Here is a 57671-nt window from a genome sequence, read left to right on the forward strand (position 1 = left end):
CTGCAGGCGGGGCGGATTAATTGTCAAGGTGGGTCAATGGCCGCGTAACGCCCCAAGCCTATTGCCCTGGGCAACGCCTACGCTACACTGGTTTACCGATAGCCTGGCACGGTGTCTTGGCCAACAGACCGACTCAATGGAGATTCTGGAATGATGCAAGCTTCCTATACCATCCTGTCCGCTCAAGAAACTGCTCGCGCTTTGCCCTATCCAGAGCTGGTCGCCCAGCTTGGCATCGCCGTAGCCCAATCTGCCGCCGGCACTATCGTCGCCCCCGCCCGCCAGGTGCTTGACTATCCTCAAACCGGGCGAATGCTGTCCATGCCCGCGGTTTCGCACGATATAGGCGTGCACAAACTGGCCAATGTCATGCCGGACAATCCGCAGCAGGGCCGGGGCACCATCCAGGGTCTGGTCACTGTGTACGATGCCCACAATGGTCTGCCCCTCTTGATTCTGGATGCGCCCACCCTGTCCGAGCGTCGCACCGCCGCTGTGTCCATGCTGGGCATCCAGGCGCTCTGGCCCCAAGGGCCCGAACACATCACCCTGCTGGGTTACGGCCAACAGGCACGGGCTCATTGCGAGGCCATCATGACGCTTTACCCCAAAGCCGAGGTCACCCTGACAGGCCGCAGTCTGGAGCGTGCCCGCGCCGTCACCGCCTCTTTGCAGACCCGTTTCGGAGCAAGGGTCCAGGCAGCGGCAAGCGTGCCGGAAAAGACCGATGTGCTGATCAGTCTGACCTCCAGCCTGACACCGGTCTATCACGAACCAGCCCGACTTGAGCGCCTGTTGATCGGCGTAGGGGCCTTTACACCTGAAATGGCCGAGTTCGAAGCCCACACCGTCCTGGCCAGCCGCCTGTATGTAGACGATCTGACAGGCGCCCGAAAAGAAGCGGGAGACCTGCTTCAGGCTGACGTAAATTGGGATCAGGTTCAGGGCATACACCAGGTTTTGCGCAGCCCGGCGCCCAAAGACAAACCCGTGTTCTTCAAATCCGTCGGCTCCGCTGCCTGGGATTTGGCGGCCGCTCGTTGTGCCTTGCATCAGCGCCAGCAGATCTGAAACCCCAGGCCTCAATACTTAAGGGGCAAATCAACGGACCGGGCACACTAAATCGCGTCCAGAGTGTTACTCTGGCGCGTACAATCCCTTACAGTCACTTACCGATCTCTTTTTGCCGCTCTGCCATGACCTCTTCGCTCCCCCCTCTTGAAGACGATCCATTTCAAATCCAATCGAAGTTTGAAATCCTGCGTGTTTTACGGGCTATTGAAAAAGGCGGCCTGCTGTTGCACATGGAAGCCAACCACGGCAATGACCGGATTGTGACCACCATTTTGGATATCGATCTGGACAATAATGTGGTGGTAATCGACACCGCTAACAAAGAAGAAAAAACCCGAAATCTTCTGCAGTCCGAACACACCAGCTTTGAGACCTCTGTCGACAAGATCAAAGTAACCTTCCAGGGGCCCAAGCCCGAAGTGGTGACCTATGAAGGACAACCGGCCTTGGCCATCCCGATCCCCGAATCCATTCGCCGTTTGCAGCGACGCGAATTTTTCCGCGTGAGCGTACCGGTCAGCGAACCGGCCATGGTGATCCTGCGTCTGAATAACGAGGCAAAGAGTTTCATGCTGCACGATATCAGCGGCGGGGGCTTGTCGTTGGTCGACGAATCCCAAAGTCTGGCAGAGGTCATTGGTGCACATAAAACAGAGTCCCTGCTGGAGCTTCCTCAGGCAGGCTCTTTTGTCGTGGCGCTACAAGTGACACGAACCGAAATGCAACAACTGCCCAATGGCAAACAGATTCAACGCCTGGGCTGTACGTTTATTGACTTGTCTGCCTCCACGCAAATGGCCATCCAACACTATATTGGTCGCCTGGAGCGCCAGCAGATCGCCAAACAGCGCGGACACGGTTAATTCGAGTCAGGGGACATTCCCAGATCACTGGGGATGTCCACATCACGCAAGATCCCCTCATCCACCAAGGGCAGGAACAGGGTCTGATCCCTGTTGGCTTGCAACAAGCCACGCGCGCCTTGCTCATCGGGCAGTGTCAAAAGCGCCTGCTGCCAGGCCAGACCAAAGCCAATCGGATTGCCCGTCTGCCCGTTCACAACCGGACGTACTATCCCAGCGCCATCCTGCACGGCCTGAGCGACCGCCGCTACTGTACTGGGCCGTACCCAAGGCATATCCGCCAACAAGACGACATAGCCATAAGAAGGCCGACTCGCCTGTATCCCGGCTTTCAAACTGACCCCCATGCCGCGCGTCGCGTCTGGCGCCGGTACAAAAACGAGCGGTAAATCGCCCAGCTCACGCCGCAGAAGCGGCTCATGAACATCGCAGACCAGTAGCACTTCATCCAGCACGGACAGCGCAGTCTCACAGACACGGCGCACCACCGTTTTGCCATCATCCATCCGGGCCAGCAGTTTCAGGCACTGACCTGAGGGATCGAACCGACGACCCACACCGGCGGCCAGAATAATGCCCGTCACCCCCGAGACCCGCTGCTGTCCAACCATTCAATCTCCTTTACACTTCTGCGTGAGCCTACTGCGGCTCATTGTCTTTCACGATCAGCCTGAACAATACAAGTGATCGAGGCCAACAAGGCTCCCACAAACCGGGCTTCCAGTACATCGTTAAAAAAAACGGCAAATCCCTTGGTACTGTATCAAGGCCACAAGATCAAAGCATCGGACCCAGCAGGGAGATGGACTCAAAGAAACACCAAGAAGGATTAAGCCCGCAGGACGTCCTCCAAGAGCAGGTCGAGAACTGACTCTGAGAGAGCCAGCCGGGTAAGGCAAGCTCCCATTCAAACCTTAAGCACCCCAGCCCAGGCCCCGTTTAAAAGCACTGCCCGCCTATTTAAAACAATAAGTGTCCATTTAAAACAATCTGCTATATTTTCCCCACACTGGCTCAACGTCATCTTCTCGTGCAAGGCTCTCCTTGCCAACCTGAATGCCTCAGGCTCAACAAACTGCTTCCTCCACTTCAGGGGCTCCTCCGTGCAGACACTATTTCGCGCCTTGAATACCCGACCCGCCATGACACCCAACAGGCTATGGGCAGCACTGACACTGGCTATTGCCCCCCTGTCCGCTCACGCTCTGGAAGACAGAACCGTGGAGAACGCTGCCGGGCGCAGCGTATTCATCGCCCGGTTTTTCGACATTGGCGACGGCTCCTTTGACAATGACAACACCTCATTCTGGAGCTGGGAAGGCCATCAGGCCTACAAAAACGAGATCGTCGACGGCCTGGGCTATTGGGCGGAAATAATTCAGCCTCAGGGCAACAAGCCCGCCACCATCGTGAACATCGGCACGGTCGACATGCCGGGCAACGCCTACGGTGGCTCCCCCGTGGCCCAAGGGGGGCACAGCGCTTTGACGCAAATGCAACAAAACATCTTTGGTCTGTCACCCTCAACCGGCACCCTGCCCTTGGGCGGCCACGGCTTTTTTGGACTGGGCCAGGATGACTACGCACTCAATCCCGCTCTGACCCAAACGCCTCTTAGCGGCAAAGACAGCGTCCTGCTGACGGCCATACACGAAATTGCCCACGGTCTGGGCGTGTTAAGCAGCGTTGAAGACAAAGGCAATCTAGACGAATTCAAGCCTTATTTTGAAAGTGATTTGAGCAGCTGGACGCAACTGCTCCGGGACGACAACGGCAATCCGGCACGCGCAAACCAAAAAATTGTCTGCAGTGCTTGCAACAACACCTACGACCCCGATGCGTTTGATCTACGCCAGGACAAAGGCTATCTGACCGGGACTCACATCGAACAGGTGCTGGCCGGTGGCCTGCGCGGTGTCCCTGTCAAGATACTCGGTGAGGAGGGAGGCGTAGACGATAACTTCATGAGCCATATCGAACTTCGCAACAGCGTCATGAGCCACCAGAGCTACCGCAACTATTCGGGCTTCATGGAGGCTGAACTGGCCGTCATGCAGGATCTGGGTTACACCATCGACCGGGCCAATTTCTTTGGGCGCTCCATCTACGGCGATGGCCTTGATCTGGTCAACACACAGGGCTTCTTTGAGCGCAATGCGGCGGGCACACAGTACCTGACTGGCCGCTACAACCTGTCGACGCTGGGTCTGGGCCTGCACATTTATGGCAGCAACAACCAGATCCGGCAAGCGGCAGACCTGCTGAGCGCAGGATCGGGTGGCGCAGGCATACGGGTTGATGGCGAAAACAACACCGTCATTATTGAGCCCGGCGTCAAAATCCACGCCAATGGCCTGAATGGACAAGGCATTCAGTTTGCCTACGGTCGCGGACACACACTGGTTCATCGCGGCGATATCCAGGCCAGCGGACCGCAAGGCGTCGGTCTGCGTTTTGATTTCGGCACCAATTCACTGGGCAACCATACCGAGCGACGGGGCTCCTACCTACGCAGCAGCGAGGGGGCCGATCTACCCCTGCTCCCTGAACTGAACGGCCCTCTGGTCCAACAAGCCGATATCAGCGGGAGGGTAGCCGGCCAAGAGGCCGCCATTCTGATTTCTGACAATGCCTACGTGGGACGGATCAACCTGATGCAGGGCGCCCAACTGGAAGGCGATATTATTTCGCGTTATGCGCAACGCGACGATACTCAGCAACTGCGCCTGACCACTGTGTCGTTTGGCCAGGCAGCGGACCGCGAAGGCCGCAGTATCAATCAGCCCGATGCGAGCTTTAACTTTAGCTACGCAGGCAATATCACTGGTAAAGACAATCTGAACCTGTCCTTTGACGGCGGAACCAGCCAGTTGGACGGAAACTTGCACGTGCACAGTGCCACCATTCACGAAGGCGCTACCTTCAAGGGCAATGCGAGCTTTGATCTGGCCAGCGGCAACACGCTGTTGAACGCCGGCACTCTGGCGCCTGGACACTCAACCGGACGCATCAGCGTCAAGGGAGACTTCCAGCAAACCGCAACAGGTCAACTGGAAACCGAGTTCGACAGCAACGGTGCCCACGACATACTGGCCATCAGCGGCAAGGCAGAGCTTGCCGGCACCTTGAGCCTGCAGCCCCTGGCCGACTGGTATCAAAACTCGTGGGCAGTTGACACTGCGTCGCTAGTGGAGGCGAACAGCTACAGCGGCAAGTTCGACACCCTTCAGATCCACGCGGTATCCCCCACCTTGTCCTTTAATGCCGACGCCCTGGGCAATGAGCGCTACCGCTTGTCAGCTCACCGAGCCGACTACGCCTACAGTCAGTACGGCCAGAACGACAACCAGCAACAAGCCGGGCAAGCTTTGTTCAAGCTGGCCTTAGCCGGTCCTGCATCCGCCCAGCCCCTGTTCAGGGAGCTGGACTTCTCGGCGAGGAACGGCTCCCTGATCCGCGATGCCCTGGACCAGGTTTCGCCAGCCAGCTACAGTGCAGCGATGGCCGCCTCCCTGACACACGAGCGCGAAATCATGCAAACCGCCCGCCAGGGTTTTAGCCAAAGCATGGCGCGCCCCGGCAAAGACTGGCAAGGTTACGCCTTGATATCGGGTTCAAGCGCCGATCAGAGCACACGGGGCTCATTGCTTGGCTACGATGCCAACAGCTATGGCCTGATCCTCGGGGCCGGACGCAGGCTGGAGTCAGCACCTGATCTCGCCGTGGGTGCTCAACTGGATATTTCGGATCTGTCGGTCAAACCCGATGCTCCTTATGGCGGCAAGAGTAAAGCCACTGCGTTCGGGCTTGCGGCGCATCTGCAGTATCGTCCTGCTGCCCGCCACGGTCTTTTTGCGTTCAGCGGGCTGCGTCTGGGCCTGGAGCACGCTGATATGCGTCGGCACATCAGCCTGGGCAACTACCAGGCAAGCCACTCGTCTGACTGGACGGGCCGTCAATTGTCGCTGGATGCGGGCACAGGCTACCTGTGGCCGATCAGTCCGTCTTTGTCGGTCGGCCCTGTGGTCAGCATGAACTATGCCTGGGCATCGCGGCCTTCTGTCGACGAATCGGGCAATGCAGCCACACGCCTTCAGCTGGAGAGCAAACGTGTTGACGCCTTGCGCTCCAGCCTTGGTCTGAGCGCTCTATGGAACCAAGATCTGGATGATGGCAGCAAACTGGCTGTAAATGTCGACCTCGGCTGGAACCACGAATGGTTGGACCGCGACCTGACTCAGGCTGCGCATTTTGCGATTGCCTCCTCGGACACCGCGTTTAATACCCGTAATCATGTGCTCCCTCGCGACACGATGAGCGTGCAAGCCGGGCTGAGCTGGCAGCGTGATGAGCGTCTGTCGATTGGCACAGGCATCCGCTCACAGTTCGGGGGTGGATACTCATCACTGCAGGGACAGGTCAACCTGCGCTGGGCGTTTTAAGTGTTGAGCCTGACAGGAGCTCGCGAGGGCCTGTGTCGTGAGAGACAACGAAGGAACGCACGTGCACGTGCAATGTGGGGGGAAACGAGCGGCGCACGCAGACGCGAGAGAGAAGAAAGGCAGGGGTATGTGGTGCCAGACGTATAAAGACATCGGGGGCACGAAAAACCTTGGGAGCCGGGGAAGGCGCTGACGCGCCTACCCGGTTCTAAACAAGGCGTTTTACAGCCCCATCAATTTCATGGCCTCTTCACGCGTCGCCACCGTGGCGTACTTCTGACGCATATCGAACAGGTTGGCCTCGTGCGGGCCAATTGCCCGATCACCCACGCAGTCCGACACCACCAGGGGGCGGAAACCCAGTTGCATTGCATCGACCACGCTGGAGCGCACGCAACCACTGGTCACCGCGCCCGCCACCAGCAGTGTTTGCACGCCACGCTGGGTCAGCCACGCCGCCAGGGGCGTACCAAAAAACGCCGACGGCACGTTCTTGCGAACAATAAATTCACCCGGTGCAGGAGCCAGCTCCGGCACGATGTGGCTGTTGTGCGCATCTTCGGTCAGACCCAGCATGCCGGGGACTTTGATGCTGAAGATATTGTGATCAGCGCCATCGTCGGCATACACGATACGTGTGTGCGCCACCGGCCAGCCCTGCTCACGCGCCGTTGCCAGCAACTTCTGTGTGTTCGCGATCGCCTCAGGAATATTGCCGCCACCAAACACCGCCGGGTCAGCAAAACCATTCACCAGATCAATAATCAACAAGCCGTAGGGAGCTTGAGGCTCCAGCGTCGATCCAAACCCTTGTTGAGCGTACACCGCTCCTTCATTCGTACTCACCAACACCTCCATCCAGTACGTTGCCATCACGCACCACCGCCCGGCCATCCAGGCTGACCGTGCAATGGCGCAAAGGAATATCAATGTGGCAGGCCGTCGTGCGATTGCCGCCCGCCTCGTTGTTTGGGCCCAGAGAGAACAGGAAGTTGCCCTCGAACGCGCGGGCATCCATACCAATGGTGTTCTCACGCGAGTACAGGCCCAGCGTAGACCAGTGACAACGCGGTTGCAGACCCCAGCCAATGTGGGAGATCGCGTAACCTTCGGGATCGTTGAAGGACTTCATATACTCGTCCAGCAGCTCGGCTTCGACCCCCCCTTCAATCTTGGTGGCGTAGCCGTTTTCCACGGTCAGAATGATCTGTTCGGTCGAGTACTTCTTCTGTGGCAACAGGATGTCGCCCTTGTCGATCACGATGGTGCCGTTGGTACCCCGCTCATTGGGCCAGGTCAGCACAAAGCCGCTGGGCCAGTGATCCCACCGACCCGGCTCGTCCACAAAACCGTATTCACGAATCGCCGGGAACTCACCGAGCGGGCAGCGCAGATTGGTACCGGCAGGAGAGGTAATGCTCATCTCCTTGGCGGCCTTGATCAAGGCCGCTGCCGCGGTCACGCGTGCACGATCGGCTTCGGTGGGCACCGTGCGAACCAGAATTTCAGGTGGCTCCACGGCCAGCAAAATCTTGGTACCCGACTTCAGAATGTCGATCTGCTCGGGCGAGAACAACAGGGTCATCAGGTCCAGCACCAGATCACTGGCCTTCAAGGCGGCGATCGCCGCCTCATTACCCGTCAAGGGCGTGGTACCCAAGTACGCCAGCGAGTCACGGCTCAAGGCTTTTTCCGCGTTGACCGGCAACAAGTCCAGGCGATTGACAATCGCTCCCATGGACTGGGCGGCAATCTGCGCGCACTGCAGGGTCTGCGGGTGCGTGGTCGAGCTAGTCAGCAAAGTCACCGTTTGACCCGCCTCCAGCTTGGACAGGCGCAGCACTTCTTGCCAGGCCTCGATGAGTTGATAATCACTAACTGCCATCTTGTCTCTCCTTGTGAGAGGCTCCGGCACTGAGGCGGAACCTCTGCATCACAACGGGCCGCCCATGCGGCCCTTTCAACATCACACCAGGCGCTGGCCCAGGAAGTCACCAAAGGCTTCGTAAAAGCCTGCTTCGTTATCCCAAGGGATCATGTGGCCGGCATTGGGCACGCGTACGTGCTGAACGCCCGGGGCCAACTGCTCAATCTCGGCTACATCCTCATCGCGCACCACATCGCCACGCTCGGCCGTCATCAACAAGGCGGGCACCGTCAAGTGCGGGAAGTCCACGTGGATATCGTCGGTGTGGAAACCTTCAAAGCTGGCCAGAATCGCCGGCTCGTGGCAGGTGTGCAGCCACTGGGCACGCAATTGCAATTGTTCTTCCGTCCAGGTCGGGCAAAAGGCACGCATGTCTTCTGCGGTACACCCTTTGCGGGCCATGGCCATGGAATCCACGTACCAGGGCAGCTTGGCCGGGTAGGCCCGACGACCAGGGCCGGAGACAGGCGGGTCCACCATCACCAGACGGTTCAAACCTTCGCTGTTCTTGTGCGCGGCACGCAAACCAATGCGGGCACCCATGGAGTGACCGACCACGATGTAGTCCTTCAGGCCCAGGGCCTGGGCCAAGGCAATCAGGTCATCGGCCTGCGCATCCAGGCTGTAGTCCATGCCTTCGGCCGCTTCGCTCAAACCGCGGCCACGCACGTCCTGAATATAGGTGTCAAAGTGCTGGCCGAACTGCTCGCCCACAAAACCCCAGGTCACCGCCGGGCTGGTAATGCCGGGAACAATGATGACCGCAGGACGCTGATCGCGCCCACCGACGGAACCACCGTAACGCAGGTAATGCTGACGAATGCCATTGGCGTGAACATGGCCGCCGTAAAGAAAGGTACTCATTAATCTGTCCTTGGATTGAAACCGTCAGGTCCAAAGCCCGGTACTGCTAAAAGGCCCTGAACCCGATCCTTGAAAATTGCTGCTGCCTACACCGTTTGGGGCGTAGCAGCCAGCGCGGCCCGGACCACATCCGGTGTAAAGGGCACCTGCCGAAAACGTCGGCCAGTTGCATCAAACAAAGCATTGGCAATCGCCGAGGCACAGGGCACGGAGGCAGACTCGCCCGACCCCATCGGCGGTTCAGACTGCCTGTCCATCAAAATCACCTCAATGGGCGGGATGCGCGGGAAATCGATAATCGGGTATGCCCCCCACTCCGCGCTGACCACCCCTTGCGCGTCAAAACGCACCTGTTCATACAGGCTGCGGCTCAAGGATTGAATGACATTGCCGTGAATCTGGTGACGCACTCCCGCAGGATTGACCATCTGGCCCGTGTCCTGACCGACGTAAATCTGCTGAACCTCGATCACTCCCGTATCCTGATGCACTCGCAGGTCCAGCAACCAGGCCGACCAGGCTGCGCCAAAACCGGGAAACTTGCTGTGTATATAACGGGCATACGCCAGGCCACGACCATACAGATAGCCCTGCGCATCGGGCTGCCCGCGCGAACCACGATGTCCAATCTGCCACTGGCCTTTGTCCGCGACTGCCTGCAGCAGCTCCTGGGCGCGCACATCCTGATCCAGATAGCGCAGGCGATAACTCAGCGGGTCTACACCCGCCTCCACCGCCAGCTCGTCCAGAAAGCAGTCATGCGCAAACGAATTGGGCATGGCCGACACGCCGCGCAACCAGGAGGCACGCACAATCGCGGGCATGTCCTGGCACACAATGCGCTGCTTGGGATAGCTGTAAGGCGGCACCGCCGTGCGATCGCCCATCTCCAGTTGCCGGGGCGCCGCCGACTCCCGACCGGTCAGCAACAAAGCCAGATTCGGCGCATCATTGGAGGGGTAATGGGTCACGAACTCGTAGTGACGCAGTTGCCCCTCAACATCCATGGAACCGACCACGTCCATCAACTGAGCCGCACCTTTAGGCTCCCAACCGTGCTCCTGTTCACGCGTCAGTTGCACGCGTACCGGCGCCCCCACCGCCTGTGACAGCAAGAGGGCATCGGCACACACGTCGTCAGCGCAATTGCGACCATAACAACCCGCCGCTTCATGACGGATAATCTCCAGATCCGCCTCGTCCTCGCCCAGCAACTGGCTCAAGTGAACGCGCAACATATGCGGGTTCTGTGTGCCCGACCAGATCCGGCTATGGCCTGGCTGATAGTGCGCCACTGCGCAAGAAGGGCCTATCGACGCATGCAACTGAAAAGGCCAGACATAAGTACGCTTCAAGCGTTTGCCTTCGGGCGGCAATGCATCAAAGTCCGGCCCTTTATCGACAAGCAAGCGCTCCGTCATGGGCTGACGACGAATCAACTGCTCCAGATTATTCATATCCTCCAAAGGAGGAATCGCTTTCCAGCGCACTTTCAATTCACGGGCGGCACGCATGGCGTGTTCTTCACGAGCCGCGACCACCCCAATAAAGTCGCCAATCACCACGACACGCACATCGTCGGCAATATGACGGATGGACTCCTCGTCCACGGATTCCAGGCTGCAACCGATGAAGTCGCCACTATCACGTCCGGTATAAGGAGGGCGCACAACACGGCCATGCAACATGCCGGGTACACGCACATCGTGTACATAGACCCACTGCCCCGCGACCTTGCCCGGAATATCGACACGCGCCTGGGCGGTCCCGACAATGCGCAATTGCTCGGCCGGTTTGGTGGGAGTTTCCTTATCCAGATAGGCCCGCAGTTCCTGGCCTTCCAGCAATTGCCAGTACGTCAGGCTGCGCCCGTCCGGGGCAATGACTGTGCCGTCATCCACACGCAATTGATCGGCGGGCAGCGTCCAGCGTTGCGCGGCTTGTGCCAGCAGCAATTGACGTGCCTGAGCCGCCGCCTTGCGCAGCGGTACAGCATGAATCTGAATGGACGCGCTGGCGATGGTGGGACCCTGGTTGGGCACTGCATCGGTATGCCCCAGCACCATTTGCACACGGGCCATGGACACATCCAGCTCATCTGCCACAATCTGGCTCAGTGCGGTCTGAATCCCCGTACCCAGATCCACATGTCCATGAAACGCGCGCACCCACCCCTGCTCGGACACCGCGACAAAAACATCGTCGTGCGCCTGCAAATATTCGGACACCACGCCGGGCTGACCGGGCGAAGGCTTGGGAGGCCGTACCGGTGCCGCTAAAATCAGCAAGGTGCCGCACGCCCTGAGCAAATCCTGCTGCTGGTGACGCGGCGCATCGTAAGACATCACTCTCTCCTGGCTGGGCTCTTTATAGAGGGTCTGGCACGGGACAGTCCGGGTTCGGCCCCTGACAATCCACCCAAGCGCTCGACAAACCTTCAATTACTAGCGTACACGCCCTAATAAAACAAATAAACCGCAACAGATCTTATTTTCCACAACTACTATAAAGATAAAATCAAGGGCCCAATAATCAGTGTAAACCCTATACTAAATGAGATTTTGCGGAATTTTTCATGACTTCCCACAAGGCCTTTGATTGATACCTCAAGGGAGTAGTAGAATCTATTTACTCAATAAATTAAAGTGTATACACTTAATTTAAGCATATCAATACCGAACTGATAAAAGCACCGCCCATCCTGTCCGACAACAAGGTGCGATCTACCCAAGGTGAAACCCATGAACCCTTGTACTCGCCCGCACACTTTGCGGGTCAATCAAGAGACCCACATCATCGAGGTGGAACCCGATACCCCGCTGCTTTATGTGCTGCGCAACGATCTGGAGCTCAACGGCCCCAAGTTTGGTTGCGGGCTGGGCGAGTGCGGCGCTTGCACCGTTCTGGTCGACGGCGTGGCCGCCCGCTCCTGTGTAGTGCCCGTCAGCCTGGTGGAGAATCGCCAGATCACCACGCTGGAAGGCCTGACCCACAACGGACAAGCCAATGATGTTCAGCAGGCATTCATTGATTGCCAGGCGGCACAATGCGGCTATTGCCTCAATGGAATGGTCATGACTGTCCAGGCTCTGCTGGACCGTAATCCGCAAGCCACGGAAGCACAGATTCGGGATGAACTGCGCTATAACCTGTGCCGTTGCGGCACCCATGTAGAGATCATGCAGGCCGCCCTGCGTGTTGCAAAGGCCCGGCAATGAGTCATTCAGTACAGGACTTTTCCCGAGCGCTGTGGCCCGAGCTGCCCAGTGACACCCGCTTGCTGCATGGCGTTGTTGTGCGCCCTCCTTACTGGTCCTACGAAAACGGCCAGTATCTGGGTGCGGAATTACAGACCGTCGACAAACAGGCCGCCCTGCAAGTGCCCGGTGTCGTGGACTGTGTACATATCGGTAATTACCTGGGCGTGCTGGCTGTTCAAGCCGAGCAGGCCCAACAAGGCGCCGCCTTGCTGGATGCTCGCTGGGTCACGCCCGTCGCGGCAAGCCAAGCCGCTCTGCCAGCGGATGACGCCCGCGCGTCCGCGCTTAGTCCCCCCGACCAAGGCTATGAGTGGCAGCCTGCCCTCGAGCACCCGCATACTGCCTGGGCCCGCGCTTGCTATCACAACAAGCAGCTTTTTGTTTGGGCGCACACCCGGCGCCCCGCGGCTCTGCTGATAGAACTGCAAGCCTTGAGCGGCCTGCCCAGTGAGCAGATCCATCTGCACGATACGGCCGACAATCAAGCCGATGCCTACGACTGCGCGATGGATGCAGCGCTCATGGCCTTTGGCCGCCCCCAGGCCGTGCAAGTTCGGGCCAGCCAAAGCGAAACCAGCATTCGCCTGAGCGTCTATCAAGGCGCCGCCGAGCCAAACGATCTGACTGCCCACTTGCAGGCGTGCCGTTGGCAATTGAACACCTTGTCCGGTGTGCGTCCTTCCCTGGCCGCCATTCTTTGCGGCCAGCAAGGCTTGCCCAGCAGTGGCCTGGCAGTACAAAGCGACTACTTTTCCGCCCCCCTTCCTAATAGTGATGGCGCTGCCGCCAGCAGTGACCCCGACAGTCTGGCCCAGGCCACCGTCTTTGCCCAAGAGTCACAGTTCGATCAGGCCTGCCACCAGTTGGGACTGGACCCCTTGGAGGCACGACTGGAGCATGTCCGCAGCCCGCAAGGGCGCGAATTGCTGCAACGCGTTGCGCAACAGTCGGATTGGTCCGGACCCCTGCCGGCTCACCAGGGGCCGATACGCAAAGGTCGCGGGCTGGCCTACAGTCATACTGTGGAACACATCCCTGGACAGGCAGCCCGTGAGCAGTGGTCAGCGTGGGCTGTAGACGTGAGCGTCGACACCCGCCAGGGGACGTTAAGCATAGACAGGCTGACCGTTGGGCACGACAGTACGGAACAGGACAACCCGGAACGAGTACCGGAATCGGCCCCTGCCCTGGCTGACAGATTGGGGCGGTGGGCGCAGCAACTGCTGAACCAGGATCTGGGCAAAAGCGGCGCTCATAGCGGCAAGCCCCCTGTCACGGAAGCGATAGATAAATCTGCCGGCAAACCTACCGTCCAACTGGTCAAACGAGAAGCGGCCGTCGGCCAGCCCTTGGCCTGGAATCAGGGCGTGGAGCTACCCGCTGCGGCCGCCATTGCCAATGCCATTTTCAATGCCAGTGGCATCCGCCTGACCAGTGCTCCTTTTAACGAACAGTCTCTGGCACTGGCTTATCAGGCCACCACCAGCGCCAGCAGTAAAAAACGCAAAGCCTGGTGGGGAGCCTTAGCCGCGGTGGCAACCGGCACCATCCTGAGCGCCCTGCCCTGGCGGCCCGCCATTGCTCCAGTGGGGCACGTGGATACATCCATCTTTTCGGAGCGCGCCATCGAGCGTGGGCGGCTGGTTGCCATTGCGGGTGACTGCATGGTCTGTCACACGGCAGAAGGCGGCAAGCCCAATGCGGGCGGCCTGGGTCTGGAGACCCCGTTTGGAACGATCTACACCACCAACATCACCCCAGACAAAGAAACCGGCATTGGGGGCTGGAGCTACAAAGCCTTTGAACGCGCCATGCGCGAGGGCATCCATCAGGATGGTCGTCATCTGTACCCGGCCTTTCCTTACACCGCTTTTGCCAAAATCAGCGACGAGGACATGCAGTCGCTCTACGCTTATTTGATGACACAAGAGCCGGTCAAGGCCAAGCCACCCGAAACCAAACTGCCTTTCCCCATGAATATGCGGCCTTTGGTAGCGGGCTGGAATCTGCTGTTTCATCGAGACCCCAATGCGTATGTGCCCGACCCGACGCAAACCGTGCAATGGAACCGCGGAGCGTACCTGGTCAACAGCAGCGGACACTGTGCCGCCTGCCATAGTCCGCGCAATATGCTGGGCGCAGAAAAAAGCGGTGAAGCGAATTTCCTGGCCGGCGGTTTTGCGGACAACTGGGAGGCACCTGCGCTCAACAGCCTGTCCAAAGCCCCCATCCCCTGGACAGAACAGGAGCTGTACCAATACCTGCGCACCGGCTACTCCCCCCGTCATGGCGTGGCCGCCGGGCCCATGGGCCCGGTAGTCGCAGGACTGGCTGAACTGCCTGAGTCGGACGTGCGTGCCATGGCCCATTACTTGAGCAGCCTGAACCCGGTCGATCCTCAACAGGAACAAACCCATGCTGCGCAGGCTGCATTACTGGAGCAAAACAGCCGCAGCAATCAGGAAGTGATGGTGATGCCGGGCGAAAACCTGTTCAACGGCGCTTGTGCAGTTTGCCATGACCCGCGAGGTGGCCCGGTGCTATTTGGCGCCCGTCCGTCTCTGGCCCTGAACAGCAATCTGCACAGTGAGCACCCCGACAATACGATTCAGGTACTGATGCACGGCATTACCCGTCCGGCGCAGCCCACCCTGGGTTCCATGCCCGGTTTCAAGAACAGTATGAATGATGAGCAGATGGAAGACCTGCTGAACTATATGCGGGCGCGTTTTGCACCGGACAAACCGGCCTGGACGGGATTAAAAGACAAGATTGCGACCATACGAGAACAGAAAGGTCACTTGTAGACAGGGCGTGTCCGTCGATTGTGTTCAGACACACGGCAGATGAAACAAAGGCGGCTTCAAGCTTTCACTTGGCCGCCTTTGTTTTGGGCTCATTGCCGTCAAACTGGATAAAACCAGGAACTCTCAAGGCAGGCTCTCGACCAGCACGCTGAAGGATTGATCGGGAGCTTGAGTTTACGTAGATATTTGGGTTTGGGTTTGGGTTTGGGTTTGGGTTTGGGTTTGGGTTTGGGTTTGGGTTTGGGTTTGGGTCAAAGCATGGGCCAACAATCGAAACTTGTGTTCCCAGCAAGCCTAAGCTCCAGCGCCAATCGCAATCCTGGCTCAGTTCTAGGCCCAGCCCAAATCAGCATCAGGCCCCGAATCCAAACCAAGACCAAGACCAAGACCAAGCCCCCAGCCTAGCCCAGACTCAGCACCCATCAACCCGAAAAACCACCAGTCTCCAGAAACTTTTGTTCTTCCGCTGTCGTAGTACGCCCCAGAATCGAGTTGCGATGCGGAAAGCGGCCAAAGCGCTCCACCACATCCAGATGCTCTTGGGCATGATCCAGCCAGGGACGGCCAATTTCCTGATTCAGGCGCACGGCCTCTTGCTGATCGGCCAGATTCTCGGCATGGGAATACGGCAGGTAGCAAAACACACGACGCTCTGCCGGAATGTGTTTATCCAGCCCCTTGGCCACCATCTCCTTGGCAATCGCCAAACCCTTTTCGTCGGTCGCATACATGCGAGGAGTGTGCCGAAAGGCGTTGCGTGGGAACTGGTCCAGCAAGATCAGCAAGGCGTAGGCCCCTTCTGCGGTCTGCGCCCAATCGTCCAGCTCGCCCTTGGCCGCACGCTCATGCCAGTCCAAAAATCGTTCGCGAAACTCCTGATCGAAGTCATCGGACTTGCGAAACCATTTCTCTGGCCCTGATTCGACCCAGAAGGCTATCACTGCCTGAGGATGGGGACGTGCATCTACCATGGTGTTCTCCTGGAAACGGTACGCCCTCCTAATCGGAGCGTGACCTTAAACAGACAGGTAAGTGCGCCGCACCTGCTCGTTGGCGCTTAATTCCTGCATCGTGCCACTGTACTGTATTTGCCCTTTTTCCAGCACATAAGCCCGATCCGAAACCAGTTCGGCAAAGTGCAGGTTCTGTTCGGACAACAAGATACTGACACCGGCCTGCTTGAGTTCCAGAATCATGTTCACCATCTGCTCCACAATCACAGGCGCCACCCCTTCAGAAGGTTCGTCCAGCAAGACCAGATACGGATTACCCATCAAGGTCCGAGCCACGGTCAGCATTTGCTGCTCACCCCCGCTCATTTGTCCGCCAGGCCTGTCTTGCATTTGGCCCAGATTGGGAAACAGGCTGTACAAACGTTCGGGCTGCCAGTGAGGAGCTGCCGAGCCATCCGGCCAGCGCCGAGCCGGCTGACGGCCCACCTCCAGGTTCTCCGTGACGCTCAGGTCAGTAAAAATACGTCGATCTTCGGGCACAAAACCCAAGCCGGCACGTGCAATTTCGAAAGGCTGCTTATCGTGGATGACTTGACCCATAAACTCGATATGGCCTTTGGCGCGCTCCATCAAACCCATGATGGACTTCAAGGTCGTGGACTTGCCCGCGCCGTTACGGCCCATCAGCGCAACAACTTCGCCCCGCTGCACGGTCAAGGCAAGGTCAAACAGAATATGCGCCGCGCCATACCAGGCATTCAGGCCCTCAATACGCAGCAGGGCTTGCCCGTTCGCCCCATTTTCGCCAGCCCGTTCAGAACCGGCCCACACAGCCTGCGTCATGCTGACTCCTTGCTCTCGAATGTTTTACCTGTACCAAAATACACTTCCTGCACCTTGGGATGCTGACGGATATAGTCTGCATCCCCTTGTGCCACCAGTCGCCCCCGAGCCAGCACAAGCATGCGGTCCGAGTGCTCGAACACCACGTCCATGCTGTGTTCGGTAAACAGCACGCCCATATTGCGTTCGATCACCAGTTTCTTGGTCAGACGCATCAGCTCATTGCGCTCTTTGGGCGCCATGCCGGCTGTGGGTTCGTCCATCAGCAAAAGACGCGGATCATTGGCCAGCGCAATCGCCAACTCCACCCGCTTCACATCCCCGTAAGCCAGCTCGCTGCAGGGCCGCTCGGCCTGGCTCAGCATGCCCACCTGATTTAACAAGTCCAACGCTCGCGCACGCTCGAACTGAGCCGCCCGACGCCAGAAAGAGAAGAGCTTTTTCTGATGCGCCAGCAAAGCCATCTGCACGTTCTCCACCACGGTCAGGGACGCAAAGGTGGCCGCAATCTGAAACGTGCGACCCACGCCCATGGCCGCGATCTTGCGGGGCGCCAGCCCCACCAGTTCCTGGTCGCCCAGTCGCACTGACCCGGCCGTGGGCGTCAACTGCCCCCCTACCATATTGAACGTCGTCGTCTTGCCTGCGCCATTGGGCCCGATCAAGGCCAGAAACTCGCCGGCCTGCACATCGAACTCGATACCGTCCACGGCCAGATTGCCGCCAAACGCTTTTTTCAGCCCCCGTACTTGCAACAAACTCATGACGATGCCTCCGATGCCACGGGACGATGCGCCCAGCGCTTGAAAAAGCCAGCAATGCCCTGCGGGAAAGCCAGAACCAGCAGCAAAATCACGCCACCGAACAAGGCCCGCCAATACTGCGTGACGCCCAGAAAGAAATCCTGCAACAAGGTAAACACCGCTGCGCCTACCACCGGGCCAACCAGCGTTTGCAAACCGCCCAGCAACACCATGACCAGACCGTCCACCGACTTGTTCACCGCAATCACCTCGGGCGATACGCTGCCTTTGGAGAAGACGAACAAGGCGCCGGCCAGCCCTGCAAATGTGCCCGCAAGAATAAAGGTCAACCACTGCACCCGCTTGACAGGTATGCCGATCGCCTCGGCCCGCAAGGCCGAATCACGGCTGGCACGCATGGCATAGCCAAAGGGCGAGAACAAAATACGCCGCAGCAGGAAGGCGGCAACCGCCACCAACAACAAAGCGAAGTAATAGTAGCGATCACCCGACAACCACTCTGCCGGCCAGATGCCCACCACGCCGTTGGAGCCGCCCGTAAAACTGTCCCACTGATACACGATTGACCACACAATCTGCGCAAAGGCCAAGGTCAGCATAGCCAGATAGACCCCGGACAGCCGCACGCAGAACCAGCCAAAAACCAGCGCCCCCAGACCCGCAACGGCCGGAGCCAGGATCAGGGACCAGCCCATGGACAAGGCCGCAGCCTTGAAAAGCAGGGCCGCCGCATAGGCACCCAGCCCAAAGTAGGCGGCATGACCAAACGAGTTCATCCCACCTGGCCCCATCATGAAATGCAGGCTCAAGGAGAACAGGGACAAGACCAGAATATCCAGGGCCAGCACAGGCGCGTAGGGGAACCAGTCGCTCAGTAAGGGCAAGGCAGCCATCACGACCAGAACCAGCAGCACCATGATCTGGAAGGCCGTGCTCCCGGCCCGCAGAGGAGCTTCAATCGGAGCCGAATTACGGCTGACCGCCTGGGCGCGACCAAACAAGCCCCAGGGCCGGAACACCAGCACCACGGCCATGAAAATAAACTCCACCACCAGCGTCAATTTGGGAAAGGCAAAATCCACGCCAAACATGGTGACAGTACCCAGAGCGATACACAGCGCCTTCAATTCAGCAACGATCAACGCCGCCACGTAAGCACCGGGGATGGAGCCCATGCCTCCGACCACCACAATCACAAAGGCGTCACCGATCACGCTCAAGTCCAGCAACAGATTGGCGGGCTGACGCGGCAACTGCACGGCTCCCCCCAAACCAGCCAGAAAAGCCCCCAGGGCAAAGACGCCGGTAAACAGCCAGGCCTGATTGACACCCAGCGCGCCCAGCATTTGCCTGTCATGCGTGGCAGCACGCACCAGCACGCCCCAGCGGGTACGGGTCAGCAACAACCACAGCAAGCCCAGCACCACCGGGCCGATCACAATCAGCACCAGGTCATAAACCGGAAAGAAGCGTCCTGCAATGGAAATGGAACCGGTCAGGCCCGGGGCCAGTGGCCCGAGCAGATCCTCCGGTCCCCATACGGCAAGAGTCGCATCATTGATGACCAGCACCAACGCAAAGGTAGCCAGTAACTGGAACAACTCGGGCGCTTTATAAATACGCCGCAACAGCACGATTTCCAGTAATGCCCCCAGGGCGCCCACCAGCAGCGCCGCCACAATCAGGCCGGCCCAGAAACCCAGGGCTGAACCGCCCAGAAATTGCACCGTGGAATACGCCAGGTAGATACCCAGCATATACAAGGAGCCATGTGCAAAGTTGACAATGCGTGTCACCCCAAAGATCAGGGATAAACCCGCCGCCACCAGAAACAAAGACGATGCCTCGGCCAGTCCGTTAAGGAACTGCACCCATAAACCCGATAAGGCCATTACTGCCTCGCGTCAGAAGTGGCGCGCCAGACGGCGCGCCGATCTACGAAATACTGCGTTCTTGGAATTATTGATTGGCCGCGGCAGGACGCCACTGGCTGACCTGCTCATCCGTAGGCTGTACATCTTTGCCATCGGCATAACGGATATGGGTCATGATGCCCTTGCCATCTTGCTTGGCCAGCACACCCACATACGCCCCTTGCGTGGACTGATGATCCTGCGTGCGGTAGGTAATGGGGCCAAAAGGCGTCATCACATCCAGACCACGGAAGGCCTTGATCATGGCCTCTGTGTCCGTAGAGCCGGCTTTTTCAATCCCGGCAGCAATCGACACAATGGTGCTGTAGCCAATAATGGTGCCCAGGCGCGGGTGCTCGTTGTATTTGTCCTGATAGGCTTTCAGGAACGCATTGTGTTCAGGGGTGTCGATGGCATACCAGGGGTAGCCTGTCACGATCCAGCCCTCGGGGGTTTCCTCGCCCAATGGGTCAAGGTATTCCGGCTCGCCGGTCAACATGCTGACCACGGGCAGGGCCGGGCTGAAGAACTGACGCTGATTGCCCGCCCGTACCAAACGAGCCAGATCGGAGGCAAAAAGCACATTAAAGACGGCATCAGGCTTGGCCTCGGACAAGGCCTGCACCACAGCACCCGCATCCACTTTGCCCAGCGGCGTGGCCTGCTCGGCCACAAACTCGATATCGGGCTGGGCTTCTTTCATCAAGGTCTTGAAGGTGGCAACAGCCGACTGACCATATTCGTAGTTGGGATACACAATCGCCCAACGCTTCTTGTTCAGCTTGACCGCCTCGGGCACGAGCATGGCCACCTGCATGTAGGTGGAATTGCGCAGACGGAATGTGTAGCGGTTGCCATCGGCCCAGACGATCTTGTCCGTCAGGGGCTCACTGGCCAGGAAAAAGACTTTCTTGTGCTTGGCAAAGTCCGTAATGGCCAGACCGATATTGGACAGGAAAGTCCCGGTCAGCACATCCACCTTCTCACGCGAGATCAATTCCTCGGCAGCGCGTACTGCATCGCCGGGATTGGAATTGTCATCCTTGATGATCAACTGCAACTGCTTGCCGTGAATCCCCCCGGCCTGATTGATCTGCTCAACCGCCAGCTCCATCCCGTTTCGATACGGCCCCAAAAATGCAGGCTGGGACTTGTAGCTGTTCAGCTCCCCAATCTTGATCACGTCTTGGGCAACAGCGGCGCTCCCCAAGGTTTGCAACATCATCGTTCCTGCCAGTGCTACCCCTGCAAATGTCTTGTTCATTGTCTTCTCCGTGGGCTTGTGAGGCGAAACACGACTCAGCAACTTGTCTTGTTTTAGTGATTTAAAGTGTACACATGGTATTTTTGCGAGTAAATCGGCCAAGACCTAGGGATATACCCTTGAACACTTTAAACATAAAACACAACAAGCCATGCAGAAAGCCGATAAAGCAAGGAAACCGAGAAGAAAATGAGCAGAAAAAGCTGTTTGCCCCAGGCTCGAGAAATTGCCGATATACAGTGACTACACTCAATAAGCCCAAGGATTACAACACTAGCACCCCGCTTCGTTCCTGCACGCGCCGAATCATGGATTTCATAAACTGCTCCATCATATCCGGCAATGGGGCATTAATCGGCTAAAAAACCCGGGATGAGGGGGGCGACCCGACACGTCAGCCACGGTTTGGGCCCGATCTCATCCACTGCGTGTCTCATGCACGTTTTGCCCCGCGGAAGGCAAATCATAGAGTTGGGGGGTACGGGTAGGATTGAAGTCCTGCCATTGGCCCTCGCTCCAGGTGCCATCCGCCCATTCGATGGCATAACCACCGCCCTGCTGCATCTGACGCACCAGCGCGGCCTCATCGGCCTGCCCCAGGCGCACCGCCAGCATGACTCCGGAGACTCGGTTCAAAGGTTCTCGGACAGGTTTGCGGCCTCCCAGTTTCACAATTCCCCCCACCATGGCACCCACATACGCCCCCAGCGCCAGAAAGGCAATCAGCACAAACTGTGGCCAGCCCGTCATGCCAAGCAACCACCAACCCACCGCTAAGCCGAGCACGGCCCCCACCACCCCGCCCACCATGGCTCCCAGCCCGCCGCCACGCGCCGCCTTGTCCAGGGTCCTGTCGCCTCCAATCGGGTATTGGGCATGCTGGCCTCCAGGCTTGAGATAGAAAATCTGCCTATCTCGCTCTACCACACCCTGGGTTCGCAGCATTCCGGCCACTTGCTGGGCTTGCTCAAAAGTATCGAACTGCGCGGCGATAATGCGTTCCATGACTTGGCTCCCTCAGGAAAATAGACACCCGTGACCCAGCAACTTCTGTTCCTGTCCGTCTTCGGATACTGGGGAAATCCTCTATAAAGCTTCAACTGGAAATATCAATACCTAAAGAATTTTGACGTTATATTCTCAGAATATAAAAAAACGTGCGCCTGCAAGGCAGCTCATGAGGAGACCTGATGTTGACTTCCCCCCGTCGCTTCCCATCCCGGCTAGGCCTGGGTCTGCTGACCACCAGCCTGCTACTGGCCGCCTGCGCCACCACGCCTCCTGCGGATCGCAGTGTCACCATCAAACGCGATCACTACGGCATACCGCATATTTATGCGGACAGCACCTACGGCCTGTTTTATGGCTATGCCTATGCAGTGGCCACTGACCGTCTGTACCAGATGGAAATTGCCAAGCGCTCGGGCTGGGGAACGGTAGCCGAAGTGCTGGGACCGGACTTTCTGGAGCTGGACAAAGTCACCCACACCAATATCGACCCGGACTCCATCCGCCAGCAACTGGCCGCCCTGTCCAACGAGGATCGCGCCATGTTTGAAGGCTATGCCGCCGGGTTTACCCAGCGCGTGCGCGAGGTGAAAGCCCAGCCAGATACCTTGATGCCCAAGGAGTTTCTGGATAAGGGCTTTGAGCCGACCGAATGGCAGCCCGAAGACATTGCCATGGTTTGGGTGGGCCTGATTCTGAACCGCTTCTTTGCCGGGACGGCAGAAGTGGCCAATCTGAATCTGCTGGAAACCCTGAAGGCTGATCAGGGTGCGGAGCGTGGCGAACAACTGTACAAGCAATTGCGCTGGCTGAACGACCCCACCGCCCCCACCATCATTCCCCAGCCCGAGGCCAAGACCGCGCTGGCCGATCTGCCCAGGCATTTGCAAGCTCTGTCCTCGCAAGCGGCGCAAGACTATCTGCATAAGCAAGCCCTGGCCCTGGGGCCCACCGTGGCCGCTGGCACGCCTACGGCCAGCAATGCCTGGCTACTGGGCCCCGCAAAGACGACTCATGGTCATGCCGTGCTGTACAACGGTCCTCAACAAGGCTGGTACACCCCGTCCATTACCTATAGCGTTGGCCTGCACGGAGCCGGTTACGATCTGACAGGCAGCACTGCCGTTGCCCTGCCCGCTATCCTGTTCGGTACCAATGGCCAAATTGCCTGGGGCTCTACCGTCGGTTCGCTCGACACCAACGACGTCTACCAATTGCGCTTGAAAGAAGGCGACCCGCACCGTTACTGGTACAACAACGCCTGGCGTCCCATGGAGCACAAGCAGGTGCGTATCAAAGTGCGCGGGCAAGACGATGTGATGCTGGATGTATACCGTGCGGCTCAAGGCTATGTCAGCAGTTGGGACCAGAAAAACAACACCGCCTACGCCAACCGCCGCAGCTGGGAGGGTCGGGAAATTGAAACCCTGCTGGGCTGGGCTCATGCGGCCAAAGCCAGGAACTGGGAAGAGTTCATGGCCCAGGCTACCCGCGTCAGCGCCTCCATTACCTGGTTCTATGCGGATACCAAAAACAATATCGGTGCCGCCGCACTGGGTCTTTTACCCCAGCGCCCGGCCAGGCAGGCCATTCAGTTCCCTGCCGCCGGCGATGGCAGCATGGAATGGCAGGGCTTTCTGAGCTTTGACCACAACCCCAAAATCCTGAATCCGCAGCAAGCTTATATTGCCAGCTGGAACAACAAGGCCTATAGCGCCTTGCTGGCAGACAACTCCAACTTTTCCTATGTGGACCGCGTGCAGGAATTGCTGGCTCCTTTGCAAGCCAAACAACGCCTGAGCGACGAAGAGATCTGGGGTATCGATTCCCTGGGCGCTCGCTCTGACCTGAATGCGCGTTACTTTGTGCCCTTCATTCAGGAGGCGGCCCAACTACCCCACGCCAGTGCCTTGGCTCGTCAAGCTGCCGAACAATTGAAAGGCTGGGATTACAAGCTGCACGTGAGCAACGATGGCAAGCACTACGAAGGCAGTGCCCCGGCCATCATGCAAGCCTGGATGCATGCCGCGGTGCCCGTCTTTCTGCAAGGTCGTTTGCCTGACAGCATCTACAAGACCTACACGCAAAACCTGTATCCCGCCATGGATGACCCGCGCAGCGCGCAGCCAGCCGCTGCGGCCAAACTGATCTGGAATGCGATCCAGGGCCCGGCTGCCGGTGTCCCGCAAACAATTGATTTTCTCCAGGGCCGCCCTGCCCCGGAGCTGGTCCTGGAAGCGTTGGAGAAGGCCGTCGTCCATTTGCAAAAGTTGCAAGGCGCACAGCCCGCACAATGGCGTGCCCCGGCAGTTTCCATGTTGTTTGCAGCTCGCAACGCGATCGGGGTGCCGTGGTCTGACCCAGCCTATGAGCATCGTGTGACGCCGTATCTGAACACCGGCAGCGCTCACTTCCAGTACGTAATGGACCCAAGCGGGGTGCGTATGTGCTCGATCATGCCGCCAGGACAAAGCGGCTTTATCAACCCCAAAGGGCAAGCCGATCCGCATTACTCGGATCAGCTGGACATGTTTGCCTCGTTCAAGTGCAAGCGCGATGCCATCAGCGCATCAGACATAGACAGCGCCAGTGAAACCACCCAGACCTTGCACTACTAACACGGCCATGAAAAACGGGACCTGAACCACATCAGGTCCGCTTGTCTTATGAGAAGACGGTAGGGATCGATTCCTGGGTCACCACCTGATTGCGTCCCGCCCGCTTGGCCTGATACAAAAGCTGGTCAGCCCGCATTAAGGCCTCTTCAATGGCCTGCCCAGGCTGACACGGCGCCAAGCCTAGGCTGGCCGTAATCTGAAAAGGCTCACGGTCGTGGTTATAAAAGGTTTGTGCCTGGACCTGCTGCAAAAGAATATGGGCAAAGCTCAAGGCTTGCGCGTCGCTGCGGCCAGCCAGAATCAAGACAAACTCTTCGCCACCATACCGGGCCGCCAGATCATGGGCTCCCAAATGCGCCTTGAACAAAGCCGCAGTGCGCGTCAGGACATCATCCCCTACCGAATGGCCGTGCGTATCGTTGATCTGTTTGAAATGATCCAGGTCCACCATCAATACATGCAAACGCTCCTGTACCGGGCCCTGCCCCAGTTGGCGGCTAACCGCCCCCCGGTTCAGCAAGCCGGTCAAGGTATCGTGCGTGGCTTGTCGATACAGCCGCAATAACAAGCCAAGGTGAAAGTAATTGGCGGTCAGGCCCACCACCAGCAAGGCGCTCAAGAGCCAGAGGTCCTGCAAGCCTTTCGCGCTGAGCCAGGTCCCCGAGCTGACGCTCGCCAGAATCTGCAGGGCAATCAGGGCGCCCCCCACCAAAGCGGATTCAAGCAGCGTAAACGGAAAAATACTTAACGTGGCCACCAGCAAAAAAGGGATAAAGCCATACCCCAGCACGACATAATGCGCGGCCCCTGACAGAGTCAACAACATATATGCATAAAAGGAAGCTGGCAAAATAAACACCAGGCCACTCAATACATAAATACGGGTAATGCGTTGATGGCCGTGGAAGGCCAGCCAGACACACGCGATCAGGCCCGCCAGGCTCAGGATACGGACTGCCATCAGGTGAGCAGGCCAACTGGGCAAAACCAGCCAGTCCATCAAGGTCCACAGCGGGGTGAGCAACGCGAACAGCAAACCGACCAGAACTACCCGGCTGCGCAAATACTCCATACGGGCATGAATGAAGTCACGAGAATGATACTTCCCGCTCAGTGTGTCGCGCACCGAGCTAATACTGATTGCTTGCAAGTTTTTCCAGCCTTTCAGAACTGTTCCCATCAATCAATTCGCCAAGAAGAAACAAAGTAACATAACGGCAATTTTTAGTTACACGGATATAAAAAACAAGCTGTCAATTCTTTCAGGGTCGGCCAGCGCCGACCCCTTTTACATTCACGCTGCTTGCGCCTGTTGACTCATCCAGCTAATCACTTCTTCCAACATCGGTTCGCCCGAATCCTGCGGGCGCCACAACAGGCCCAACTGACCGTGCAAACGCTGATCACTCCAATCCAGTTCCAGGATGCACAGTTCCGGGTAGACCGGCACCATGCTGCGCGTCATGGGGACTAGAAAATCACTGCCTACCGCCACACGCGCATTGGTATGTGCATAAGCCGATTCAATGGCACAAGTGGGATAAGTCAGACCCTTGGCATCCAGACTCAACTCGAAACTGCGTCGCATAGGGCTATTCCGAGGAGGCAGTATCCAGGGATAGTCCAGCGTTTGCTCCCAGGTAATCTCCTTTTGCTGGGCCAGCGGATGCTCGCGCCAGGCGGCCACGCCCAACGGCACCATGCCTAGCGGCAAATAGGCCATTGCCGGATTGCGCCCGGCCTCATCCACCCGGCCAATCACCAGATCCAGCTCACCCTGTTCCAGATTGCGGCTCAAGACATCCAGGGTGCCCTCCTGAATGCGAATATGGCACTGGGGATCACGCTGGTACAAATACACCAATAACTGTGGCAAATAAACTGCGGCCACCATCGGTGAAATACCCAGCGTGAACTGCTGACGAAAACCCTGCCGGTATTGTTCCAGCGTGGCATTCATGCGATCGAGGCGATTGAGCACACCCTGCGCCTGGGAAACCAATGCCAAGGCAGCGGGCAACGGTTCAATACCCCGCGCATGGCGCTCAAATAAGGGCATGCCTATATTGTCCTCAAAATCCTTGAGCCATTTGGACAAGGCAGGCTGAGTCATATTGGATTGCCGGGCGACATCGCTCATGCTTTTTTGTTCACACAAACGAATTAAAACCTGCAAATGCTTCAAGCGAATGCGTTCACTCCAGCTCATGACTTACCTATATGAAAGGGGTATAGATACCTGCCAGTTATTCAATTTAACATTATGGCCACAGCTTCCATAATGGGTATACCCAAAGCTACAAAATAGGCAATGCATGTCTCAATCCGTACCCAATTTTTTACTGATCATCGCCGATCAACTCCGCGCGGACCATTTGGCTTGTTATGGCAATAAAGAAATAAAAACACCCAATTTGGATGCATTGGCAGCCCGCGGCTGGCGTGCTGAGCGATTTTACGTCGCCACCCCCATTTGCATGCCCAATCGTGCTTCGCTGATGACGGGCCGCATGCCTTCCTTGCATGGGGCCCGTCACAACGGCGTTCCCCTGCCGCTGGAATCCAATACCTTCGTCGATGTATTGCGCCAGGCCGGCTGGGGCACCGCGTTGGTGGGCAAGGCACATCTGCAAAATATAACGGATACTCCGCCCTTGTACCCACGCCCGGAAGATCCCCCTACCCGGGGCGAGGCACGCGCACCTTTAGCGACCAACGATTACGGACAGGAATGCGGGCAATGGTGGCGTGATCGCGCCGATCACGGTGTGCAACTGCCGTTTTACGGCTACGAGCACGTAGATCTGGCTATCGATCACGGCGATCAGGTCTGGGGCGACTATGGACGCTGGCTGCAAAACGAACACCCTGACATCGCCGCCCTATCTGGCCCTGAAAACGCCATCTCGACCCCGGACTATGCGTTAAGCCGCATTGGACAGGCCTGGCGCACCCGCGTGCCAGAAGAGTACAGCACCACGGCCTGGATTGGGGAGCGCACCCGCGCCATGCTGGATCACTATGCACAGGAACAGCAACCTTTCTTCATTCAGTGCTCCTTTCCCGACCCACATCATCCCTTCACCCCCCATGGCCAGTACTGGGATATGTACAAGCCGGAAGACGTCAGCCTGCCCGACTCCTTCCACCTGGGCTCGCACCCCTTGCCGGCCCACCTGCAACTGCTTCATCAATTGCGCGATGAAGGCAAGGCAGTCAAACATACCCCCACGCTGTTTGCCTGCACCGAGCGCGAGGCCCGGGAGGCCATCGCCCTGAATTATGGCTCCATCACTCATATTGATGCCGAGATCGGTCGCATTCTGGACCATCTGGAGCATACGGGACAGGCGGACAACACCATCGTCATGTTCATGAGCGATCATGGTGACTTCATGGGCGATCATCAGTTATTGCTCAAGGGCCCCTTGCACTACCAAAGCATTATTCGCAGTCCCTTTATCTGGTTTGATCCCCGAGCTGCGCAAACGCAAGGCACCAGTGCAGCGGTCTGCTCTACCATTGATATCGCGCCTACCGTGCTGGAGCGTGCAAACCAGTTACCTTACAACGGCATTCAGGGCCGCTCCTTGCTGAAACTCATGCACAATGACGCCCAGACCTGGCGCAGCGGCGTGCTGATCGAAGAGGAAAACCAGCGCAAACTGTTTAATACCCCGATCCGCACCAAACTGCGTTCACTTGTGACGCCACAGCATCGCATCAGCTTGTATGAGGGTGGACAGATCGGCGAGCTGTATGACCTGCACGCCGATCCGCTGGAACAACATAATTTGTGGAATGAACCCGATGCGCAAGCCTTGAAAACCAGGCTTTTGTGTCAATTGATCGATACCATGATGGCTCACAGTGAAACCAGTCCCTTGCCTTTGGCGATAGCGTGAGCTGACTACTCTTAACCATCCTTATCTGGAGACATCTATGCCCACCCTTTCCTTGCTGCGCAACGTAAGCATTTGTGCGCTGATCCTACCTTTGGCTACACCCGTCCAAAGTGCCGAGGTGGCCACCATTGTGGTCAGCTCCGTAGCAGGCGGTCCGCTGGATGTCCTGGGTCGCATGTTGGCCCGCGAGGCCAGCGAAACGACGGGCCAGACAATTGTGGTGGAGAACCGTGCCGGTGCGGCCGGCACCATCGCGGCCGAAGCCGTAGGGCGAGCCAAACCGGATGGCAATACCTTGCTGTTGACGCTCGATACGGTGGCCACGGCCAACCCGCACATTTACGTCAACAGCAAGTTCAAGATTGACGAGTCTCTGGAACTGGTTTCCTTGCTGGGCACTTTTGACCAGGTTCTGGTGGTACCCAGCAAAACCGGCATCAAGTCTCCGGCAGAGTTCCTGGAGCGCGCCCGCGAGAAACCGATGAATTATGGCTCCGCAGGCATGGGGTCGCCCGGTCATTTGATGATGTCTGCCCTGACACAGGACAGCGGCATCAAGCTCGATCACATCCCCTATCGCAGCAATAGCGCGGTGGTCAACGATATGTATGGCGAGCGCCTGGACAGCGGTTTTCTGACGATTGCCGGTGTTTTAGGCCCCATCAAGGAAGGCCTGTTGACGCCCCTGGCAACCTCTGGCGGCAAGCGCAATCCTTTGCTGCCCGAGGTCCCGACCTTGGCCGAAGCCAAATTGCCAGGTTTGGAAAACTTTGACGAGAGCTTCTCGTACCTGGTTTTCACCACCAAGGGTTCGCCCCCAGAGAAGGTCAAGGCCTGGAACGCGCTGCTGAGCGATATCGTCAAGCGTCCTTCTACCGCAGAAACCTTGCGGATGCTGGATATTCAGGCGTACGACTCGTCCAAGGTGTCTGCGGCCCAGTGGGTGCAGCAACGCAGCGCTCGCTGGGAGCAGATCGTGCGCGACAACAATATTCGCTCTGATCAGTAATCATTGAGCTTAGGGCCCCTGATTTCAGGGGCCCTTTTTTATGGGCAGACTAGTGCAAAGACATGACTGAGGGCCTGCTTGCTTCGTTGCCTTGTCTTGAGGTGAAAACACAAGGGATGGTCACGATGCCGCTCATCATCGCTTCCGTCTACACAGCACCACACCACGTTTGAATGGCCTGGGCATGAGCCCTTGGAGGCCGGGTGCGACGTGGCGCCCGACCCAGCACGCTGACCAGGGCAACCATGCGCGGCGTGGGCAAGCGCCCTGCCAAGACACGCCAAGCCCCGGATCAAGCAGCACTCCATCAGTCCAAACTAATCCCAGCCTTAGTGACGATGTCATGCCAGTAATCCGCCTCCGCAGGCAATCCCTTGCGAAACTCCTCGGCAGACACCTTGGACAGCAGATAGCCCTGATCCAATAGCTTTTGACGAATCTCGGGATTTGCCAGCACGTTCTCCAAGGCAGTTTCAATCTTGCCCACAATGTCCGTATCCGTCCCTGCCGGAACAGCCAGGGCCCACCAGTTGCTGATCACCACATCTTTGTAGCCCAGCTCGTCCAAAGTCGGCACATCGGGTAAGACCGGGAGACGCTCTGGCAAGGCCACCGCCAAGGCCTTCAGACGCCCTTCTGGCAAAAAGGCGGCGCCCAGTCCATAGCTGCTGACAAACATCTGCACCTCATTGCTCAGCAAAGCCTGAATACCCGGTGCCGAACCCCGGTAATGAATGCCCAGCATGTCGCCCTCCATCACCTCGGACAGCTTCCAGGCCGACAACTCGGGGGTGGTTCCCGCTCCTGGTGTTCCATAATTCACCTGGCCTTTGCGCTGCTGAACATACTCCCGGAACTCGGCCATGTTGTTGACCGGCAATTGCCCATTCACATAAACCAGCGCCGCCGCATCGGCCACCTTATTGATCACATACAGATCCTTGAAAGGGTCGTAACCCATGTTCTTGTACAAGAACTGATTGATCACAAAGTTATTGGTCGCCGAAAACAACAAGGTGTAGCCGTCCGGCTTGGAGCGGGCCACCATTTGCGTGCCGATATTACCGCCCGCCCCGGTTTTGTAATCCGTAATCACCGTCTGCCCCAACTCGCGGGAGAGTTCGGGCTGCAAAATACGAAAAATAATATCCCCCGCCGCGCCCGGAGGGTAAGGAATCACCACCCGCACAGGGTGATCGGGATAATCCGCCCAGGCCGGCGCCGCCGCCCCCATGCAAAGCGTGGCCATCAGGCCCAAAACTGTTTGTTTGATTACCTGCATTTTGTCTCCCCCGCGTGCCTTTTACAGGTCTATACGCATCAAGTCTGTTGCCAGTCGCAAATCGCCTTTATAGCTCTTGCGAATATCCCGAGCCACCTCGTCCAGACGCTCCGGGCCCATCAGATCAACCGGCAGGTGATTCGCGGCCGCACGTTTAATCACTGGACTGGTAGAGTCGTAATGCCCGAAATGCGTGGCCACTAAACTCTTCACATTGGCACGGCGTGCAATTTCCCCCAATTGCAACGGACTGGTATGGGCAAAGGTGCCCACCCCGGACTCGGCACGATGTTTCAGGAAGGACTCGGGGAAGGTGCATTCGTGAATCAGCAAATCGGCATCCTGCGCCAAACGGATCATGGATTCGCACGGCGCGGTATCGCCACTGAATGCCACCACCTTGCCTTCGGCTTCCATACGAATGCCAAAACAGTCCGTAATTTCGCTGGGGATATGGTCAACCACGTCAATGTAGATCTTGACGTCCTCATCTTCATACATCAGACCTGGCTCCACCTCGAACACCTCTGGGCGCACAGCCTCGATGTTCTTCTGACGAGCCGGGTAAGCCGCACGGGCCTGGATATCCACGCGAAACGCGCCGTTCTCGAAAGAATGATCCACAAAATCCTGGGTGCCTTTCGGGCCGAAGACCTTGAGCTTGCCTTCGCGGTTAAAAACCCAGCTGGACAGCACAAAAAAGGGCAGTCCGCAAACATGGTCATAGTGCAAATGGCTTAAAAATACCCAAGGCACATCCGCCGGATTGATATTGGCCTTGACCATCTGGCGCGTGGAGCCTTCGCCGCAATCGAACAAATAGTTCTTGCCGTTTTCCAGGGTCACCAAAATGGACGACTGGGCACGGTCGGGATCTGGCAGCGCAGCGCCGGTGCCAAGCATGGTTATCTTCACGTCAAACTCCTTCAAACTGATAAAAATATCCGGCACCTGAACCGTGCCTCTTCCATAAAGTCATAAAGTTCTATTTTTAGGACTTTATAGGAAAAGTGTACACTCTGCCCTCACGACGAATAACTTGGTGTTTTTACCTAGAAGGCGGACAGACGCGCGCCACGCCTGGATTAAGGAGCGTAAAGTCCGGGGGTCAACTCAGTCTGAATGCTGAGATACTTGGCCGGGTAAAAGACCTGCGCGGCATAGACCAGTTGATTGTCACGATTCACAATCAAACGAATGACCCGCACTACGGGCATGCCTATGTCCATATGCAAATGACGAGCCAGATCCGCATCGGCTACCCGGACCGTCAAGGTCTGACGAACCGTATGGATCTGCTCACGCGCCAGACGGTTGAGCACCAAAAGCACCGGCTCCTGGCTCAAATCAGGCTGCAAGGCCTGAGCCAAGGAATCGAGCACATAGACCGTATTGAGACTATAGGCCACCCCGTCGGTATAGTTAACGCGGCTGGTCCACCAATAATCATCAGGCAGGGACTGGCCAGTAATCTCGATAGGCAAGGGCCCCCGGCCCTGGCCCAGCTCCACCATCACCGAATCCAGACGCGTCAGATGCTCAATCAGGGCCTGCCAGTTGGTTGGCAACATCAGCCAATGATCCTGCGCAACGTCGCCAATCACAAAGGTGCCCTTGCCTCGCGTGCGTTCGATCAGGCCTTCTTGCTCCAGCTCGTCCAGCGCGGCACGGACCGTGGCACGAGAAACGCCATATTCCTCCATCAGCTCTTCCAGCGTGGGAATGCGGGTTCCCACAGGCCACTCCCCCCGTTCCAGGCGCGCCCGCAAGGTATATTTCACTTTCAGAGAAAGAGGCAATTTGGACTGCTTGCGCAGTGAAGAGCGTGTAGGGTCCACCATACAAATAGGCATGCCAGCCCAAGAAAATAATCAGCCCACATCATAGCCTGCGATGTGCGGGGTCGCCGATAGGGCAAAAAAGGTTTAATGCAGGTCAGCCAAGGCGTTTATTTTTGCAAAATTTCGTAAACGAAAATTAAACGGATCGGATACATTATCCCAATCATTGCTTAACTCTTGATACGAGCCCGAGCCCATGGATGTTCTGCCCTCCTCTGCCTCGCACTTGGCCCAAATTTACCTACTCGGCACCTACCGATTACGGGTTCAAGGACAATGTCGCGCCAATATTATCAATTACGATAAAGCGCGGATTCTGCTGTCCATGCTCGCATTGGCGCAGGGCAAACCCATCAGCCGCAGCCGTCTTGCGGAAACAATCTGGCACGAAGACCCCATCAGCGTCGGGCGTGCCCGTTTGCGTCATGCACTGCATGCCTTGCGCCGGGCCTTTGAAGGGTGCGATCAGGTCTTGCACATTACCAATGACACCTTGGCACTGGACCCCTGTCACGCCCAGGTAGACGTACTGAGTCTGCTGCAACACCCCAGCCAGCCAGCCTTAAGCGATCTGGAACGCCTGAACCTGTATCAGGGTCCTTTGCTGGGACAGGTCAAACTGCATCATGGCGAGCAATTGCAAGACTGGCTGCAAGAGACGCAACAAACCATTCGCCAAACCCTGTCGCACTGCCGCGACCGGTATATCGAGTCCGGGCTGGACACGCTGCCCCCCGCGCAAGCGATCAGTTATCTCAAACGCTGGCTGCTGATCTGGCCCGAAGAAGAGAAACTGCATCAAGCGCTGATCCGCCTGCTCAAGCAAGAAGGCCAACACGAAGCCGCGTTGCAAGCGTATGAACAGTGCTCGGTCTTGCTGGCCGATCGTCTGGGGTGCGAACCCAGCGCCCAAACACGCAGTCTGGTCGATCTGCCCGTGCGCTCGGCCCCCCATGCCAAAGCCTTGTCCACCACCGTCCAATTGCGCCTGCGTCCCTTGGCCGCGGTCGGCTTTTGCCTGCGCTTTGAACCCGGCCATCGTCATGCCCGTGAAAAAGGCGGTCAACTGCTCGAGCAAAGCCGCCAGACCCTGCTCCAGTTGATCGAGGATCATGGCGGCTGGGCCAGTGAGGCGGGCCCCAGTCAAGTGCTGGCCTATTTTGGCTACCCGGACCTACTGGAGTCGCCCATCACCCAGGCGGCGACCTTGGCACGGGTTGCGGCCACCGTGCGCATGGATGAACATATCAAGCTGAGCATCGCCATTCATGCAGACCTTGTCATGGACGATCAAAGCCCCTGTCCAGACCCGTGGGGACAATTGGCCCAGGTGGTCTTGCCCTTGAGCTGGGAGGCGGCCCCCGGGGCGCCGCGCGTCACCTTTCAGGCCGCATTGCGCCTGGAGCCCAAAGATGTACAAGGCCCGGTGGGTCGCCACAATGAAGCGCTCTGGCTCAACCTGAGCCCCTCAGACATTGACGCTGTACGGCTGACCAGCCGTGTCTACGGCCGCTCTCAAGAGTTCGATCATCTGGTGCAGGCCTGGTCGTGTATAGGCCCCAACCGGTCCCTGCATCACATTGCCATCCATGGCCGAGCCCATATTGGTAAAAGCCTGCTGGTCCAGTCTCTGGCAGATTATGTACAAAAAACCGCTCATCACTGCATCGTCCTCCATTGCCGCGAAGATAAGCGCCGTGTAGCCTGGCACCCCATCCGTCTTTGGCTGCACGAGCAAATTGCCAATTACATCACCGCACAAACCGGTAAACAGCGCGACCCCTTTTCCATTCAAACCCTGCAAGAAGCGCTTGAACTGAGTCCCAAGCAAGCGCAATCCCTGCATGAGTGGCTAAACAGCGGGCCAAACGAACAGGACTTGAACGAGCCCTCTACGGCGCATACCGACCTTCTTTTCAATCTGCTCAGCGGCCCAGGCAGCGCCCCGCGCCGTCGCCTGCTGATTATCGAAAACGTGCAATGGGCCGACCCGCCCACCCAGCGTCTGATCCGACTGCTCTCGCATACCACGCCCCGTCATCCAACCTTGCTGCTGACCACCAGCCGCAAACCGGGCCACGGCATGGAACGCGCCGAACACCTGAATCTACGGGCACTGGACCGCTCCAGCATCAACAGCCTTCTGAGCGGGCAGCGCGGGCAGCGTCTGGCACGCGACAAACGCAGCCGGCTGGTCAAGCTCAGTGCCGGCAACCCGGGCCATGCCAATGAACTGCTGCGCTGCCATGAGCTCAATTGCGAATGCAGCCACGCGCTGCGCCTGACTGACCTGATCTGCACGCAATACCACAGCCTGTTGCCCGCGACGCGACACATCCTGACCAGCATTGCCCTGCATGAGCAGGCTATTTGCATCAACGAGCTTGGCCTGATGCTGCGTCTGGACAATACGGCCCTGAGTAGCGGCCTGGATACACTGGCCACGCTGGACCTGATTGATTTAGACGGCAAACACGTATCCTGCCTGCCGCTGATCGCCCAGGCGCTGGAGCGTGTGGCCATGCAGGAGGAGTTGCGTCAGGCTCACTATGCCATTGCCCAACACGGCATACGCCGTCGCCAGGCGCCCGCCCATATTGCCCTGCACCTGTGCGAGGCGGAAAGCCCTGAAGCGGCCTTCTGGTGGCAGCGTGCGGCCCGCGAGGCCCTGGCACAAAGCGATCTGCGTCAGGCCAGTCAGTATTTGCAGCGTTCACTCAACCGCAGTGAGCTGATTGAAGACCTGCAGGTGCGTCAAACCCTGCAATTTGAATGTCGCATGTTGCAAGGCGCGATTGAATCGTCCCTGTACGGCCCGGCCTCGGCCTCGACCGCCATGGCCTATGAATTGGGTCATGAGCTTCAGGACGAGCAGGATTCCGACCAGGTCATGATCAGCCTGTGGACGGCCTGGTCGGCATTGCATGCACAAGGCAACTTTGAGCAGGCTTTGCACAAAGCACGCCAACTGCTGGCGCTGGCCAATGAAACCAACCATGACCAGAACCGCAGCTGGGCCTTGTACGCGATCGGTCAACACGAACTGTGGAAAGGAAACATCAACAATGCCATTCAGACGCTGAATCTGAGCCTGGCCGTCTTTGATGATTTGAAAGAGCAAAACAGCCGACGCGCGATTGCCGAGCATTTTCCCCAATCGATTACCTTCGGAACCTTGAGTGTGGCCCTGGCCCTGAAGGGCGATCAGGATGCCTCTCAACAGCACGCGCGCCTGGCCTTGCAAAGCCTGCGTTCGGACACCATTTTTTCGCTACGCGCCATCACCCATTTGTTCGTGATGCAGGCCTACTACCTGATGGAGCAACTGGAAGACTGCCTGCAAGTGGCCGAACTGTCCTTGCACGAGCTTCAGAAGTCACACAATCCCGAGCCCTGGTCGGCGCTGAGCCGCTCGTTCCTGTACTACTGCCAGGTCATGTTGTACGGACGGGAAAGCAGCATGCAGTTCCTGCTCGATTGTGTGCAAATTGCCCAATACGGCCTGCCCATCAGCACTGATGGACTGATGAGCCGAATTGCCCGCGCCATGATTCGCCTGGGACGCAGCAATGAAGCCATGCCCTGGCTGGACAAGGCTGCCGCTCAGGGGCTGCGCTATGACACGGGCAGCATGGGGGCCGAGTTGCATTGTGTGCGTGGCGACGCCTGGATGGCATTGGGGGAAAACGCACAGGCCTTGCAGGAATGGAATCTGGCTGAACAGCAGATGGAAAAACACGGCCTGTATCGCTACGCCGACTGGATTCGGGACCGTCGGCAAGCCGTTCAAAAGCTCAAGGTCTAGCCCCACCTTGCCGGTGCGCTTGCCAGCAGCAGCCTTGCGCCGTTTAAACAGGATAGCGGAGCTCGAACTGGCAGGAAAACGGCTTACAGCAGCCACTCAATCGGCAGGACGGACAACACACCCACGCCCGCGCGCCGCCAGATGCTGGCATCGGGTTCGGACGTGAACCTGCGCTGGGTGCCGTCTTCATTGAGCTGAATCCACACCAACTCACCCTTGTCGTCCAGTTCCACCCGATAACTGCGGTAAGGCAGCACTTGTTCAAAACTTCTGGACAGGGCCTGCGCCATTTCAGGGCTTTCAATGATGAAACCCAGCTCAGTATTCAAATTGACCGAGCGCGGGTCGAAATTAAAGGAGCCCACAAACAGACGTTTGCCATCAACGGCAAAGGTTTTGGCATGCAAGGCTGAGCCAGAGCTGCCAAAGGGGCCCGAGCCATGACGGGTCGGCTTGTCCATCGTGGGACGCAACTCGAACAACTGCACACCCGCTTCCAGCAAGGCTCTACGTCGCTTCGCGTAACCGGCGTGCACAGCCGTGACGTCCGTGGCGGCCAGCGAGTTGGTCAGAACACGAATCTGCATCCCTGGCCGCTGCATCAGCCCTTCAAACGCCCGCACCCCCGCAGCGGTAGGGACAAAATACGAGGACACCAGATCCACCTGATGAGCGGGTTTGCCCAACAGCTCATCCATTTGCCAAACCAGCAGTTTTTCCGGACTGACCGGCCCGAGGGCCTTGGCCGGATCATCGCTAATCATGGTGGTACGCGCCCACTGAAAATCCAGCTGGCCTTGCACCAAAGCGCTGACCAGATTCGATTCACGTAATATTTGCTGGTACTTTTTGGCGCGGGGCTGTACTTCGGCATCCTGCAACTGCTCCTGAAACGCCGCAAGGGTTTGAGAGCTTTCAGTCTTTACGAGCCGATCGATGGGATACGCAGACTGGCTGGCCCAATAAAGATCAAAGTCCTTGGAGACCTCCTGCACCACCGCCCCAATCGCCATCACATCCAAATCTGCAAACAGAATGTCCTGCGTGGCGCCAAAATACTCATCACCCACGTTGCGGCCGCCAATAATGGTGACCTGATTGTCCACGGTGAACGATTTGTTGTGCATGCGCCGGTTCAGACGCGAGAAGTCAGTCAGGAAGCCCAGGGGCTTGGGCCAGCGCAACACAAAGGGATTGAACAGGCGCACCTCGATATTGGGGTGGGCATTTATGGCCGCCAGCGTGTCGTCCAGGCCCGTGATGCCATTGTCATCAATCAACAGGCGCACCCGTACACCCCGCTCGGCCGCCTGCATCAACATGCCCAGCATCAAGGTGCCGGTCGTATCGCCGCGCCAGATGTAATACTGCACATCCAGCGTTTTTTGAGCCGCAAACGCCAGCAGGGCACGGGCGGCATACGCATCGTGCGGGTCGAACAACGGATAAATACCCGATAAACCGGGATGCTGCTGTGCCAGAGGGTCCACCGCCCGGCCGATCGCAGTGTCACGAGCCTGCTCCAGAGGCAGCGCTTCGCTGTGGCTGCGTCCTTCCAGAGAGGGTAAGGCACAGCCTGTCAAAGCGGCCAGCAAGGCTCCCCCCGCAATCAGGGTACGCCAGACGCTGGACGCAGCCTGCCCCCGCAAGCGGGGTAACGTTGGCTTTTTGACGGGGTCGATTTTCATGAAGGCATCTCTGTGGACATGGGCATCGTTCCACATAGTAGCACCGCCCTGGCGCCCCAACCGCCAGCCCGTGTCACAATCACCACTTGCAGCCCGTGACAGGGCGGACAACAATAAAGCACCCGCCTATTCTTTAAGCCTGAAACAAGTAGCATGCCCACCGCCCAATCTTCTGCCTTACTGCCCCGCCACCTTGCCATTATGTTGCTGTTAATGCTGGGCAGCTCCTTTGCCGCCAACCATATTGCGGCCAAAGTGGCACTGGACCATGGCACCGGACTGATCATTTCTGTTATTTTGCGCTCGGCTGCCGCCTCCCTGGCGCTGAGCGTGCTGCTGATCTGGCGCAAGCAGGCCCTGTACGTGCCACGCCCCTACCTGGGCTGGCAACTGCTGCTGGGCGCACTGATCACTGTGCAATGCATGTTGATCTATTCCTCCATTGCCCGCATCCCCGTCGCCCTGGCATTGCTGGTGGCCAATATGTACCCGATATTGCTGGCTTTGCTTACCTGGGTACTGGGCGGACACCGTCCCACTCGCAAGACAGCCATCATCATGGTGGCCATTCTGGCAGGCCTGCTGCTGGCGCTGGACACGCCCAGTCTGATCAAAGGCGCCACCGTTGATGCCCAGTGGATTCTGGGCGTGGTGTGCAGCTTGCTAACCGCACTGGCCTTTGCCATTGGCCTGTGGATTACCGAGAACAAACTGGCACCGCTGCCCGGTCTGGTGCGCAGCTTTTGTACGATTAGCCAGACGCTGGTTTGCCTAATTGCACTCAGCCCCCTGGGCCTGCTGCCCGGCGGCTCTTCCCTGCCCCACGATGCGGTAGGCTGGATAGCCCTGTCGTTGGTCTGTGTCCTGTACACCACGGGTTTTGTAACGCTGTTTGTGCTGGCACCCCGCCTGGACATGACCCGCAATGCGCCCTTCATGAATATGGAGCCGGTCGCCTCCCTGATTCTCGGCTGGCTGATCCTTAAGCAGACCCTGAACTCCACCCAACTGCTGGGCGGAGCCATCGTGCTCAGCGGTATTGTCGCCCTGGCCTACCGGCGCACGCCCCGCACGTAAGAATCAGGCGCTGGACAAAAGTCGCTGCCAGACACGCGGCAACACCGCTAGCAGGTCCTCCGGAATCAGCCCAGGACCGAATTCCAGTGCCGCTTGTGAGTGCAGCCAGACTGCGGCCCCCGCCGCTTCAAAAGCTGGCATGCCTTGCGTCAGCAAACCACACACCAGCCCGGCCAGCACATCTCCGCTGCCGCCGGTAGCCAGCCAGGGCGGTGCGCAGGCATTGATCAAGGCCCGACCGTCGGGGGCGGCAATAATCGTATCCGCGCCTTTGAGCACCACCACGGCCCCGCATTGGGTGGCTGCCAGCCGCGCCGCTTCCAGACGATCAGGCGCCACGTCAAAGACGCGGGCAAACTCGCCTGAATGGGGCGTGAGCACACATTGTTCGTGCAACGCCGCCCATAACTGCTGCGGCTGTTGGGCAAAGCTGCTGATGGCATCGGCATCCAGCACACAAGGACGCTGGGTTGCCAGCAGGGCCAGTGTCAGACGACGGGTTTGTTCTCCCAGGCCCGCTCCCGGCCCCACCAGCCAGGCTCGGATGCGTTGATCGGTGGTCAAGGCGTCATCCCAAGGCGCCACCATGATGCTGTCCATCGCACTGGCATACACCGACCAGACTGAAGAGGGGACCGCCATGCTGACCAGCCCTGCTCCTGCCCGCTGCGCTGCGCGGGCCGCCAGTCGGCTGGCACCCGTCATGCGTTCGCCCCCCACCACCAGCGCGTGTCCGCGTGTGTACTTGTGACTTTGTGCATTGAGCTGGGGAAGATCGGCCTGCCACAGGGCTGGCTCATTCAACCAGGTATCGGGCTCGGGCAAGGACGGGCCCGGCATGCCAATATCGGCCAGTTCCAACTGACCACACAAAGCCCGGCCCGGATACAAAACGTGACCGGGCTTGTAACACACAAAACTGACCGTCACCGTCGCGGGAGCGGCCACTCCCCTCACTTGTCCACTGGCACCATCCAGCCCGGAAGGGATATCGATGGCGCAGACGGGCACTTTGGAGTCGGCCAGAGACTGAATCAGCCCTGCCGTCTCACCTTGCACATCCCGATCCAGACCCGCACCCAGCAAGCCATCCACGACGACGGAAAAGCGCCGGAAATCCGGGCACTGACTCTCCCAACGGCCCTGCCATTGGGATTGCGCCCAGGCTGCCGTTCCTTGCCGTCGGGATGGGTCTACCAGGCTAAAGACTGAAACCTGTCTTCCCTGCTCACGCAAAATCTGCGCGGCCACCAAGGCATCTGCACCGTTATTCCCCGGCCCGCATAGAAACAGCACCGCTCCTTGCGGCCAATGGCGCTGCACGGTGCGCGCCACCGCGCCTGCGGCCGCCCGGATCAGTTGCTCGACCGACACTCCAAAACCCGGGGCCGCCCTATCCATGCGGGCGCACTGAGCAGGACTGTACAAGGCCTGTTTTCCTGGGGGCGCGCTCAGGGGCAAAAAACCATATTGGGACACAAAAGGCATAGCGGGCTCACAAAAACAGAAATCAAATCCATTCCTGAGGGCATAGGCGACTGTTGGTCAGCAAGGTTCCAGCACCATGATTCCCAGGTCCGGGGCGGGCCATCTACAAAAAAAAGAACGGGTCACCGCCCGCTCTCTTATCTTAGTGCCAATTGTCCGAATACAACACGCTGGCAGCGCCACCCTCTTAAGCGGAAGTCTGCTCCTGCCTGTCTTTGACAGAAGCTACCGACAGCTCCCGTGGCACCTGCACCCCGTTTTTAACAGCGATGATTTCCGCCATGATGCTGACCGCAATCTCTGCCGGCGTTTTGCTGCCTATATACAAACCAATCGGACCTTTGAGCTTATCGATTTCCTGAGGCGTCAGGTCAAAGTGTTCGGCCAGACGTTCACGACGGCTCTGATTATTGCGCCGCGATCCAATGGCCCCCACGTAAAAAGCACTGCTCTTGAGGGCTTCCAGCAACGCCATATCGTCCAGCTTGGGATCATGCGTCAGGGCCACAATAGCGGTTCTTCGATCCGGCACGCAGGCAATCACTTCGTCGTCGGGCATGCCGCGCACTACCCGTGCTCCGGCCACACTCCATCCCTGAATATGTTCGCTACGCGGATCGCACACTGTCACGTCAAAACCATTGAACAAGGCAATGGTGGCCACGTACTCGGACAACTGTCCGCCGCCGATCAGCAAGAGCCGGTAAGACGGCCCGAACGTCACGGACAAGCAATCTTCGCTTACATGCAAGGCCGCCGGCACACGGGCAGCACTGCTCCAAGCGCGGCCCGTGTGCAAATCCACGTGCCGCTGCACCAAATGGCGCTGCTCCAGCAAGGTCAGCACCTGCGCCAATGCCTGCGGACAAGGGTTGAACTCGACCAGCAGACGGATTGTGCCGCCACACGGCAAGCCAAAGCGGTGTGCTTCATCAGCACTGATGCCATAGGTCAGCAGTTGGGGACGGTCCTCATCCTGCCAGCGCTTATCCGCCCCGGCAGTCTCGTGGTAAGCGCGGATCAGATCGTCCTCGATACAGCCACCCGAGACCGACCCGACCACCGCCCCTCCTTTTTCCAGAGCCATGATGGAGCCCTCCGGACGGGGGGACGAGCCCCAGGTCTGCACGACGGTGACCAATATCGCGTCCCGTCCCTGTGCGCGCCATTGCTGTAACTGGCGCAAAACCCTGACATCCAGGCTCTCCATACGTGTCTCCTGTCTTTCCCGTGTTTACTTGAATACCGGCATGCCGCCACCCGAATCATCAAAGGGATTCAGGTCGGAGCCGTATTCATCCTGCATTTCAATCGTGACCGTACTCGGATCAACTTTGGCGCCGGTTCCCTTGTAGTGCGTGACCATGCCCGGAAACAGAAGCACCACGGCAATCATCACAATCTGGATACCAATAAAGGGTACGGAGCCCCAGTAAATGTCGCCTGTGGCCACACCCGGGATCTTCTTTTTCGTCACTTTGTCGATGTAATCATCCTTAGGGGCCACCGAGCGCAAATAAAATAGTGAGAAGCCAAATGGTGGATGCATAAAGGATGTTTGCATATTAACGGCTAAGAGCACGCCAAACCAGATCAGATCAATACCCATCTTGTCGGCAACCGGCCCCAGCAAAGGCACGATAATGAACGCCAGCTCGAAAAAGTCCAGGAAAAAGGCCAGCACAAACACCAGTACGCTGACCAGTACCAGAAAGCCGTACTCACCGCCGGGCAGATCAATCAGCAGATGCTCCACCCACAGGTCGCCGTCCACACCCCGGAAGGTCAACGAGAAGATCGTGGAGCCGATCAGAATGAACATGACAAAGCAGGACAGCTTGGCCGTGGTATCCATGGCTTGCTTGAGCAGATCAACACTCAGACGCCGACGACTGACAGCCATCAGAATCGCACCGACCGCTCCCATGGCCCCACCTTCCGTAGGGGTGGCAATGCCCAGAAAAATCGTGCCCAGAACCAGGAAAATCAGTCCCAGGGGAGGAATCATGACAAAGACCACCCGTTCGGCCAGGGTCGACAACAAGCCCAGCTTGAGCCACTTGTTGATCAGGGCCAGCACAAAGGCCACGCCGCCCACCAACAGGATGCAGATAATGACTTTTTCGTCGACTGGCCCGTTCGGGTCTACCCAGTACTCGTCCAGCAGATAGCCGGCCACCAGCGCGATCAACAGCAGCACACACAAAGAGCGTGCGCCGGAACGACCATTGGCCTGGGAGTAAGTGCGGTGCTCTGCCGGAATCGGGGGCACGTCTTTGGGACGCAACACGGCCAGAATCAGAATGTAGAGCAGGTACGAGCCGGTCAACACCAGGCCGGGTACCATTGCGCCACGGTACATATCGCCTACCGAACGTCCCAACTGGTCAGCCAGCACGATCAGCACCAACGAGGGGGGAATGATCTGCGACAAGGTGCCCGAAGCCGCGATCACTCCCGTTGCCAACCTGCGGCTATAACCGTAGCGCAGCATGATAGGCAAGGAGATCAGGCCCATGGAAATCACCGAGGCCGACACCACCCCCGTGGTTGCCGCCAGCATGGCGCCCACAAACACCACCGCAATAGCCAGGCCACCGGGCATGGAGCCAAACAGCTGGCCAATCGTATCGAGCAGGTCTTCAGCCATGCCCGAACGCTCCAGAATCAACCCCATGAAGGTGAAAAAGGGAATGGCCAGCAACGTGTCGTTGGCCATGATGCCGAATACGCGCAGCGGCAGTGCCTGAAACAAGGACCAGTTAAACAGGCCCAACTCCACACCAATCAGGCCAAATACCATGCCGTTGGCGGCCAGCGCGAAGGCAACTGGAAAGCCCAGCAGCAGAAAAATAATCAGTGACACGAACATCACTGGCGCCATATTGGCGACAAATAAATCCATCATGATCGGTTTCAGCCTTTGTGTTGTTGCGCTAACTTGGCCTGGGCTTGCCGTGCAATGTCTTCAGCGAGCAATTCCTCAGGCGTTTTTTCCAGCAACTTCTTGTTGGGATTGGGGCAGGCCCCGCGCAAGAAGCCGATGCACTTGATCAGGTGCGAGATTCCCTGCAAGGAAATCAGGGCAAAACCGATGGGAATGATGAGTTTGGCAGGCCAACGGATCAGCCCTCCCGAGTTGGAGGAGACTTCCTGGCTCAGGTAAGAGTCCATGAACACCGGCCAGGACAAGGCCATAATGGCAAGGCAGGCGGGCAGCATGAACAACACCACGCACACGGCCTCAATCACAATTTGTGTGCGCTCGGACAGGCGCGAAGCCAGCACGTCCACCCGCACATGCTCATTGCGCAAGAAGGTATAACCGCCAGTCAGCAGAAAAAGGGCACCAAACAGATACCACTGCACCTCCAGCCAGGCATTGGAGCTGGTATCGAAGAATTTACGTGCGAAAGCGTTATAGGAGCTGATCACGACAACCAGCAGAACCACCCACATGACCACCCGGCCACAGAGCTGATTCAGGCTGTCAATCGCCCTTGATAGTTTGAGTAGAAATTGCATCAATCCCCCAGATTTTCTGCGTTGACGTTAGTTGGAATCTCATTGGACAGGAAACGGGCTGCAGGCTTGTGCGGGGCGCGATCCGCCATCCCTCTGGCGCCGCCTGCTGGCGGCCCCGGTCAGGGGGCGCACGCGCCCCCCCAAAGCGATGCGCTCTGTCATCTCCTCAGTCCCGTTTTATTAATCGTTTTGCCTTGTCCAGCGCCTAGGCGCGTCGGAAAAGCCCCTTGAAGCGGTCCCACAAAATGCTGAAAAACATTTTGACCGGATTGAACTCGGCCACCACTGGCTCATGCCCTTCAGCCAAGGGGTTTTCCAGACGCAGGTTCACGTTTTTGCCGAACTCCGCAATCATGCGACGCACGAAATCCTGTACCAGCCCGGAACGCGAGAACTGCGCCAGCGGCCCTTGCAACGAATACACCAGCTCCACGTGCACGCGGCTGCGCTCTTGACCGTCTGGCTGAACCTGATAGCTGACGTCACCGCGCGCGCGCGATTGACTCAAGGAGTCCACCCCTTCGCCCCGCAACACGGCGGCACGACGCTCGTTGTCTTCTTCCAGCGTGGCATTGCCCTTGAACGCAGCCGACATGGGGCCAAACTTGATCGCGATTTTTCCTTGTACCGTGGCCCCTTCCTGAGACTCGATGATCGCCCCCGGCAGACAAGCCGCCACTTTGGGCAGATCCTTCATGAAAGCCCAAACCTGATCGGCCGGGAAACGGGCATCAAAACCACCTTGAATGGCTTGCCCCTTGCCCTTGTCGGCATTACCGGGCGCAGCCGCAGCCACCGGAGCGGGCATCTGCGCTTCTTCCTGGACAGCGTCAAACGTCGTAAAGCTGTTCTGGTCCCAGTCTTGCGGCACGTTCTGCACGACAGCCGCGCGCAAGGCTTCCACCTGGGCATCGGGCTGATCGCGCAAGGCCTGCAGCACGGACAAAATGGCGGCCGTAATGCCTTGATAGCCAGTGCAGCGGCAAATATTGCCGGACAGCTCAATACGCACACGGGCTTCGTCCGCGTCGGGCAAACGCAGCACAATGTCGCGGCTGGTGGCCAGCATGCCAGGCGTACAGAAGCCGCATTGCAAGGCGTGTTTTTCCGAAAAAGCCGTACGCAGACGGCTCATGATCGGATCGTCGTCGTAGCCTTCTACGGTGGTGACTTCGTGTCCATCACAAGCACCGGCAAACGTAATGCAGGAGCGCACTGGACGGCCATCCACCAGCACCGTACATGCGCCGCACACACCGTGTTCACAGCTCAGATTGGTGCCGGTCAAACGACTTTTTTCACGTATGAAATCACCCAGATGGGTGCGTGGCTCGGCCTCGTGCTTTTGCTGGCGACCGTTAACTTGAATCGAAATTTCTGCCATGTCTTAACCTTTCACGCCCAGCGCCTGCTTCAGGCTGCGCTCTACGACCGTACGGAACAGCACCTGATGGGCCTCATCCCGTTGTGCCAGATACGGCTGCAAGGCCGCTGCAATCGTGTCCCCGTCCAGAACGGCCGCTCCTTGTGCCGCCACCTTGACAGCCAGTTCGGGCACGGAGCGCGGCGCGCCTTCCATTGCCCCCATCACCACTTTGGCGATGCGCGTGGCCGGATCGAAGTAACAGGCACAACTGGCATCGGCAAACTCGCCCACTTTACGGGTGAACTTGTAATAGCCCCAGCGAGCCGAACCTGATACCTCGGGCACATCCACGGACTCGATGAACTCACCGGCCTCCAGCACCGTGGTATAGGCGGCCAGCATGAATTCACTCATGGGCACGCTGCGGCTACCGTGGGGACCACGCACATTAATGCGTGCGCCCAAGGCGGTACAGGTCAGCACCCAATCGGCAGCTGGGTCTGCATGCGCGAGACTGCCGCCCAGGGTGCCACGATTGCGCACGCCCCGGTACGCGATACGACCGGCCACTTTCTGCATCATGTGACCGCGCAGCAGCTCGTGGACCCCGTCCTCAATCTCGGCATGCGTGACGGCGGCACCAATACGCACCCATCCCTGTGCAGCCTGTACCTGACGCAGCTCCGGCACAGCCGACACATCCAGAACACGGCCGGGACGCACCAAACGCAGATTCAACATAGGGCCCAGAGACTGGCTGCCCCCCATCAGGCGCAGCGCCGACGGGTCGCTGCCATAGGCTTGCTGGATCTGTTTCAGGCTGCGGGCCTGTTCGTATTCAAACTTGGCGGCCTTCATGCCTGCACCTCCGACACGGGCTGTTTGTATTGCTGAGTGGCGCACGGGGCGGCGGCGCGAATGGCGCTCAGCAGCCGATGCGGTGTCACAGGCGTATGCGAGACCTGTGCCCCCGTCGAGCGCAATGCATTATTGATGGCGGACATGATGGCGGCCGGCGGCGCAATCGCCCCACCCTCTCCCATGCCCTTGGCACCGAACTCGGTATTGGGCGAGGGGCTTTCCATGTGTTCGATATGGATATTGGGCACTTCGCAGGCACCTGGCATGACATAGTCGGCCAAGGTCGATGCCAATGGCTGCCCGAACTCGTCGTAAGGCATCTCTTCATACAAAGCGGTGCCGATCCCCTGGGCAATCCCGCCAATCGTTTGCCCTTCCACAATCATGGGGTTGATCATCACGCCACAGTCTTCGACCACCACATACTTGAGCACCTCCACCCCGCCCGTGCGCGGATCAACCGCCACCACCACGGCATTGCTGGCATAGGTAAAACTGCCGGTATCGACCTTGGGCTTGTAACCCACGGACAGTTCCAGACCCTGCGGGTCCACATCCTCTGGCAAATACTGCGGGTTGATGTACCAAGCATCAGCCACTTGAGCGATGCTGACCTGACGACCCTGGGCGCTGAACGTGTCGCCCTGATGCTGCAGACTGTCCTCATCGGCATTGAGCATATGGGCGGCAATCTTGCGCACACGCGGCAGCAATGCCTTACAGGCTTTCGAGACTGCGCCGCCCGACATCACCAGCGAGCGCGAGGCGTAAGTGCCGGTGGAAAACGGCGTGCGGCCGGTATCCCCATGCACCACTTTGATGCGTTCTACGGCAATGCCCAGGATTTCGCTGGCGATTTGAGCAAAAGAGGTTTCCATACCCTGGCCATGCGAATGCACTCCCACGCGCACCTCCAAACCACCATCCGGCGTCATGCGGACAAAGGCCTGGTCGAAACCGGGAATGACTGCTGTCCCCCAGCTGGCAAACACAGAGGTGCCGTGCGCGGACTGTTCGGTGTAGGACGCCACCCCCAGACCAATAAGGCGGCCATCCGGTTCGCCCTGGGCCTGACGCGCCAGTACCCCATCCACATCGACGGCCGCCAAGGCGCGGCGCAGGCTTTCCGGGTAATTGCCCGAGTCGTAGTGCTTATTGGCCACGTTGACATAAGGCATTTGTTCGCCTTGCACCAGATTCATCAGGCGGATTTCCCACGGGGTCTTGCCTACCGCCAGCGCGATCTGATCCATCATCTGTTCAATGGCCAGGCAAACACCCGTGCGGGCAACGCCGCGATACGGCATAAAGCCCGGCTTGTTGGTTCCCACGCCGCGCGTGCGGCAGCGGTACCCCCGAAAATCGTAAGGGCCGGGCAGATTGCCCAAGGCTTGACCAACCTCCAGACCCACCGTAAAGGGCCAGACGGAATACGCTCCGCCATCAATATCAATTTCGGCATCCAGAGCCAGCAAACGGCCTTCATCGCTGATGTGTGCTTTGAGCCGGTACTGGTGCTCCCGGGTATTGGCCCCCGCAATCAAATGCTCGCGGCGGTCTTCCATGAAACGGAACGGCTTGCGAAAGGTCTTGGCCAGCCAGGCCACACACAGCTCTTCCTGATGCAGCACGCACTTATAACCAAAGGCACCGCCCACATCAGGAGAAATCACACGCACCTGCGCCTGATCCATCCCCAGGAACTGGGCAATACCGGTGCGGTGCATGTGAGGGATCTGACTGCCGCAATACACCACCAGTTGATCGGCCTGGAAGTCCCAGTACGCCAGTACCGCTTTGCCTTCCATCGGCAACATGCACTGTCGCGACAGACTGACCGAATGCTCGATCACGCGGTCGGCACGGGCGGCATGCTCTTCAAAAGCAATGTCTGAGCGCAAGGTCACAAATACATTGTCCTGCCAGCCTTCATGCAACAGCTCACCTTGCGCGGCCAAGGACGCCTGAACGCTGCCATAGACCGGCAACTCATCGTACAGAGCCTCTATCTGCTCCAGAATGTCCTCAGCCACGGCACGGCTTTCACCAAAGGCCAGGGCAACGGGTTCGCCAACATAGCGCACGCTGCCCAAGGCCAGCGGTGGCATGCGGGAGGACTGATAACTGGGCAGGGTGGAAGCGGCGTAAATATCCTGACAATCGGGCATATCGGCGCGGGTAATCACCTGCGCACGTGCCCTGTCTTCAATATTGATCTGACGAATTCGGGCATGGGCCATGGGACTGCGCAAGAAGGCGACTTCCTGCAGCCCCGGCATGGTCATGTTGCCGATGAAGTTGCCCCGGCCATTGAGATGGCGCGCATCCTCCTTGCGAAGAACGCGCGCGCCCACTCCTTGGCCACCCAGGCTTGACGGGTGACTGTGCTGACTCATTTCACTACCTTAAGAATGTACTGCTTAACCGCGCTTGCCCAACTCGCTGAAAGTGAAGTTGTCCAGGGCGCTTTCTGCCACCCGGAACCAACTGGCTTCCTGCTCCTGGAAGGTCTTCCAGCTTGGATAAATCTTGGCAAAATCGGCGTTGCTATCCGACAACTCCTTCCACAGCTCCTGAGACTTGTCGTAGGCAGCCTTCATGACGTCTTTGGGGAAGTAGCGCAGTTTGGCGCCATCGGCCACTAGCTTGCGCAGGGCGCCGGGGTTCAGGGCATCGTATTTGGCCAGGCACAGCATGGACTGCTCGTTACAGGCGGTCTCGAAAGCAGCCTTGAAATTGGCAGGCAATGCTTCCCAGGCATCTTTATTGACCATGGAGGTCAAGGACGCACTGCCTTCAAACCAACCGGGGGAATAGTAGAAGGGAGCAACTTTGTTCAAGCCCAGCTTTTCGTCGTCGTAAGGCCCAATCCACTCGGCAGCGTCAATCGTGCCTTTTTCCAGCGAGGAGTAAATATCGCTGGGAGGAATCTGCTGAGGCACCGCGCCCAGTTTGGACAAGACCATGCCGCCAATTCCACCGATGCGCATCTTCAGGCCCTGCAGACTTTCCAGGTCCTTGATTTCCTTGCGGAACCAGCCCCCCATCTGCACGCCCACGTTACCGGCTACAAAGTTCACGATGTTGTATTGGCTGTACATGTCACGCAGCAATTTCAGGCCGCCACCGTAGTGGATCCAGGAATTGTGCTGACGGGCATTCATGCCAAACGACAGGCCAGTGTCAAACGTCACGGCGGTGTTCTTGCCCACAAAAGCGGTACTGAGCACGTGATTGCATTCGACGGTACCATTGCTGATGGCATCCATATTCTGCGCGTAAGGCACCAGTTCACCACCGGGAAAAGCGCGAATCTCGAATTTGCCCTCGGTCAGTTCGCTGACACGTTTGCACAGTGCCTCGGCCGAGCCATAAATGGTGTCCAGGCTTTTGGGCCAGCCGGTGGACATGCGCCAGCGCACGGTGGGACTGTTTTGTGCAATTGCAGGGGCAGCTACCGCTGCCAGACCCGCACCGGCGACCGTTGCCGATTTCAACAGAAAACTACGACGCTCCATCACTCACCTCTTTGTATTTTTTAATGTATTTACACCCCTTGCTCGACAGGGGTCTGGGTTGTGCCCGCCAGTCTGGCCTGATGCCCGGACAGCAGCGGTCCAAACCTTGCCAAACCGTCCCCCCGAGGGGCCAGACGGACGTTCCAAGCGGTGTAACTGCCCTGTGAAATTCACACTTACCGCTTCGATAATAGTAAGTGTGCTGATTAATTAATTTTTGGTCAAGCAGGGAAACTACTGACGCATGTCCTTGATGGGATAAAGGAAAGACGCATCAATAGCTTAAGCCTCAACTAGCGCAATCCCTTATAAAAACGATATTTTATTTTTCAATTTATACAGTATACTGACTAAATTGAATGCATAATCTGGAGACGACTTTGAACTGGATAAAAATTTCCGAAACCGACGCCATCGACAACGAAGAGTCCCTGGCTATCGACTGGCAAGGCAAGAAATTGGCCCTGCATAAACTGGACGACGAGTTCTACCTGACCGACAACGTCTGTACCCACCAATATGCCCTGCTCTCTGACGGCTATCTGGAAGATGGCTGTGTGGAATGCCCCCTGCATCAGGCCAAGTTCTGTTTGCGCACGGGCAAGGCCATGAACGCGCCGGCCACGGTGGATATCAAGGTCTATCCGTTACGCATTGAAGGCAATGATATTTTGGCCGACCTCAGTCAGGCCTGAGTTTTTTCCAGCGGACGAAACCAGCAACATCATGGCACACTACACCTCCGTACTGATCATCGGCGCAGGCCAAGCGGCGTCGGTACTGGCACGCGAACTGCGCGGCCTGGGCTATAGCGGCAGCATTACCGTGGTAGGGGAGGAGACTCACCTTCCCTACGAGCGCCCGCCACTGTCCAAAGACGTGCTCAAAGCCAGCGCGTCCACCGAAAGCGTTTTCCTGCAAAAGGCCGAGTTCTATCAAGAACAGAATATTGAGCTTGTACTGGGCACCTCGGTGCACTCTCTCGATTGTGCGTCCCGCCAAGCCCACCTGAGCAATGGTCAAACCTGGAGTTTTGAACACGCCGTGCTCGCCACGGGCGGCGCGGCCCGCGAACTGGCGCTGCTGCCTGCGACCCAGGCTAACGCCTTGTACCTGCGCACGCTGGATGATGCCTTGCGTGTGCAGGCCCGTTTGCATCCAGGCGTGCGTGTGCTGGTGATTGGCGGAGGCTTCATGGGTCTGGAGCTGGCCTCGACCGCCCATGAAACCGGTGCACAGGTCACCGTGGTTGAGGCAAATGAGCGCTTGCTGGCCCGCAACGCCCCTGCCCTGCTATCGCATTGGTTGCTGGAGCGCTTTGAATCGCAAGGTATCACGGTGTGTTTGGGCCAGGGGGTAAGCCAGGCTCATTTTGCAACGGACAAGGAACATCCGGTTGAACTGGAGCTTAAGGATGGTCAGCGTTTACAGGGTGATGTAGCGCTGGTCGCCGCTGGCCTGACCGCCAACTCCGCCTTGGCCCGAGCCAGCGGCATTGCCGTAGACGAGATGACCGCCGGGATTATTGTGGATCGTCAGGGCCGCACCAGTGTGGCGGGCATTTATGCCGCAGGCGATTGCACCACACAGATTTGCCCCGAGACGGCGGTGCGCACTCGCACGGAATCCTGGCAGAACGCCAACGAGCAAGCCCGTCAGGTGGCCCATGTGATTGCCGCACAGCCAGCGCCTGCCGCGCCCGTGAGCTGGTTCTGGACAGATGTGCTCGGTTGCAACATTCAGATGCTCGGTCAGGGCAGTCCGGATCTGGACTATCAGGTACGCGGCGTCATGGACAGCCAGGCCGATGCCATCAGCTTCATGCTATTGGCTTTCGAAGGCCCCTATTTGCGACATGCAATCGCCGTCAATGCCGGAGCGGACTTGCGCGCCTTGCGCAGCATCATGGAGCAGAACTTGCCCGTCGATCCAGCTATCGTGCTGGACCCATCGACCAAGCTGCGCCAGTACGTGAAAGAAGCGCTGCGTACAGCCCACGTCTAAAAAACAGAAGCGGCCTGCGCCGCCTTGTCATCACGATTCATTAAAGAGTTATCAGAGGAGAACCCCATGTATCAGACGCAAACGGTGATAGGCCAGACGGTCGGGTCCAAAGACCGCCCTGTCGAGCAATGCACCTGGCCCGAGGATGTACTCAACACGATTCCCGATTGGGTCTACACCAGCAATGACATCTACAACCGCGAGATGGAGCGGATTTTCCACGGTGACACCTGGAATTTCGTGGCCCTGGAGGCCGAAATTCCCGATTCGGGTGACTACAAGCGCTCGTATGTGGGCGCCACACCCGTGGTGGTCGCTCGTGCCGAAGATGGCAGCATCAACGTTTTCGAAAATCGCTGTGCACACCGTGGCGCTGAGTTCTGTCGCCACAACCAGGGCAACACTAATGAGTTTGTGTGTCCCTACCACCAGTGGTCCTACAGCCTGAAGGGCGACCTGCAAGGCATTCCCTTCAAGCGCGGCGCTAATAAAGAAGGCGGCATGCCGCGCAGTTTCAAAAATTCCGAGCATGGCCTGAAAAAGCTGCATGTGACAACGCACAATGGCGTGATTTTTGCGTCCTACAGCGATAAGGTCGAGCCGATTACGGAGTACCTGACCCCTGAGATTCTGAAGGACTTTGAGGCCGTGTTTCCCGGCAAGAAACTCAAGATTCTGGGTTACTACCGCAACGAGCTGCCTTGCAACTGGAAGATGTACCACGAGAATCTGAAGGACCCCTACCACGCGACCTTGCTGCATTCGTTCCTGGTGGTCTTTGGCCTGCTCGTAGCGGGCAACAAATCGCAGATGTATGTGGACCCTGTGCATGGCCGTCATGGCTATATGGCTTCGGCCAAGTCCGAGGACAAGTACGCCGAGGTCAGCGAGGACAACAAGAAGGAAATGCGTTCCTTTGTGGACGATATGCGTCTGCGCGACGAACGTTTCCTGGACTACATCAAAGAGTTTGATTCGCCTTGGTCAGTAACCATGCAGACCATCTGGCCCAACCTGATTGTTCAGCGTGAAATGAACACCTTGGGCGTGCGTCAGATTGTCCCCAATGGCCCCAACAGCCTGATCATGCAATGGACCATGTTCGGCTATGAGGACGACACTGAGGAGATGACGCGACATCGTCTACGTCAGGGCAACCTGATGGGACCGGCCGGTTTCCTGGGCCTGGAAGACAACGAGGCCATGAAATTTGTGCAAGAAGGCGTACGTCGTTCCAGTAGCGAGGTGAACATCATCAAGCTGGATGAGAGCAAGCTGGGCACGTCCAATACGCTGATCTCGGAAGCGGCCATTCGCTCCATGTACCAGTACTACCGCCAAGTGATGGATCTGTAAGACGAGCTGACTTATGAAAATGGATTTTTCTTTCAAACCTGCCCAGGTGCCTCTTGAGCGTGCTGTGACCCTGAAGGCGGAAATCGAGCTGTTCAATGCCGAGTACTGTGCCACCTTGGATCGGGGCAATGTCGAAGACTGGCCAATGTTTTTTGTGCAGGATGCCTTGTACCGGGTGACCTCACGCGAGAACGCAGATCTGAATCTGCCCGTGGGTCTGGTTTATGCAGAAGGTCGCGACATGATGCACGATCGTGCCGTGGCGATTGCTCGCACGCAGATGTACGCCCCGCGCTACATGCTGCATCTGGTCACCGATGTACGAGTCATCAGCGAGGCTGACAATGGCGATCTGGAAGCCGAGGCCAATTTCATGCTGATGCAAACGCTGGTGGAAGGGCCTTCTACCGTGCATCTGGTGGGCAATTACTTCGATACGTTCACACGTGTGGACGGTCGTTTGATGCTCAAGGAGCGTCAGGTGATTTTTGATACGTCCATTCTGGCGAACGATCTGGTGTTCCCCGTCTAGACCTGGTGTCTGCCTGTATTTTTAAAACCGTTTTTTGTGTGCTGTTTCCGAGCCACTTGAGTCAGAGGGTTTTCTGATTCTTTTAAGCACTCTTCTTTGTTGAGGGGTGCTTTTTTTTGCTTATTTACTGGGCACAGGGCTTATGGCTGGCGCAGTGTCAGAGATATGAGTCTTTACGACGGGTAGCGCAGGCTTGGGAGGACTATCAGACCTGGGGACATTCAGCTTAGTCAGGGTCGGGAATAAAAGGTCTCTGTGAAAACGCCATTCAGTCGGTCTGCTGGGGTATCCGGGCTGAGCACTTGCCGGTGCTGCGCACCGGTGCCCTTGTCAGGAGATAGCTACGGGCGCATCCTGAACTCGCGGGGTGATCCGCCCCCGGACGGACCACAAACGCCCCGCTCAAACAGCAGGATGCTTGCACCCCTACGCTATCTCCTGCCCGCGGCAAGTACTCTGATCCGCCATGACACCCCAGCAGACCGACTGAACGGCTCACGATGGCTTTTTATCTACCCATCTCTTACAGGCTCTTTGAACAAATAGGGCCCTTTACCTTGCTCTTCTGCGTTTCCTAAGCGCCTAGCGATCTGCTTCGCGTAATAAGCCATAGGCAGTAAGCAGATGAGCATAAAGAACATTAGCTCTCTCCCACACGCAACGATCACCTCTCCCCCAAACACTCCACTGTCACGATGAGTTTTACATTCCCTCCAAACACAAAGAAACCATCAAAAGCCCCGCAATTTAAACTGACAAGCTGCAAGCCTTTGGCCTTTGCCAAAGCAAACCCCATCTCCCCTTCCGTTCTCCACCCATCCAATCTGAGTCCCTACCCTCCACTCCCCTCTGCCAGTGTCGTTTAGGCTTTAAACAATGTTGCTTGTTTTCTTGTGGGGCCCGTGTTCGGCTTGGCGGGCGAGTCAGGGCCCTTGCCGCGGGCAGAGTACCGGGGTGGGATGCAAGGGTCGTGCTGTTTGAGGAGCACGCTTGCGGTTTGTCCGGGGGACAAACCGCGCTCCGAGTTCACGACCCGCCCGCCCCGGGACTCTGACAAGGGCACCCACGCGCAGCGTGGGCAAGGGACCCGCCAAGACAAGCCGAACACGGGCCCCACAAGAAAGCTCCCCCTCTCTGACACAAAGCCCAAACAGCAACGTCCAGAAGAACTCCTCTAGTGCTCCCAAAGCTCCACCACACCCTTCTTAAAAAGATTCACAAGACAGCCCTCCCGACAGACAATCTGTCGATATACCATCCCCTTACTCAAGTCCGGTGACAGCAAGCCCTGCAAACCCATAAGGCGACCAGAAATAAAAAGCCCCCGAGAGCCATACGGCTCCCAGGGGCACAGGTCCGATGGCCCGCCCCCAAGCGGCAGACCATCGATACTCAATCACAAGACTATCGAGACAGACTTGTTAACGACGACTCATGTCCATCAAGCACGGACGCCCATCCAGGCCATGATGAACCATCTTGTTCTTCTCAAACATTCAAGAGCTTGAATCGCTTTAAAGACCTATCAATTTCATGGCCTCTTCACGCGTCGCCACCGTGGCGTACTTCTGACGCATATCGAACAGGTTGGCCTCATGCGGGCCAATTGCCCGATCACCCACGCAGTCCGACACCACCAGGGGGCGGAAACCCAGTTGCATTGCATCCACCACGCTGGAGCGCACGCAACCACTGGTCACCGCGCCCGCCACCAGCAGTGTTTGCACGCCACGCTGGGTCAGCCACGCCGCCAGGGGCGTACCAAAAAACGCCGACGGCACGTTCTTGCGAACAATAAATTCACCCGGTGCAGGAGCCAGCTCCGGCACGATGTGGCTGTTGTGCGCATCTTCGGTCAGACCCAGCATGCCGGGGACTTTGATGCTGAATATATTGTGATCAGCGCCATCGTCGGCATACACGATACGTGTGTGCGCCACCGGCCAGCCCTGCTCACGCGCCGTTGCCAGCAACTTCTGTGTGTTCGCGATCGCCTCAGGAATATTGCCGCCACCAAACACCGCCGGGTCAGCAAAACCATTCACCAGATCAATAATCAACAAGCCGTAGGGAGCTTGAGGCTCCAGCGTCGATCCAAACCCTTGTTGAGCGTACACCGCTCCTTCATTCGTACTCACCAACACCTCCATCCAGTACGTTGCCATCACGCACCACCGCCCGGCCATCCAGGCTGACCGTGCAATGGCGCAAAGGAATATCAATGTGGCAGGCTGTCGTGCGATTGCCGCCCGCCTCGTTGTTTGGGCCCAGAGAGAACAGGAAGTTGCCCTCGAACGCACGGGCATCCATACCAATGGTGTTCTCACGCGAGTACAGGCCCAGCGTAGACCAGTGACAACGCGGTTGCAGACCCCAGCCAATGTGGGAGATCGCGTAACCTTCGGGATCGTTGAAGGACTTCATATACTCGTCCAGCAGCTCGGCTTCGACTCCCCCTTCAATCTTGGTGGCGTAGCCGTTTTCCACGGTCAGAATGATCTGTTCGGTCGAGTACTTCTTCTGTGGCAACAGGATGTCGCCCTTGTCGATCACGATGGTGCCGTTGGTACCCCGCTCATTGGGCCAGGTCAGCACAAAGCCGCTGGGCCAGTGATCCCACCGACCCGGCTCGTCCACAAAACCGTACTCACGAATCGCCGGGAACTCACCGAGCGGGCAGCGCAGATTGGTACCGGCAGGAGAGGTAATGCTCATCTCCTTGGCGGCCTTGATCAAGGCCGCTGCCGCGGTCACGCGCGCACGATCGGCTTCGGTGGGCACCGTGCGAACCAGAATTTCAGGTGGCTCCACGGCCAGCAAAATCTTGGTACCCGACTTCAGAATGTCGATCTGCTCGGGCGAGAACAACAGGGTCATCAGGTCCAGCACCAGATCACTGGCCTTCAAGGCGGCGATCGCCGCCTCATTACCCGTCAAGGGCGTGGTACCCAAGTACGCCAGCGAGTCACGGCTCAAGGCTTTTTCCGCGTTGACCGGCAACAAGTCCAGGCGATTGACAATCGCTCCCATGGACTGGGCGGCAATCTGCGCGCACTGCAGGGTCTGCGGGTGCGTGGTCGAGCTGGTCAGCAAAGTCACCGTTTGACCCGCCTCCAGCTTGGACAGGCGCAGCACTTCTTGCCAGGCCTCGATGAGTTGATAATCACTAACTGCCATCTTGTCTCTCCTTGTGAGAGGCTCCGGCACTGAGGCGGAACCTCTGCATCACAACGGGCCGCCCATGCGGCCCTTTCAACATCACACCAGGCGCTGGCCCAGGAAGTCACCAAAGGCTTCGTAAAAGCCTGCTTCGTTATCCCAAGGGATCATGTGGCCGGCATTGGGCACACGAACGTGCTGAACGCCCGGGGCCAACTGCTCAATCTCGGCTACATCCTCATCGCGCACCACATCGCCACGCTCGGCCGTCATCAACAAGGCGGGCACCGTCAAGTGCGGGAAGTCCACGTGGATATCGTCGGTGTGGAAACCTTCAAAGCTGGCCAGAATCGCCGGCTCGTGGCAGGTGTGCAGCCACTGGGCACGCAATTGCAATTGTTCTTCCGTCCAGGTCGGGCAAAAGGCACGCATGTCTTCTGCGGTACACCCTTTGCGGGCCATGGCCATGGAATCCACGTACCAGGGCAGCTTGGCCGGGTAGGCCCGACGACCAGGGCCGGAGACGGGCGGGTCCACCATCACCAGACGGTTCAAACCTTCGCTGTTCTTGTGCGCGGCACGCAAACCAATGCGGGCACCCATGGAGTGACCGACCACGATGTAGTCCTTCAGGCCCAGGGCCTGGGCCAAGGCA

Annotated in this window: 42 protein-coding genes (1 of these 42 running past the window's edge); 14 read left to right on the plus strand and 28 right to left on the minus strand. The window is 58.0% G+C overall.

Annotated elements, in window-relative coordinates; translation table 11 throughout:
- Nucleotides 1–150: 150 nt before the first annotated feature.
- Nucleotides 151–1071, plus strand: a complete 921-nt coding sequence (locus FE795_RS13760; RefSeq protein ID WP_219235072.1) for a delta(1)-pyrroline-2-carboxylate reductase family protein — start codon at nucleotides 151–153, stop codon at nucleotides 1069–1071.
- A 125-nt stretch (nucleotides 1072–1196) separates the two neighbouring features.
- Nucleotides 1197–1937: a flagellar brake protein gene (locus FE795_RS13765; RefSeq protein WP_219235074.1), complete on the plus strand. Its 741-nt coding sequence runs from the start codon at nucleotides 1197–1199 to the stop codon at nucleotides 1935–1937.
- On the opposite strand, the gene FE795_RS13770 is transcribed toward FE795_RS13765, so the two are convergent.
- Entirely contained in the window at nucleotides 1934–2548 is a 615-nt protein-coding gene (locus tag FE795_RS13770) for a nucleotidyltransferase family protein (RefSeq protein WP_219235077.1), read from the minus strand. The genes FE795_RS13765 and FE795_RS13770 overlap by 4 nt on opposite strands.
- A 492-nt stretch (nucleotides 2549–3040) precedes the next feature.
- On the opposite strand from FE795_RS13770, the gene FE795_RS13775 reads away from it, so the two are divergent.
- On the plus strand, nucleotides 3041–6379 hold the full coding sequence (locus tag FE795_RS13775; RefSeq protein ID WP_230406199.1) for an autotransporter family protein: 3339 nt from the start codon (nucleotides 3041–3043) through the stop codon (nucleotides 6377–6379).
- A 222-nt stretch (nucleotides 6380–6601) separates the two neighbouring features.
- Here FE795_RS13775 and FE795_RS13780 read toward each other — a convergent pair whose 3' ends face one another.
- The 4 genes from FE795_RS13780 to FE795_RS13795 form a co-directional block, all read right to left on the minus strand.
- The gene (locus tag FE795_RS13780; protein WP_407927749.1) at nucleotides 6602–7204 is read right to left on the minus strand and encodes an N-carbamoylsarcosine amidohydrolase; all 603 of its coding nucleotides are present in this window, start codon (nucleotides 7202–7204) and stop codon (nucleotides 6602–6604) included.
- 7 nt (nucleotides 7205–7211) lie between these two features.
- The gene (locus FE795_RS13785) at nucleotides 7212–8264 is read right to left on the minus strand and encodes a M29 family metallopeptidase (RefSeq protein WP_131070867.1); all 1053 of its coding nucleotides are present in this window, start codon (nucleotides 8262–8264) and stop codon (nucleotides 7212–7214) included.
- An 81-nt stretch (nucleotides 8265–8345) separates the two neighbouring features.
- Nucleotides 8346–9170, minus strand: a complete 825-nt coding sequence (locus FE795_RS13790) for an alpha/beta fold hydrolase (protein WP_131070868.1) — start codon at nucleotides 9168–9170, stop codon at nucleotides 8346–8348.
- Nucleotides 9171–9256: 86 nt separating this feature from the next.
- Nucleotides 9257–11515 (minus strand): xanthine dehydrogenase family protein molybdopterin-binding subunit, encoded by a 2259-nt coding sequence (locus tag FE795_RS13795; RefSeq protein WP_003802268.1) that lies wholly within the window; start codon nucleotides 11513–11515, stop codon nucleotides 9257–9259.
- Between the two features lie 396 nt (nucleotides 11516–11911).
- Between FE795_RS13795 and FE795_RS13800 the strand changes: the two genes are divergently transcribed.
- Nucleotides 11912–12388 (plus strand): (2Fe-2S)-binding protein, encoded by a 477-nt coding sequence (locus FE795_RS13800; protein WP_003802266.1) that lies wholly within the window; start codon nucleotides 11912–11914, stop codon nucleotides 12386–12388.
- Nucleotides 12385–15237: a c-type cytochrome gene (locus tag FE795_RS13805; RefSeq protein ID WP_131070869.1), complete on the plus strand. Its 2853-nt coding sequence runs from the start codon at nucleotides 12385–12387 to the stop codon at nucleotides 15235–15237. Before FE795_RS13800 ends, FE795_RS13805 begins: the two co-directional genes overlap by 4 nt.
- A gap of 422 nt (nucleotides 15238–15659) precedes the next feature.
- Here the strand turns inward: FE795_RS13805 and FE795_RS13810 are convergent, their stop codons facing one another.
- From FE795_RS13810 to FE795_RS13835, 6 genes are all read right to left on the minus strand, one after another.
- Complete coding sequence (locus tag FE795_RS13810) at nucleotides 15660–16208, minus strand: DUF924 family protein (RefSeq protein ID WP_131070870.1); 549 nt, start codon at nucleotides 16206–16208, stop codon at nucleotides 15660–15662.
- Nucleotides 16209–16253: 45 nt separating this feature from the next.
- Complete coding sequence (locus FE795_RS13815; protein ID WP_131070871.1) at nucleotides 16254–17033, minus strand: ABC transporter ATP-binding protein; 780 nt, start codon at nucleotides 17031–17033, stop codon at nucleotides 16254–16256.
- Complete coding sequence (locus FE795_RS13820) at nucleotides 17030–17797, minus strand: ABC transporter ATP-binding protein (RefSeq protein WP_131070872.1); 768 nt, start codon at nucleotides 17795–17797, stop codon at nucleotides 17030–17032. The genes FE795_RS13815 and FE795_RS13820 overlap by 4 nt, the downstream gene beginning before the upstream one ends.
- Nucleotides 17794–19689 (minus strand): ABC transporter permease, encoded by a 1896-nt coding sequence (locus FE795_RS13825; RefSeq protein ID WP_059318872.1) that lies wholly within the window; start codon nucleotides 19687–19689, stop codon nucleotides 17794–17796. The genes FE795_RS13820 and FE795_RS13825 overlap by 4 nt, the downstream gene beginning before the upstream one ends.
- Before the next feature lie 67 nt (nucleotides 19690–19756).
- Entirely contained in the window at nucleotides 19757–20932 is a 1176-nt protein-coding gene (locus FE795_RS13830; RefSeq protein ID WP_100214854.1) for an ABC transporter substrate-binding protein, read from the minus strand.
- 459 nt (nucleotides 20933–21391) lie between these two features.
- Nucleotides 21392–21979 carry a hypothetical protein gene (locus FE795_RS13835; protein ID WP_003802253.1) on the minus strand — a complete coding sequence of 196 codons (588 nt, stop codon included), beginning with the start codon at nucleotides 21977–21979 and terminating at the stop codon, nucleotides 21392–21394.
- 185 nt (nucleotides 21980–22164) lie between these two features.
- On the opposite strand from FE795_RS13835, the gene FE795_RS13840 reads away from it, so the two are divergent.
- Nucleotides 22165–24600 (plus strand): penicillin acylase family protein, encoded by a 2436-nt coding sequence (locus FE795_RS13840; RefSeq protein ID WP_219235078.1) that lies wholly within the window; start codon nucleotides 22165–22167, stop codon nucleotides 24598–24600.
- Between the two features lie 46 nt (nucleotides 24601–24646).
- Here the strand turns inward: FE795_RS13840 and FE795_RS13845 are convergent, their stop codons facing one another.
- Together FE795_RS13845 and FE795_RS13850 are read right to left on the minus strand one after the other, a co-directional pair.
- Nucleotides 24647–25780 carry a GGDEF domain-containing protein gene (locus FE795_RS13845; RefSeq protein WP_131070874.1) on the minus strand — a complete coding sequence of 378 codons (1134 nt, stop codon included), beginning with the start codon at nucleotides 25778–25780 and terminating at the stop codon, nucleotides 24647–24649.
- A gap of 114 nt (nucleotides 25781–25894) precedes the next feature.
- Nucleotides 25895–26809 (minus strand): LysR family transcriptional regulator, encoded by a 915-nt coding sequence (locus FE795_RS13850; RefSeq protein WP_131070875.1) that lies wholly within the window; start codon nucleotides 26807–26809, stop codon nucleotides 25895–25897.
- A 106-nt stretch (nucleotides 26810–26915) separates the two neighbouring features.
- Here FE795_RS13850 and FE795_RS13855 point away from each other — a divergent pair, with 106 nt between their 5' ends.
- Both FE795_RS13855 and FE795_RS13860 read left to right on the plus strand, forming a co-directional pair.
- Nucleotides 26916–28505 carry a sulfatase family protein gene (locus FE795_RS13855; protein WP_131070876.1) on the plus strand — a complete coding sequence of 530 codons (1590 nt, stop codon included), beginning with the start codon at nucleotides 26916–26918 and terminating at the stop codon, nucleotides 28503–28505.
- Nucleotides 28506–28542: 37 nt separating this feature from the next.
- Nucleotides 28543–29514 carry a Bug family tripartite tricarboxylate transporter substrate binding protein gene (locus FE795_RS13860; protein ID WP_003802244.1) on the plus strand — a complete coding sequence of 324 codons (972 nt, stop codon included), beginning with the start codon at nucleotides 28543–28545 and terminating at the stop codon, nucleotides 29512–29514.
- Between the two features lie 307 nt (nucleotides 29515–29821).
- Here the strand turns inward: FE795_RS13860 and FE795_RS13865 are convergent, their stop codons facing one another.
- The 3 genes from FE795_RS13865 to FE795_RS13875 form a co-directional block, all read right to left on the minus strand.
- Nucleotides 29822–30796, minus strand: coding sequence for a Bug family tripartite tricarboxylate transporter substrate binding protein (locus FE795_RS13865; RefSeq protein ID WP_003802242.1), 975 nt, complete (start codon nucleotides 30794–30796; stop codon nucleotides 29822–29824).
- Between the two features lie 21 nt (nucleotides 30797–30817).
- The gene (locus FE795_RS13870) at nucleotides 30818–31711 is read right to left on the minus strand and encodes an MBL fold metallo-hydrolase (RefSeq protein ID WP_039943477.1); all 894 of its coding nucleotides are present in this window, start codon (nucleotides 31709–31711) and stop codon (nucleotides 30818–30820) included.
- 170 nt (nucleotides 31712–31881) lie between these two features.
- Nucleotides 31882–32637 (minus strand): GntR family transcriptional regulator, encoded by a 756-nt coding sequence (locus FE795_RS13875; protein WP_131070878.1) that lies wholly within the window; start codon nucleotides 32635–32637, stop codon nucleotides 31882–31884.
- 196 nt (nucleotides 32638–32833) lie between these two features.
- Here FE795_RS13875 and FE795_RS13880 point away from each other — a divergent pair, with 196 nt between their 5' ends.
- Nucleotides 32834–36442, plus strand: coding sequence for a BTAD domain-containing putative transcriptional regulator (locus FE795_RS13880; RefSeq protein ID WP_219235080.1), 3609 nt, complete (start codon nucleotides 32834–32836; stop codon nucleotides 36440–36442).
- An 83-nt stretch (nucleotides 36443–36525) separates the two neighbouring features.
- Here FE795_RS13880 and FE795_RS13885 read toward each other — a convergent pair whose 3' ends face one another.
- Nucleotides 36526–38130, minus strand: coding sequence for a phospholipase D family protein (locus FE795_RS13885; protein WP_003802236.1), 1605 nt, complete (start codon nucleotides 38128–38130; stop codon nucleotides 36526–36528).
- Between the two features lie 153 nt (nucleotides 38131–38283).
- On the opposite strand from FE795_RS13885, the gene FE795_RS13890 reads away from it, so the two are divergent.
- Nucleotides 38284–39207: an EamA family transporter gene (locus tag FE795_RS13890; protein ID WP_219235082.1), complete on the plus strand. Its 924-nt coding sequence runs from the start codon at nucleotides 38284–38286 to the stop codon at nucleotides 39205–39207.
- A gap of 3 nt (nucleotides 39208–39210) precedes the next feature.
- Here FE795_RS13890 and FE795_RS13895 read toward each other — a convergent pair whose 3' ends face one another.
- From FE795_RS13895 to FE795_RS13930, 8 genes are all read right to left on the minus strand, one after another.
- The gene (locus FE795_RS13895) at nucleotides 39211–40695 is read right to left on the minus strand and encodes an NAD(P)H-hydrate dehydratase (RefSeq protein ID WP_219235085.1); all 1485 of its coding nucleotides are present in this window, start codon (nucleotides 40693–40695) and stop codon (nucleotides 39211–39213) included.
- A 187-nt stretch (nucleotides 40696–40882) separates the two neighbouring features.
- On the minus strand, nucleotides 40883–41905 hold the full coding sequence (locus FE795_RS13900) for an XdhC family protein (RefSeq protein WP_003802227.1): 1023 nt from the start codon (nucleotides 41903–41905) through the stop codon (nucleotides 40883–40885).
- Nucleotides 41906–41929: 24 nt separating this feature from the next.
- On the minus strand, nucleotides 41930–43600 hold the full coding sequence (locus FE795_RS13905) for a TRAP transporter large permease (RefSeq protein ID WP_039943474.1): 1671 nt from the start codon (nucleotides 43598–43600) through the stop codon (nucleotides 41930–41932).
- A gap of 11 nt (nucleotides 43601–43611) precedes the next feature.
- Nucleotides 43612–44220, minus strand: a complete 609-nt coding sequence (locus tag FE795_RS13910) for a TRAP transporter small permease subunit (protein ID WP_039943468.1) — start codon at nucleotides 44218–44220, stop codon at nucleotides 43612–43614.
- A gap of 205 nt (nucleotides 44221–44425) precedes the next feature.
- Complete coding sequence (locus FE795_RS13915) at nucleotides 44426–45604, minus strand: xanthine dehydrogenase family Fe-S subunit (protein WP_131070883.1); 1179 nt, start codon at nucleotides 45602–45604, stop codon at nucleotides 44426–44428.
- 3 nt (nucleotides 45605–45607) lie between these two features.
- Nucleotides 45608–46444 (minus strand): FAD binding domain-containing protein, encoded by an 837-nt coding sequence (locus FE795_RS13920; protein ID WP_059318866.1) that lies wholly within the window; start codon nucleotides 46442–46444, stop codon nucleotides 45608–45610.
- On the minus strand, nucleotides 46441–48843 hold the full coding sequence (locus FE795_RS13925; RefSeq protein WP_059318865.1) for a xanthine dehydrogenase family protein molybdopterin-binding subunit: 2403 nt from the start codon (nucleotides 48841–48843) through the stop codon (nucleotides 46441–46443). The genes FE795_RS13920 and FE795_RS13925 overlap by 4 nt, the downstream gene beginning before the upstream one ends.
- A gap of 24 nt (nucleotides 48844–48867) precedes the next feature.
- On the minus strand, nucleotides 48868–49965 hold the full coding sequence (locus FE795_RS13930) for a TRAP transporter substrate-binding protein (protein WP_003802214.1): 1098 nt from the start codon (nucleotides 49963–49965) through the stop codon (nucleotides 48868–48870).
- Nucleotides 49966–50345: 380 nt separating this feature from the next.
- Here FE795_RS13930 and FE795_RS13935 point away from each other — a divergent pair, with 380 nt between their 5' ends.
- From FE795_RS13935 to FE795_RS13950, 4 genes are all read left to right on the plus strand, one after another.
- Entirely contained in the window at nucleotides 50346–50660 is a 315-nt protein-coding gene (locus tag FE795_RS13935; RefSeq protein ID WP_003802212.1) for a non-heme iron oxygenase ferredoxin subunit, read from the plus strand.
- Nucleotides 50661–50691: 31 nt separating this feature from the next.
- Nucleotides 50692–51969 carry an NAD(P)/FAD-dependent oxidoreductase gene (locus FE795_RS13940; protein WP_131070884.1) on the plus strand — a complete coding sequence of 426 codons (1278 nt, stop codon included), beginning with the start codon at nucleotides 50692–50694 and terminating at the stop codon, nucleotides 51967–51969.
- 66 nt (nucleotides 51970–52035) lie between these two features.
- Nucleotides 52036–53325, plus strand: a complete 1290-nt coding sequence (locus FE795_RS13945; protein WP_003802208.1) for an aromatic ring-hydroxylating dioxygenase subunit alpha — start codon at nucleotides 52036–52038, stop codon at nucleotides 53323–53325.
- Nucleotides 53326–53338: 13 nt separating this feature from the next.
- Entirely contained in the window at nucleotides 53339–53857 is a 519-nt protein-coding gene (locus FE795_RS13950; protein WP_003802207.1) for an aromatic-ring-hydroxylating dioxygenase subunit beta, read from the plus strand.
- A gap of 1514 nt (nucleotides 53858–55371) precedes the next feature.
- Here the strand turns inward: FE795_RS13950 and FE795_RS13955 are convergent.
- The 3 genes from FE795_RS13955 to FE795_RS13965 form a co-directional block, all read right to left on the minus strand.
- Complete coding sequence (locus FE795_RS13955; RefSeq protein ID WP_407927750.1) at nucleotides 55372–55974, minus strand: N-carbamoylsarcosine amidohydrolase; 603 nt, start codon at nucleotides 55972–55974, stop codon at nucleotides 55372–55374.
- Between the two features lie 7 nt (nucleotides 55975–55981).
- The gene (locus FE795_RS13960; RefSeq protein ID WP_131070867.1) at nucleotides 55982–57034 is read right to left on the minus strand and encodes a M29 family metallopeptidase; all 1053 of its coding nucleotides are present in this window, start codon (nucleotides 57032–57034) and stop codon (nucleotides 55982–55984) included.
- A gap of 81 nt (nucleotides 57035–57115) precedes the next feature.
- Nucleotides 57116–57671, minus strand: the 3' portion of a protein-coding gene (locus tag FE795_RS13965) for an alpha/beta fold hydrolase (RefSeq protein ID WP_131070885.1). Its footprint extends 269 nt past the window's final position; the window shows 556 of its 825 coding nt (coding positions 270–825); the start codon falls outside the window, past its right edge — the gene reads right to left on this strand; its stop codon occupies nucleotides 57116–57118.

The organism is Alcaligenes ammonioxydans (assembly GCF_019343455.1).
Classification (GTDB): Bacteria; Pseudomonadota; Gammaproteobacteria; order Burkholderiales; family Burkholderiaceae_B; genus Alcaligenes; species Alcaligenes ammonioxydans.

Coding starts and splice junctions, on each gene's coding strand:
- FE795_RS13770 (WP_219235077.1), bottom strand. CDS start 2,548: ATGGTTGGACAGCAGCGGGTCTCGGGGGTGACGGGCATTATTCTGGCC.
- FE795_RS13885 (WP_003802236.1), bottom strand. CDS start 38,130: ATGAAAATCGACCCCGTCAAAAAGCCAACGTTACCCCGCTTGCGGGGG.
- FE795_RS13760 (WP_219235072.1), top strand. CDS start 151: ATGATGCAAGCTTCCTATACCATCCTGTCCGCTCAAGAAACTGCTCGC.
- FE795_RS13925 (WP_059318865.1), bottom strand. CDS start 48,843: ATGAGTCAGCACAGTCACCCGTCAAGCCTGGGTGGCCAAGGAGTGGGC.
- FE795_RS13920 (WP_059318866.1), bottom strand. CDS start 46,444: ATGAAGGCCGCCAAGTTTGAATACGAACAGGCCCGCAGCCTGAAACAG.
- FE795_RS13890 (WP_219235082.1), top strand. CDS start 38,284: ATGCCCACCGCCCAATCTTCTGCCTTACTGCCCCGCCACCTTGCCATT.
- FE795_RS13895 (WP_219235085.1), bottom strand. CDS start 40,695: ATGCCTTTTGTGTCCCAATATGGTTTTTTGCCCCTGAGCGCGCCCCCA.
- FE795_RS13830 (WP_100214854.1), bottom strand. CDS start 20,932: ATGTTGCAAACCTTGGGGAGCGCCGCTGTTGCCCAAGACGTGATCAAG.
- FE795_RS13875 (WP_131070878.1), bottom strand. CDS start 32,637: ATGGTGGACCCTACACGCTCTTCACTGCGCAAGCAGTCCAAATTGCCT.
- FE795_RS13850 (WP_131070875.1), bottom strand. CDS start 26,809: ATGAGCTGGAGTGAACGCATTCGCTTGAAGCATTTGCAGGTTTTAATT.
- FE795_RS13950 (WP_003802207.1), top strand. CDS start 53,339: ATGAAAATGGATTTTTCTTTCAAACCTGCCCAGGTGCCTCTTGAGCGT.
- FE795_RS13855 (WP_131070876.1), top strand. CDS start 26,916: ATGTCTCAATCCGTACCCAATTTTTTACTGATCATCGCCGATCAACTC.
- FE795_RS13960 (WP_131070867.1), bottom strand. CDS start 57,034: ATGGCAGTTAGTGATTATCAACTCATCGAGGCCTGGCAAGAAGTGCTG.
- FE795_RS13785 (WP_131070867.1), bottom strand. CDS start 8,264: ATGGCAGTTAGTGATTATCAACTCATCGAGGCCTGGCAAGAAGTGCTG.
- FE795_RS13765 (WP_219235074.1), top strand. CDS start 1,197: ATGACCTCTTCGCTCCCCCCTCTTGAAGACGATCCATTTCAAATCCAA.
- FE795_RS13865 (WP_003802242.1), bottom strand. CDS start 30,796: ATGCAGGTAATCAAACAAACAGTTTTGGGCCTGATGGCCACGCTTTGC.
- FE795_RS13945 (WP_003802208.1), top strand. CDS start 52,036: ATGTATCAGACGCAAACGGTGATAGGCCAGACGGTCGGGTCCAAAGAC.
- FE795_RS13790 (WP_131070868.1), bottom strand. CDS start 9,170: ATGAGTACCTTTCTTTACGGCGGCCATGTTCACGCCAATGGCATTCGT.
- FE795_RS13820 (WP_131070872.1), bottom strand. CDS start 17,797: ATGAGTTTGTTGCAAGTACGGGGGCTGAAAAAAGCGTTTGGCGGCAAT.
- FE795_RS13930 (WP_003802214.1), bottom strand. CDS start 49,965: ATGGAGCGTCGTAGTTTTCTGTTGAAATCGGCAACGGTCGCCGGTGCG.
- FE795_RS13810 (WP_131070870.1), bottom strand. CDS start 16,208: ATGGTAGATGCACGTCCCCATCCTCAGGCAGTGATAGCCTTCTGGGTC.
- FE795_RS13800 (WP_003802266.1), top strand. CDS start 11,912: ATGAACCCTTGTACTCGCCCGCACACTTTGCGGGTCAATCAAGAGACC.
- FE795_RS13900 (WP_003802227.1), bottom strand. CDS start 41,905: ATGGAGAGCCTGGATGTCAGGGTTTTGCGCCAGTTACAGCAATGGCGC.
- FE795_RS13815 (WP_131070871.1), bottom strand. CDS start 17,033: ATGACGCAGGCTGTGTGGGCCGGTTCTGAACGGGCTGGCGAAAATGGG.
- FE795_RS13940 (WP_131070884.1), top strand. CDS start 50,692: ATGGCACACTACACCTCCGTACTGATCATCGGCGCAGGCCAAGCGGCG.
- FE795_RS13905 (WP_039943474.1), bottom strand. CDS start 43,600: ATGGATTTATTTGTCGCCAATATGGCGCCAGTGATGTTCGTGTCACTG.
- FE795_RS13795 (WP_003802268.1), bottom strand. CDS start 11,515: ATGTCTTACGATGCGCCGCGTCACCAGCAGCAGGATTTGCTCAGGGCG.
- FE795_RS13840 (WP_219235078.1), top strand. CDS start 22,165: ATGTTGACTTCCCCCCGTCGCTTCCCATCCCGGCTAGGCCTGGGTCTG.
- FE795_RS13845 (WP_131070874.1), bottom strand. CDS start 25,780: ATGGGAACAGTTCTGAAAGGCTGGAAAAACTTGCAAGCAATCAGTATT.
- FE795_RS13860 (WP_003802244.1), top strand. CDS start 28,543: ATGCCCACCCTTTCCTTGCTGCGCAACGTAAGCATTTGTGCGCTGATC.
- FE795_RS13910 (WP_039943468.1), bottom strand. CDS start 44,220: ATGCAATTTCTACTCAAACTATCAAGGGCGATTGACAGCCTGAATCAG.
- FE795_RS13880 (WP_219235080.1), top strand. CDS start 32,834: ATGGATGTTCTGCCCTCCTCTGCCTCGCACTTGGCCCAAATTTACCTA.
- FE795_RS13835 (WP_003802253.1), bottom strand. CDS start 21,979: ATGGAACGCATTATCGCCGCGCAGTTCGATACTTTTGAGCAAGCCCAG.
- FE795_RS13805 (WP_131070869.1), top strand. CDS start 12,385: ATGAGTCATTCAGTACAGGACTTTTCCCGAGCGCTGTGGCCCGAGCTG.
- FE795_RS13825 (WP_059318872.1), bottom strand. CDS start 19,689: ATGGCCTTATCGGGTTTATGGGTGCAGTTCCTTAACGGACTGGCCGAG.
- FE795_RS13915 (WP_131070883.1), bottom strand. CDS start 45,604: ATGGCAGAAATTTCGATTCAAGTTAACGGTCGCCAGCAAAAGCACGAG.